Raw genomic sequence first — 47,349 nt, forward strand, 5'->3', positions numbered from 1 at the left:
CCGAAGTCCATCGACAGCCGCATCAGCTGATCGCCGGGGAAGGCGACCTCTCCGCGCAGCCCGACCATGTGCAGCTTCAGCCGCTCGCGCTTGACCGCGATCAGGCCGTCGAGGGTCGGGTCGCCGGGGTAGTGGTCGCGCAGGTGGTTCAGGAAGCCCATCTGGCCGGCCGTGCCGTAGAAGACCATCGGGCAGATGTGGAACTCGGCGTGCCCGGCGCGGCGGAGCCCGTCGAGCGAGGTGAGCAGGTCGTCGCGGCGCCGGTGGCGCAGCAGCTCGGCCAGCGCCAGCCCGACCCCCGCCGACCCGAGCCCGATGTACGGCATCAGCCGCCACCCCTCGTCGACCAGCAGCGAGTCGCCCTCGGTCGTGGTGCAGCAGTCGAGGTCGAGCCTGATGGCGTGCTCGGCGGCGTCGAGGTGGGCGGGGTCGCCGGTCTCCTCGTAGAGGCGGGTGAACAGCAGTGACGAGCCCGAGGTGCCGTGCAGCAGGCCGGCCTTGCGGTGGCGGCCGGTCTCGTCGACCGGTTTGGGGGGATCGTGGCGCAGCCGGTCGGCCAGGTCGGCGGCGATCTTGATGGCGAGGTCGCGGCGGCCCGGGTCGTCGAGTTTCCTGGCGAAGTAGAGCTGGGTGAGCGCGACGCCGCTGACGCCGGTCATGATCTCGTCGGCCATCTGCGGGGTGCCGCTCCGCTCGATGACGCCGAGCACCTCCAGGGCGGCGTCGCGGTTGCCGATCTCCTCGAAGGCGTAGGCGATGCCGTGGAGGCCGTCGTAGAGGCCGAGGCGGTGCAGGCCTTTGTGCTCACGGACCCGGCTGAGCAGCCATTCCTCGTGTTCCTCGCGGCGGCCGTAGCCCGCCTTGGCCATCGCGTAGAGCACGCCGGCCGCGCCGTAGCCGAAGCCGAGACCGCCGAGGTTGAACTGCTCGACGTCGCCGGGGAACAGCCGGTCGTCGCGGTCGGGGGTGGCGCTGGCCCAGACGGTCTTGGCCACGGAGTCCTCGATCTCCCGCCAGTCGCCGCTCTCGATCAGCCGGGCCGAGCGGGCCATCTGCTCGGGCGTGCCGGCGAAGTCGGACGGGCCCAGGTCGAGCAGGTCGAGCACCTGCTCACCCCAGCCGGCCGGCACCGGGAAGCGCTGCTCCACGAACCGCACGAGCGCCTCGGCGCGGGTGCTGTCGAGCGTGAACAGCACGGTCAGCGGCACGAACGGGGCGACCTTCAGGCAGCCCAGCGCATAGCGGTCGGCCGCCAGGGCGTCGCGCTGGTCGGGCGGCACGAAGCCGGGGGCGCCCATGCCGATCCGCTGCTCGGCGGCGGCGTAGGTGGACAGCTCGAAGTCGATCAGCTTGACCCTGCCGTCTTCGGTGATCATCACGTTGTTGGGGTGGAGGTCGCCGAACGCGATGCCGCGTTCGTGCAGCCGGCCGACCACCTCGACGATCTGGTCGGTGGTGTCGACCGCCCAGGCGGTGAACTCGGCGATCTCCTCCTCGCTGGGGTCGGCCTTGATGAGGGGCGCCCGCAGGATCATGCGCTTGTTGAACGTGACGCCGTCGACCAGTTCCTGGACGAGGAAGTGGTGCTCCCAGAGCTGGAAGTAGTCGTAGACGTCGACCACCGCGTCGAGGTCGGCCAGCTTGCCGAGGAACTCGTGCTCGCGCTTCAACCGGCTGACCGCGTCGCGGCCCTTCTGGTCGAGCCCGGCGCCCGGCCGGGCCTCCTTCAGCACGACCTTCCGGCCGGTGGCCTTCTCGACGGCGACGTAGAGCCCGCCGCCGTTCGAGAAGTGCATGGCCGACTCGATCTCGTACGGGAAGTCGGCCGGCGCCTCGTTCGACTGCCGCTCCTCCAGATGGGGCGCCAGCCAGGCCGGCGGCGACACCCAGTCGGGCACGTAGAAGACCGGGTCACGCCGGTCGACGACGAGCTCGCCGTCGGGGTCTTCGATGGCCATCGCCGGCTCGCCGAGCTCGTTGCGGGTCATCCGCTCGACGAAGCCGCCGTAGCGCAGGTAGAGCGGCCCGTCCTTCCAGCGCAGGTCGGACAGGATGTAGGGACCGCCCATGCCTTCGAGCAGCGGGCCGAGGTCGTCGAGGATCTCGCGCAGCCGGTCGTCGTCGGCGGGGTAGATCGTCATGAACTTGCCGCTGCCGCCGCGGTCGGCGTACTTGAGGTTGCGCCCGATGAAGGCCGCCTCGCTGACCAGGAACTTGAAGCTGACCTTCGCGTCGAGGCAGTAGCGGCTCACGATGTCGAGCACCTGCTGGGCGTTCTCCCGCCGGGCCGAGACGTGGATCTTCCACCCCTGGGGCGGCAACTCGACCGAGGCGCACATGACGTTGAACCACGGCCCCTTCCGCCCGGTCACCCAGCCTTCCGGGGCCGCCTCCCCGGCCTGCCGATAACCCGCCTGCGTCGCGGCCCAGGTGTGGGACTCGTCGTAGAAGAGGCGATCGGCGAAACAGTACTCGATGTATTGGAGTTTCATGCGCACCGTCCTGGGACCGTTTACCGGGGCTTCGGAGGAACTGATTAATACGGTACTCGGCGGCGTTTGAATGTCCAATTACGGTACGTGTCATTCATATTCTCGGGGGCCCGGTTCAGACGGGCGTTTGAATGCGCGCGGGAATCGGGTGTGCGCGGTCGGTTATTTCGGCCGCAGGCTACCGCAGGTTACGGAACTCTGTTGCGGTTGGCCAGCACCGCAGGTAGAGTACTCAACTTTCGGCCGGTGAGGTTGCGGAGAGTTACGCGGGCGGAGAAAAAATCATGCGTTTTGCTCCGCACCGAAAGACCGAAAAACCGCCCGGGCCGACGAGAGCCTATTGCTTCGGCGCAACACGAAAGAAGGGCGGCCGGATTATTTCGCCACTCGGCGAAACACCGGCGCCGACGCTTCCGTGATCCGGCTCACGCAATTTCGGAGCCGGGCGAAAAACGAACCACCCGCTATTTCGGCGGCCGGTGAAACATCCATTCTTGAGATAAGCCCGAGCCCGGCCACACCCGGAAACCGGCCTGCTGTCGGCAAGGCCAGAGGTCATGCGTCAGGGAGGCGCCGGCACGCGGGTCAGATGGCAGAGCGACCCGCGCCGAGGCGGCTTCGCCGTGGCAGGGCGATATCGCTTCCCGCCGCAAAGGCGCGGGGGAACGGCGGGCTTGGGCATTCGCATCGCTCCCCGCCGCAAAGGCACAGGTCGAACGACAGGCCGCTCGTATCGCTCCCCGTCGCAAAGGCGCAGGTCGAACGACAGGCCAGGCCGCTCGCATCGCCTTCCCCAGCGCAAGGTGAGGTCATGGGTCAGGTGGCTGGGTCTGGTTCCTTGCCAGGCCTCCTCGGCGTTGCGGGGCGAGGCGGGAGCGGGTGGTTGGCGCCGGATGCGGTGGGGAGCAGGAGCGGTGGGCGGGGTTGGGGGGCGGAGCCGTAACGGAAGAAGGGTGGGAAATGGTGGAAGCCGCCCGGTACGGACCGGGCGTGCTTCTTGGGTGAGGCGTAGTTGCTTCGCGAGCAGGGTGGAAAACGGCGGAAGCCGCCCGGTACGGACCGGGCGTGCTTCTTGGGTGAGGCGTAGTTGCTTCGCGAGCAGGGTGGAAAACGGCGGAAGCCGCCCGGAACGGACCGGGCGGCTTCCTGGGTGGGACGTGGTTACTTCGCGAGCAGGGAGCGGAGGACGTACTGCATGATGCCGCCGTGGCGGTAGTAGTCGGCCTCGCCGGGGGTGTCGATGCGGACGATCGCCTCGAACTGCTTGTCGCCCGCGCGGACGGTCACGGTCGCCGGGGTGTGGCCCTGGTTGAGTTCCTCGACGCCGGTGATCTCGAAGGTCTCCTCGCCGGTCAGGCCCAGAGACGTGGCGGTCTCGCCCTCGGGGAACTGGAGCGGGAGGACGCCCATGCCGATCAGGTTGGAGCGGTGGATGCGCTCGTAGGACTCGGCGATGACGGCGCGGACGCCCAGGAGCGCGGTGCCCTTGGCCGCCCAGTCGCGCGAGGAGCCCGAGCCGTATTCCTTGCCCGCCAGGACGACGAGCGGGGTGCCGGCGGCCTGGTAGTTGACCGAGGCGTCGTAGATGAACGACTGCGGGCCGCCCTCTTGGGTGAAGTCGCGGGTGTAGCCGCCCTCGACGCCGTTGAGCAGCAGGTTCTTCAGCCGGATGTTGGCGAAGGTGCCGCGGATCATGACCTCGTGGTTGCCTCGGCGGGAGCCGTAGCTGTTGAAGTCCTTGACCTCGACGCCGTTCTCCTTGAGGTAGTCGGCGGCGGGCGTGCCGACCTTGATCGAGCCGGCGGGCGAGATGTGGTCGGTGGTGACCGAGTCGCCCAGGACCGCGAGCACGCGGGCGCCGGTGATGTCGGTGACCGGCTCGGGCTTGGCGGGCATGCCCTCGAAGTAGGGGGCCTTGCGCACGTAGGTCGAGGCCGGGTCCCACTCGAAAGTGTTGCCGGTCGGGATCGGCAGCGACTGCCAGTGGTCGTCGCCCTTGAAGACGTCGGCGTAGTCGCGCAGGAACATGTCCTGGCCGATCGAGTCGGCGACGACCCGGGAGACCTCTTCGGGCTCGGGCCAGATGTCCGCGAGGAACACCGGCTTGCCGTCGGAGCCCGTGCCGAGCGGCTCGTTGTTGAGGTCGAGGTCCATGGTGCCCGCGAGCGCGTAGGCGACCACCAGCGGCGGCGAGGCCAGGTAGTTCATCTTCACGTCGGGGTTGATGCGGCCCTCGAAGTTGCGGTTGCCCGACAGCACGGCGGTGACGGCGAGGTCGTTGGCCTGGACGGCGGCCGAGATCTCCTCGGGCAGCGGGCCCGAGTTGCCGATGCAGGTGGTGCAGCCGTAGCCGACCAGGTTGAAGCCGATCTTGTCGAGGTAGGGCTGGAGGCCCGACCGCTCGAAGTAGCCGGTGACGACCTGGGAACCCGGCGCCAGCGAGGTCTTCACCCACGGCTTGCGGGTCAGCCCCTTCTCGACCGCGTTGCGGGCGAGCAGGGCCGCGCCCAGCATCACGTAGGGGTTGGAGGTGTTGGTGCACGAGGTGATCGCGGCGATGGTGACGACGCCGTGGTCGATCTCGAAGGCGGTTCCGTCGGCCAGGGTGACCGGCACCGCCTTGTGGGGACGCGGCGCGCCGGCGCGGGCGTTGGAGGCGGGCGCGTCGGAGGCCGGGAACGACTCCTCGTTGGCCTCGTCGACGCCGTCGCCGTCGAAGTCGGTGACGTAGGCGCGCACGTCGCGGCGCCAGATCTCCTTCGACTCGCTCAGCGCGATGCGGTCTTGCGGGCGCTTGGGCCCGGCGATCGACGGCACCACGGTCGACAGGTCGAGCTCGATGTACTCGGAGAAGGCGGGCTCGGCGTGGGGGTCGAGCCAGAGGCCCTGCTCCTTGGCGTAGGCCTCGACCAGGGCGATCTGCTCGGCGGTGCGGCCGGTCAGCGTCAGGTAGTTGATCGTCTCCTGGTCGATCGGGAAGATCGCGCAGGTGGAGCCGAACTCGGGGCTCATGTTGCCGATCGTGGCCCGGTTGGCCAGCGGCACCGAGGAGACGCCCTCGCCGTAGAACTCGACGAACTTGCCGACCACGCCGTGCTTGCGCAGCATCTCGGTGATGGTGAGCACCAGGTCGGTGGCGGTCGCGCCGGCCGGGAGCTTGCCGGTCAGCTTGAAGCCGACCACGCGCGGGATGAGCATCGAGATCGGCTGGCCGAGCATCGCGGCCTCGGCCTCGATGCCGCCGACGCCCCAGCCCAGCACGCCGATGCCGTTCTCCATCGTGGTGTGGGAGTCGGTGCCGACGCAGGTGTCGGGGTAGGCCTTGCCGTCGCGGATCATGACCACGCGGGCGAGGTGCTCGATGTTGACCTGGTGGACGATGCCGGTGCCCGGGGGCACGACCTTGAACTCGTCGAAGGCGGTCTGGCCCCAGCGCAGGAACTGGTAGCGCTCGTGGTTGCGCTCGTACTCCTTCTCGACGTTGCGCCGGAAGGAGTCGGGGCCGCCGAAGAAGTCGACGATGACCGAGTGGTCGATGACCATCTCGGCCGGGGCCAGCGGGTTGATCCGGGCCGGGTCGCCGCCGAGGTCGCGCACGGCCTCGCGCATGGTGGCCAGGTCGACCACGCAGGGGACGCCGGTGAAGTCCTGCATGATCACGCGGGCCGGGGTGAACTGGATCTCCACGCTGGGCGCGGCCGACGGGTCCCACTGGCCGAGGGCGTTGATGTGGGCCTCGGTGATGTTCGCGCCGTCTTCGGTGCGCAGCAGGTTCTCCAGCAGGATCTTCAGGCTGTACGGGAGGCGCGCCGACCCTTCGACCCTGTCCAGCCGGTAGATCTCGTACGACGCGTCACCCACGCGCAGTGTGTCACGGGCGCCGAAGCTGTTCGCGGACACGAAGTCTCGCCTCCCCAAAGGTTCTCTGTTGACAACTCGCCCGGCCATCCTCCCGTACGCACAGGAGGGGTTGATCGGTCAGGCTCGCCTAACCTTGGGCGAATATCTCTTGATGTCAAGATATCGCATTCTCGCGGGGGATCTCACATCGGCATGAGGCGCAGGAAGAGCAGCGCGAACACGGCGACCGACAGCGTCGGCGCGAGGATCTTGGTCTCGAACTTCCGGCCGGTCTTCAGCCCCCAGTCCCACGGCAGCAGCCACTTGTGCTTGAGCGGCCACAGCACCGGGCACCCCCGCTCGGTCAGGCAGTCGCCCAGGACGTGGACGAAACACCCGATCCCGATCGCGAACCCCAGCCAGGCATAGGTCACCCCCAGCCCCCAGAAGGCGGCGAATATCCCCCCGGTCAGCACGATATTGACCACCGCCGAAGCGATCTTGTTCCCCGGTACGCCGATGCCCACCGCGCGTAACGCGAGCCCGATCGACAGCACGACGAGGATGTCCTGCCCCACGGTGAAGCGCTCGGCCAGCAGGTGGGCCCCCACCCCCATGAGGATCGCGAACAGCAGCGAGTGGGTCGCCTTGCGATGCCCCCCGCTGACGAAGTTCACGCCCTTACTGAGCAGCCACGTGACCGGACCGAACGTCTGCGCGATCGTGGCGCTGGGGTGATCGAGGTCGGGCAGCATGGCCGCCCCAGCGCAGATGATCGCCCCCGCGATCAACTCGGCCGGGGACATCGCGGTGGCGAACGCCAGCGACGGCTGAAAGTCGAACACCGAGGGCAGCGCCTGTAACCCGGGCGCGATGCCCAGCCAGACGATCGCCCCGGTCAGCGCGTGGGAATGGCCCATCATGTCGTGATCACGACACGGCAGCGTACGGCAAAGGTATGACAAAACCCGCGAGCCACACCCACTCGGTCAAGCTCGGGATTTCGATCTTGCGCCTTGAATCTGCCCAAATAAACAAGACGGGATCGCTCCGCTCCAAGAGCACCCCCCAGCCCTCTCAGCGCGGAACAATCCCGTCTCTGCCCAATGTAACGGAGCGGTCTCGGTACCTGTTCCCTGAGATCCCATCTTTTTTCGTGACTTGAGTCACTTGTGGCTTTAGCTTGTCGACGACATGTTCTCGATATATCTTTGAGGCATCGCGTAACACTCTGGAGGAAACATGACCAACGCACACGCAGCGGGCGGCCCCTGGGCCCACCCCCACGAGTTCCACCGGGAGCTCCGCAACCTCAAGGCCGCGCTCAAAGACAACCTGCGCGGCCTCGCCGCCACCTGGGAGACCTCCGGCGGCGGCCCGCACGACCATCGCCATCGAGGTCACCGCGGCGGCCGGGGCGGCCCCTGGGGCGGCGGTCCGGGGTTCGGCCCCGGCGGGCCCTTCGGTCCGGGCTTCCCGTTCGGGCCGCGCGGCTTCGGCCGGGGGCGCAAGGCCAAGCGGGGCGACGTCCGCGCCGCGATCCTGGCCCTGCTGTCGGAGGAGCCGCGCAACGGCTACCAGATCATCCAGGAGATCGCCGAGCGGTCGCAGGGCGGCTGGAAGCCCAGCCCCGGCGCGGTCTACCCGGCGCTCCAGCAGCTCACCGACGAGGGGCTGGTGCGCTCGGAGGAGGCCGACGGCCGCAAGACCTTCACGCTCACCGACGCCGGCCGCGCCTACGTCGCCGAGCACCAGGACGAGGTCCGCGCTCCGTGGGAGGAGATGACTCCCGACATCGGAGACAACGTCCACGAATTGTTTGATTTGTCGCGTCAGGCCGCGTCCGCTTTGTTCCAAATCGCGCAGACTGGAAGTGAGAGCCAGGTGCGTCAGGCCAAGAAGATCCTGGCCGAGACCCGGCGCAAGCTCTACCAGGTCCTGGCCGACGGCGACACCGACGAGGAGTAGTGACCCGTCATGACCGCTGACCGTGTTCCGCCCGCCGCGATGCGCATCGGCGACAAGGAGCGCGACGAGGTGACCGTCTTCCTGCACGACGCGTTCGCGCAGGGGCGGCTCAGCCGCGAGGAGCTCGACGAGCGCCTCGACGTCACGCTCGCCGCCAAGACCGCCGGTGACCTGGGCGTCGTCCTGGCCGACCTGCCCGGCGGGCAGGGGGTCGGCGCGCCTCCGGTCCCGAAGGTCCAGTCGCCTCCGGGGATCGACATGGGCAATTGGGGATACCACCTGGCCCGTCCGCCGCACGCCCGCGTCCGGCGCGGACCGGGGATCGGGCCGTTCGTGCCCTTGATCGTCGTCGCGATGATCGCGATGATCCTTACGGGTGCGGTGTTCACGGTGTTCAAGATCCTGTTCCTCCTGTGGATCATCTCGCTGGTCGTGGGGGCGGCCACGCGGCACGGACGCCGTACACCCACGCGCCACAGGTAGGCCGTCGCACGGGGGAGTTCGAGATTGCGGTTCCCGCGGGTCAAAGCGGAGCACCGCCCGTTCCGCACCACGGAGGGAACCGTCCGGATCGGCGGCGAGATCTACGGACTCGCCGCCGAGATCGACGACCCCGGGGGCTGGGTCTGGGCGGCCCTGTCGCTGCTCGACGGGCGGCGCGGGCCCGAGGCGGTGGCCGCGCGGCTGATCGTGATGTTCCCCGAGCTCAGTCCCGACGAGGCGCGCGGCGTCGTCGACGACCTGGTCGGCTCCGGCTACCTGGAGGAGGCCACCGCTCCCCCGCCGCGCGGGCTCACCCCGCGTGAGGTCGACCGCTACAGCCGCAACCAGGCCTTCTTCCGGGGCGTGGACCTGGTGCCCGGCCACAGCGCCTGGGAGACCCAGCTCGCCCTGAAGCGGGCGCGCGTGGTCGTGGTGGGGCTCGGCGGCACCGGCACGCACGCCTCCTGGGCGCTGGCCGCGATCGGCGTGGGGCGGCTCCACTGCGTCGACCCCGACCTGGTCGAGCTGTCGAACCTCAACCGGCAGCTGCTCTACACCGAGGCCGACGTCGGCCGCCCCAAGGCCGACCTGGCGCGCGAGCGGCTGGGCGAGGCCAACAGCGACATCGTGGTCACCGCGGCCCGCCATCGCGTCACCGGCGAGGCCGACCTGCGATCACTGGTCGACGGCTACGACGCCCTCGCCCTCTGCGCCGACGAGCCCAGGGGCGAGGGCATCCGCGTCTGGGCCAGCCGGGCCTGCGCGGCGGCCCGGGTGCCGTGGGCGGGCGGCGGCTACAACGGGCCGCTCGTCACCGTCGGCGTCTTCGACCCGCCCCACGGCGCCTGCTACGAGTGCGTCGCGGCGGCCGAGCACGCCCACCGGCCCGAGGGCGGGATCCCCGATCTCGGCGGCCCCGGCGTGACCGGCACGTCGGCCGGGATCTCCGGCCATCTCGTCGCGCAGGCGATCGTCTCCCTGGTCACGGGGGTGCCCGAAGTGGCGCCGGGCTACGTCCACGGCATCAATCTGCTCTCGCCCGACCACCACGTCTACGCCCGCCATCCCGCCCGCGCGGGATGCCCGACGTGCTTTGGGTCTTGACGGCTCCGAGGGCCGCTTTACGATCACCTCGTGTCGGGGAACCGGGACGGAAGGTAACGGGATGAAACAGTCGCAAAACGACGCCACGCCCAGTACGCCCGTCAGACGGCAGATCACCATTCGCCGCCTGGAGCGTAACGAGACAGCCATCTGCAGCAACTCGTACGGCAACTGACCACCACTTCGGGCCGGCGAGCGGCGCGGGTCGCCGGACCGCCAGGAGGATGTGTGCGGGAGATCGTGCAAGGCGCCCCCGGGGTCATGCTCGACCGGAAGGCGTACACGACCGAGTTCTACGGCCTCTACCGGGAGATGGAGGGGGTGCTCTGGAAGCTCGAACGAGCCCAGCACTTTCACGAGCCCTACAGTCCGAGCTGGGTCGCCTGGTCCGAGGGCGACTGGGACCGGTCGATGGAGCTCATCGAGGAGTCGGCCGGGGAGTTCGCCGCCGACGTGCCCGATTCGGTGGAGCTGCGGCGGCTGCGGATCGCCGAACGGCCGCTGACGGCGTACCTGCGATGGGAACTTCAGGTGCTGAAGGCGCGGGCCAGAGCGGGTGAACGCACCCGCGTGCTCGACGCCGAGGCGGTGCGGCACCTGGAGCGGGCGGGGCCGCTCCCGGAGATCCTGATCCTGTCCCGCGAGCTCATGTACGAGGTCCGCTACGACGACGTCGGCGCCCACGTCGGCGGGCGGCGGATCGTCGAGAAAGACGTGATCGCGGCCTGCCTGGCGGGGCTGGAGACCCTCTACGGCCAGGCCGGCGCCCTCGACCCGTGGCTGACGGAAGCTACCCCATCTCCTCCAGTTTTCGACCCTTCGTCTCCTTCACGATGAAGACCACGAACAGGTACGACAGCGCGGCGAACACGGCGTAGAACAGGTAGGTCAGCGCCAGGTTCCAGTTCGACAGCGACGGGAACGTCACGGTGACCGCCCAGTTGGCCAGCCACTGCGCCGCCGCCGCGACCGACAGCGCCGCCGCCCTGATCCGGCCGGGGAACATCTCGCCCAGCAGCACCCACACGATGACTCCCCACGACAACGCGAAGAACAGCACGAACGCGTTGGCCGCGATCAGGGCGGCGGCGCCCTGCGTGGCGGGCAGCTGCACGATCCCGTCGATGCTGCGGCTGTAGCTGAACGACCACGACGCCACGGCCAGCGCGATCGCCATGCCGGCCGAGCCGACCAGCAGCAGCGGGCGGCGGCCGACCGTGTCGACCAGGGCCATGGCGATGAACGTGCCGACGATGTTGATGATCGAGCTGGAGAAGCTGATCAGCAGCGAGTCCGACTGGGTGATGCCGACCGACTGCCAGAGCACCGACGAGTAGTAGAAGATCACGTTGATGCCGACGAACTGCTGGAAGACCGACAGGATGATGCCGACCCAGACGATCGGCAGCAGCCCGAAGCGGGGTCCCCTCAGGTCGCCGAGCCGGGGACGCCGCCGGGTGAGCAGCACGCTCCTGATCTCGGCCACCCGTTCGTCGAGGTCGACGTGGTCGCCCTCGATGTCGCGCAGCACCTCACGGGCCTGCCGCTCGCGCCCGGCCGAGACCAGGTAGCGGGGCGATTCGGGGATGACGCTGGCGAACACGAGGAAGATCAGGGCGGGCACCAGGCAGGCGCCGAGCATCCACTGCCAGGCCTGCAGGCCGCCCAGGTCGTTGTTGACCTCTCCCCCGGCCCACAGGTTGATGGCCAGGTTCACCAGCTGCGAGACGGCGATGCCGAGCACGATGGCGAGCTGCTGGAACGACCCGAGCCGCCCCCGGTAGGCGGGCGGCGCGACCTCGGCGATGTAGGCGGGCCCGAGGACCGAGGCCATGCCGATCGCGGCGCCGGCGAGGACCCGCCAGAAGGCCAGGTCCCAGATCGCGAAGGGCAGCGCCTGCCCGACGGAGCTGACGGCGAAGATACCGGCGGCCAGCCGCATGGTCTTGGTGCGTCCCCACCGGTCGGCGAGGCTGCCGGCGAACCAGGCCCCCACGGCCGAGCCGAGCAGCGCGATGGCCACCACCAGGCCGATGGTGAACGGGCCCACGTTGAAATAGCGCTGGATGCCCACGACGGCGCCGTTGATCACCGCGCTGTCGTAGCCGAACAGGAATCCGCCTATGGCACCGGCCGCCGCGATGAACGTGACGTAGCCGAGACGCTCCTGACGTTGCGCGGCTACCGGTGGACCCCCCATGCAGCCTACTTGCCCCACAATTACGGCAAGTAGCGCAATGGCTACACTAAGGGGCCATTACCGGATACGTACTCTGCTTTTCAGGCACACAGTGCAGTGCTGCACCACGACGTTCCCGATGCGCTCGGTGTCCTGCCAGTCATGACGCAGGTGAAACCATGGCCTTCTCGGTTCACGTTCATTCATGAGTGATCGCAAGTTCACGCTCTGTCGTCTGCCCCGATGTTAGGCCCTCCTAGAGGACCCTGGGGGTGACGAACGTGTCGCTCCCGTGAAACCCCGCTCACAACCGGGGGTCGACGGGCTCACACTCCAGGGCGAGCACCGAGAAGACCGCCTCGTGGACGCGGTGGAGCGGCTCACCGGCCGCCAGTCGCGAGAGCGCCTCGACTCCCAGGCTATGCTCGCGCAGCGCCAGCGACCGCTTCCGGCCGAGAAAACGTCTGCGCAGCTCGTCGAGCGACTCCAGGTAGTCGGGGCCGTAGATGATGCGCAGATATTCGGGCCCGCGCACCTTGATCCCCGGCTGCACCCGCCCGCCGGGGTGGTCGACCGGCTTGACCACCATGCCCTCGCCGCCGGCGCCGGTGAGCGCCGTCCACCAGTCGGCCGCCGCCCGGCGCTGGTCTTCCCGCTCCAGGTCCACGTACGTGTGCCGCGTGGCGGCCACCAGCGGATGGACGACGCCGGCCAGCCGGTCGAGGTGCCAGTCGTGCGGCCGGGTCACGGCGGTGGCGCCCTCGGCGCAGGCGAGGATCTGGAAGGGCGCGAAGCGCAGACCGGAAAGGCCGGAAACGGGCTCGCAGTAACGGGCATAGGCCTCGCGGAACCGGGCAGCGTTGATCTCGCGGCGCCGGGCGCGGTCCAGTATCGATCCCACATCCAGACCTCGCCCGGCCGCCGCCTCGAGCGCCGTCACCGCGACGGGCAGCGCGGCCCCGGCGGCGGCGCCGACCGAGGCGTACTGGCTGCGGATCAGCTCACCGGCCTTGGCCGACCAGGGCAGCAGCTCGCCGTCGAGCACCAGCCACGGGGAGTCCTCCAGCAGCGGGGCGAAGGCCTCGCGGAGCCCGGCCGTGAACCGTTCCTGGAGGTCGCCGCCGAAGAAGGGGCGGCCGGTCCTGGTGAAGACCGTGCCGATGCCCTCGATGCCGAATTTCGCCTGGGCGTCCTCCGGGGTGCGGGCCAGCACGACGATCGCGCGGGAGCCCATGTGCTTCTCCTCGCACACCACCCGGGCCACCCCGGCGGCGGCGAACTCGGCGAAGGCCTCGTCGGGGTGTTCGAGGTAGCCGTCCTTCTTCGAGGTCTCCGGCGGGGCCATCGTCGGCGGCAGGTAGACCAGCCAGCGCGGGTCGACCGCGAACCGGCTCATGATCTCCAGGGCGGCGGTGGCGTTCTCCTCGCGGATCTTGATCGTGCCGGTCGAGGTCTCGACGTAGCGGTCGCCGGTGACGTCGCGGATGTCCAGGACGTCGGGCTCACGGCCCCGCGAGGTGAGCGGGCGGGCGGGTTCGTACCAGACCCGCTCGGCCGGGACCGAGACGAGCTCCTTCTCCGGGTAGCGCAGCGCGGTGAGCCGGCCGCCGAAGACGGCACCGGTGTCGAGGCAGATGGTGTTGTTGACCCACTCGGCGTGAGTGGTCGGGGTGTGGCCGTAGACGACCATGGCCCGGCCCCGGTACTGCTCGGCCCACGGGTAGCGGACCGGCAGGCCGTACTCGTCGGTCTCGCCGGTGGTGTCGCCGTAGAGGGCGAACGACCGCACCCGGCCCGAGGCGCGGCCGTGGTAGGCCTCCTTCAGACCGGCGTGCGCGACCACGAGCCGGCCGCCGTCGAGGACGTAGTGGCTGATGAGGCCGTCCATGAACGCCCTGGCCCGGTCGGTGAACTCGGCGTCCTCGCGGGCGAACTGCTCCAGCGACGTCTCCAGGCCGTGGGCGACCCGCACCTTGCGGCCGTTGAGGGCGCGTACCAGCTTCTGCTCGTGGTTGCCCGAGACGCACAGCGCGGTGCCGCGCTCGACCATGCCCATGACCCGGCGCAGCACCCCCGGGCTGTCGGGCCCCCGGTCGACGAGGTCGCCGACGAACACGGCCGTGCGGCCGTCGGGGTGGACGCCGTCGACGTAGCCGAGGGCGGACAGCAGGGTCTCCAGCTCCGAGGCGCAGCCGTGCACGTCGCCGACGATGTCGAACGGCCCGGTCAGCTCGGTCTTGTCGGTCCACGCCTTCTCGTAGGAGATCACGGCGTCGTCGATCTCGTCGCCGCGCAGCACGTGGACGCGGCGGAACCCGTCGCGGGAGATCTTCGACAGCGACTTGCGCAGGTCGCCCCGCTGCCTGCGGATCACGTGGGAGCCGAAGTCGCGGTCGGGCCGGAAGGCGTTGCGGGCGACCGCGACCTCCTCGGGCACGTCGAGCACGATGGCGTCGCACAGCACGTCGTGGCTCTTGGCCAGGGCGACCAGCGCCTCCCGGGCCTTCCACTGGACGTTGGTCGCGTCGACCACGGTCAGCAGGCCGCGCCGCAGCCGCACGCCCACGATGTGGTGCAGCAGGTCGAACGCCTCCGGCGTGGCGGCCTGGTCGTTCTCGTCGTCGGCGACCAGCCCCCGGCAGTAGTCGGAGGAGATGACCTGGGTGGGCGCGAAGTGCTTGCGCGCGAACGTGGACTTGCCGCTGCCGGACACCCCGACCAGCACGACCAGCGACATCGCCGGGACACGGATCTCGGTCATACCGATGCCTCCTTGGCGAACACGGCCATCTGAGTGGGCGAGCCGACCTCGGGGTCGTCGTCGCCGACGGGGCGGAACTCCACCTGGTAGCCGTACCGTCCGGCGACGGCGTTCGCCCAGTCGCGGAACTCGGCGCGGGTCCACTCGAAGCGGTGGTCGGGGTGGCGCAGGCCGGTCAGGTTCTCGTAGCGCGGGTTGTATTCGGCGTTGGGCGTGGTGACCAGGACGTACGTGGGCTTGGCGGTGCCGAAGACGACCCGCTCCATGGCCGGGAGCCGGGGCGGGTCGAGATGCTCGACCACCTCCATCAGGACGGCGGCGTCGTATCCGGCGAACCGGGCGTCGGTGTAGGTGACCGACCCCTGGAAGAGGTCCACCCGCTCGCGGGTCCGGCTGCCCATGCGGTCGAGCTTGAGCTTCCGGGCCGCGACCATGAGCGTGTGGGCGGAGACGTCCACCCCCGTGATCTTCGGTACGCCTCGGTCGAGCAGGGCCGTGATGAGCTGCCCCGACCCGCAGCCGAGATCGATGACGGTCCGCGCCTGGAGTTCGGCGAGGGCGGCCACGACGGCGTCCCGGCGGAGGGTGTTGAGGGGGATGCGCACCTCCTCCTCGGCCGGCGGCTCCAGCGTCTCCTCCTCGTCGTCGCCCACCTCGGCGAGCCGGGCGAAGGCGGCCCTGGTCAGGGCGGTCCGGCGGTTGAGGAACCGCCGGGTGATGAGGGTGAGGTCGGGATGGGCGGCCAGCCAGCCCTCGCCCGCGCGGATCAGCTTGTCGACCTCGTCCTCGGCGATCCAGTAGTGCTTGGCGTCGTCGAGGACCGGCAGCAGGACGTAGAGGTGGTTGAGGGCGTCCGCGAGCCGCAGCTCCCCCTTGAGCGTGAGGGTGACGTAGCGGGAGTCGCCCCATTCGGGGAAGGCCGGGTCGAGCGGGATCGGGTCGGCGGCGACGTCCCAGCCCATCGGCTCGAACAGCCGCCGGGCCAGCGTGGGCCCGCCCCGGCACGGCAGCGCCGGCAGGACGATCTCCAGCGGGATGGCGGTCTCGGCCAGCTCCGGCCGGGCGGCGCACCGCCCCGACCTGGCGGTCCGGAACACCTCGGCCATGGCGGTCGACAGCAGCGAGGACGCGGCGTAGGGGCGGTCGTTGACGTACTGGCCGAGGCTGAAGTCGGGGGTCGTCTTGCCTCGGGTGCGCGCGAGGCGTACCGGATCGACGTCGAGCAGCAGCGCGGCCGTGCACCTCTGGTCGGTGGCCTCGGGATAGAAGACGTGCGCGACCCCGAACGCCCGCGGGAACTCCTGCACTCGATCGGGATGCTTGTGCAGCAGATAGCCGAGATCGGTCGCCGGTTCACGGGTGGTCGAGATAGTCAGCAGCACAGGGAGAAGTGTGCCCTGACGAAATGCCGGGAGCGACCGGGTTTCCCCGGCCGCTTCCGGTTCAGACGCGGGGCATGACCTCGCGGGCGATCAGGTCGAGGTGGTCGAGGTCGGACAGGTCCATGACCTGGAGGTACACGCGCTCGGCGCCCAGCTCGCCGAAGCGGCCGATCTTGTCGACGACCTCCTCGGGCGTGCCGGCGATCCCGCCCGACCGCAGCTCCTCCGGAGACTGCCCGATGGCGGCCGCACGGCGCGCCACCTCGGCCTCGTCGGCGCCGACGCAGACGGTCTGGGCCACGGAGTAGACCAGCGACCGGCCGGTCTCGGCGCTGGCGGCGCGCACCCGGGCGAAGCCGGTGGCGACGTCGTCGAGGGAGCGGAAGGGGATGTTGTACTCGGCCGCGTAGGTGGCCGCCAGCCTCGGGGTGCGGGTGGCGCCGAAGCCGCCGATGATGATCGGCGGCGGGCTCTGCACCGGCTTCGGCAGCGCCGGGGAGTCGGTGAGCTGGTAGTGCGTCCCGGAGTAGGAGAACGTCTTCTCGGCCGCCCACAGGCCGGTGATGATCGCGAGCTGCTCCTCGAAGCGGTCGAAGCGCTCCTTCACCGGCGGGAAGGGGATGCCGTAGGAGTGGTGCTCCGCGTCGTACCAGCCGGTGCCCAGGCCGAGCTCGATCCGGCCGCCGCTCATCTGGTCGGCCTGGGCGACGCTGATGGCCAGCGGCCCGGGGAGGCGGAAGGTCGCGGGGGTGACAAGGGTGCCGAGCCGGATCGTCGCGGTCTCGCGGGCCAGCCCGGCGAGGGTGAGCCAGGCGTCGGTGGATCCCGGCCCGGGGTCGCCGGCGCCGATGGCCTGATAGTGGTCGGATCGGAAGAACGCGTCGAACCCCAGCCGCTCGGTCGCCTGCGCGACCGCGAGCAGATCGTCGTAGGTCGCGCCCTCCTGGGGCTCCGTGAAGATCCTCAACTTCATTCGGCCATTATCGCCGTCCCGCCCTTGCTAGGGTCCCTTGCGGATAGTAGTCGTCGCGCGACGCTCGGTGGTGAATCAGATGGATTCCGCTCCTCGGCCCCGCCCCGTGGGCACCCCTCCGCGCGCCCTCGTCATGGCCGCCGCGACCGCCCTCGTCGGCGCCACGGCCGCCGCTCTGGTGCTGCTCCCCGCCGAGCCGCTGCCCGAATGGGCCGCGCCGGTCACCCCGCCCGTGGCCGCCGCCCCCGCCGTCGCGGTGGCCCCCAAGCCCGAACAGACCGTCCCCTATGTGACGTTCGTCGACGCGATCCGCGCCGAGGGCGGGGTCTCCCGGGCGCCGGCCTACCTGGTCGGCCACGTCAACGCCACCGGCTGCCTCCCGACGTGGAGCGGCCTGCCGGCCTCGGCGAAGCGGCCGCTGGTGTCGACCCTCCACAAGACCGGCCGCCCCGTGGGCCTGTCGTTCGGCGGCCCCCGGGGCGCCGAACTCGCCGCGACCTGCGCGGGCCCGGCCCGGCTGCTGCGCGCCTACCGGTCGGTCATGAAGGCCTACCGCCCCGGGCTGATCGACTTCGAGGTGACCGACTCGGCCGACCCCGCCACGACCGGCCGCCGCGCGGCCGCGATCCAGCGTCTCCAGGAGGAGGCCCGCCGCGTCGGCTCCGAACTGATGGTGACGATGACCCTGCCCGCGACCAGGGCGGGCCTGTCACTGGCCGACCGTGCGATGCTCAAGGCGACCCGCGCGGCGGGCGCCGAGATCGGCCGGGTCAACGTGCTGGTGCCCTTCAGCCCCGGCGCCCGCGACAACCTCCGTGCCCTCGCCGACGCCGCCCACGCCGCCAACCGCCAGCTGACCCGCCTGCTGGACCGCCCGGCCTGGCCCCACCTGGGCCTGACCCCGATCCTGGCCAGCCCCGACGACCTGACGGTCGCCGACGCGAAGACCCTGGTGGCCTTCCAGACCAAGAACAGCCTGGGCGAACTGTCGGTCAGGGGCGCGCCCCCGGCCGAGGCGGTCGCCCAGATCCTGACGGCCCCGCGTCAGTAGCCGAAGGGCACCTCGATCGGGGTGCCCACTCTGCGGCACACCCCCTCGACCGCCGCCAGCGCCGTCGCGAGGGCCGTAGGGTCGGCCGCTTCGGCGGCCAGCACGGCGTCGTCCATCAGCGGGGCCACGTCGCCGTTGGCCGCCTGGACGGCCCGGTCCATGTGGCGCAGCGCCGCACGGAGCTCGCCCTTCGTGACCCGGGCGGTCGCGCGGAGGTCGTCGGCGGCCAGGGCGAACTCCAGGCAGGCCGCCGCGTTGACGGGGTCGCCCGTTCGGGCGCCGGGGGCCTCCCCGGCGACGGTGCCGCAGGCGGCCAGGGCCAGGGCGAGGCCCAGCAAGGCGATGCTCCTCATGAGGCTCCTCTGGGTTTCCTCTCCCAGAGTTGCCCCAGGCGCCCGGCGAACCTCCGTTACCGACCGGATTGGTTGGCGCACCAGGCGCACACGCCGAACGGGCCAGTCCGGCTGCGCGGCCATCCACCCCTGAACGGCGATATAGAATAGGCGTTCGAGAGCCCGGCCGTAGGGGAAGACGCGCCGGGCTCTCTTCGTGCCCGGGTCAGGCCGGGGTCCAGGTGCCGCACCCCTGGCTCTTGAAGCCCTCTCCGGTCCGGACGGTCACCCGGACCTCCTTCGGGGCGTCTCTCACGAGGTCACTGTCGATGATGTCGCCGTTCTCCGTCGACCGCTCCCAGTGGCAGTCCCCGGCCCGGCCGCCCGTCGTCTGGTAGGTGCCGGCCATGATGTCCTCGCCGACCGTGTAGACGCCGTCGTCGAACCCGAGTTCCACCGAGGGCTGCGCCTCCCGTTCGACTCGCTCCTTCGACCGGGCTTCCCTTAGGCCGTCGAGGAACATCGGGCACAGATGCTCGATCGCGGCAGCGAGCCTCTCGTCGCCCGCCTTGCCGTTGTGGATGATCCAGTCGGCCGTCGGCGGCTTCCCGCAGAGCGCACGTCCCTCTTCGAGCACGGCCGCGCTGTATTCGGTGACGCCGTCGCGGTTCGTGACGCCGTACGCGGCCTCCAGGTATGCCCTCTCGCCGCCGGTCAACGTGGTCGGGTCCAGGGGGCCGACCGGGGCCGCGACCTCCGATCCGCCACAGCCGACGGCCAGGGCGAGGGCCAGCAGGGCGATGGCGTAGCGAATGTCAGTCTCCCCGTGTCGACACGATCCGACAGGCGCCGAGCGTCGTCCGCGCTCAGCGGCGACCTAGCTTCTGACCAGCAGCGCGGCTCACTCCTGATGCAGGTCGACCTACGGACTGCCCGTGCGCGCCATGTGCGCAAAAAGCCGAGACCATGCGCCTTCCACTGCAGTATGCGCCCCCCGGCACCAGGTGCGCGTAACGCTGAGTCGTCTGATACGAAGAGTGACCGAGCAGAGCCTGCATGTCGTACAGAGGGATGCCGCTCTGCGCCCGCCGGCTCGCCGCGGTGTGGCGGCAGTCGTGCGGAGAATAGTGCGGGACCGGCTCCTGCGGGCGATGCGGCGGCAGGTCCTTGTTCTCCGACTCGATCCGCGTATTCAGGCGCTTGATCGCCGCGTCCCACGTGTGCCACCAGTTCGACCCCGAAAGCGTCGGCGGCTCTGTCCCCTTCGGGGTCCCGCGTGAGAGTCGACTTCGAGGTCACCCGATGAGCAGCAACTCGCCGCGCGGCAGCCCATCCCGATCCGCGCCGTCATCGTGATCGCCCTGGTCGCCATCTTGCGGATCGGCGCCCTGCTCGGCTGGTTCCCCCCGGACTGGGTCCTCACCGAGGACGCCGTCCAAGACTGGATCGACCGCGCCCTGGCCGTCTTCGCCGCCTACTCGGCCTGGCGGGCCGTCACCCCGGTCGCAGCGCCCCGATACAACGCCGGCCGCGAGCTGGTGCCCGGGGACTACCAGCCGAAGTAGTCCGGCCGCGCCTGCACGCGGCGGTTGCCCTCTCCCCGTGGGCAAAGCGACCGCCCCACCTCTGGTCTCCGGACCGAGGTGGGGCGCTTCGTGCGTTGCGGTGGGAAGGTCGGGTCGGTTACTTCACGGTGCCGACGGGTCAGGCAGGTCCCCCGCCGGCTCCACCGAGGACACCCGCCAATCCCCCGAGAGTGTCGATGGACGGATCTCCGATCAGGCTGCTGATCGACGAATGTGTTCCCGCGCCGCCCAGAAGGCCACCGAGCAGGTCACTGACCGGATCCGGGCCACGCGATCCGCCCGAAGGACCCGAAGGCATGTGCCCAGACGCGGCCGAGACGGACCCGGCCAGGGCCATGGACAGGGCCATGGACAGGGCCAAGGTGGCCAGTGCGGTCGCGATGATGCGCATCGGAGATCCTCTCGTCAGGGAGTGCGATCGACAGAGTGGGGTGCCGCGCTGAGCACCGCCTGCGGACGCCCCGGTCCATCGCTGAATCTTCAGCGTTCCTTGGTGCGGTTCTCGTACTCGCGGCAGAGCCCTGCGTCGTGCCGGAATGGCGGGGAGGCCCGGAAACACTGACTACGTTAAGTTAAGAGTGGTTACTCTATGAATGGATGATTGGACATGATCAAAACCGCTCTCGCCACTGTCATCGTTGCTGCCGGACTGGGCCTGGCCGCACCGGCACCCGCCTCTGCCGCCCAAACGGACCACTGCTATCCCGGCTACATCTGTTTCTACCCCCAAGCCAACTTCCAGGGGGAGATGACCTCCCACTACAACCCCTGGTGGTTCGGCTGCGGGGACATCCCCGGCGGCGGCACCGCGCGGTCGGTCGTCAACAACGACGACCAGACCTGGACCCTGTACGCCGGATCCAGTGTCGGCCCCAGAATGTGCAACGGCCGCCAGGTCAAGATCGGGCCCGGAACCAGCAACGCTGACCTCGGATTCGACGCCATAGCCTGGAACTGACCGCGTGTCCGGCCCCGGGCCGTGACCGCTCGCGCGGGGACTCTCGGACAGCGGAACTCCTCTTCCGGACCGCCTCGCAGATCGGGCGACTGCGGAACCTGGAGCGCGCTCCGGCGTACGGTGAGGGTCTCGCCTGGAAGCGAAAGACGCCCGCCTCTCTCACGGGGGGCGGGCGTTTTCGCATGTTCGGCCTACCTTTTCAACTACTCCGCATCCGGGGGCTGGCGTCGGCGTCGCCTGACCTCGATACCCCACCGAGTCCGTAGTCTGTCGATCACAACCTCGTAACCGAGTGCGCCGACCACTACGAACGTGACTGCGACCGATAGTCCGGTGTCGACGGCAGTCTCAAGTCCGCCTGCCAGGAGCAGGATGAGCACGGGCGCCCAGGTGCGTACCTGGGAGGCCGGCATCCAGCAGGCACCCGCCACGTGAACACCCCGCCCGCCGGCGACTCCGGCGTCACCCCCTTGCGCCACGGCCGCACCAGCCGCCAGATGCTGCGCGGCTTGCAGACCAGCACCGGAAGGTCCGGCTGATCGTGTTCTTCGTCGTCCTGGCCGTCCTCGCGGTTGTCGTTCCGCCGGAGTGATCCTGGCTCCGCGGAAGGCCGGGTCGTAACGCAGGCGCGCCGAGGCACCTGGGTCGTCGACCACCGTGAGTGACCGACCCGGAGTCATGATCTTGGATTGATGCGGCGAGATCGTGCGCACTCCATGCGCAAAGATCTTGGCGGTTGATGGAGCGACCTGGAGTTTTGCGGAACAATCGCGAGTTGCAAAACCCCGGGTCAGCCGCGCGGCCTAGCTTCTGACCAGCAGCGCGACGCATTCGACGTGGTGCGTCATCGGATATTGGTCGAAAGCCCGGATGTCCGACAGTTCGTACCCGAGCTCCCCGAACCACTTCACGTCACGGGCCAGGGTCGCCGGGTCGCACGAGACGTACACGATCCGGGAGGCGCGCAGGCCCGCCACGCGGTCGACGACCTCGCGGCCGAGCCCCGCCCTCGGCGGGTCGGTCACGACCAGGTCGGCGCGTTCGATCTCCAGCCGGTCGAGGGCCTCCTCCACCCGTCCGCGTTCGAAGGAGACCTGGGCGACGCCGCGCAGGTTCCACCGGGCGTCCTGGACGGCCTGGGCCTCGCTCTCGATGCCCAGCACGGCGCCCGAGGGGCCGACCGCCTCGGCGAGGCCGGCGGCGAACAGGCCGGCGCCGCAGTAGAGGTCGAGGGCCCACTCCCCCGGCTTGGGCTGGGCGAAGTCGAGGACGGCGTCGAGCAGGGTCGCGGCGGCGCCGGGGTGGACCTGCCAGAAGCCGCTGGCCGAGACGCGGAAGTCGCGGTCGCCCACCCGTTCGGTCAGGGTTCCCTGGCCCTGCAGCACGCGGGTGCCGCGCCGGCCCTCGTCGAGCATCACGCTGGCCTCGATGTCGGGGATGCGCACGTCGCGGTGGGGCTTGGGGGTCACCACGACCGCGTGGTCTCCGCCGGTCGAGGCGATGAACTCGACCGAGGAGGCGCCGCGCCAGCCCTCGGTGGCGACGCGCAGTTCCTCGATCGCGGGGTCGGCGATCAGGCAGTCGGTCACCGGCTCCACGTCGTGGGAGCGGTGGCGGCGCAGGCCCAGCAGGCCGTCGCGGCCGGTCGCGTACTGGACGCGGGTGCGCCAGCCGAGGCCGTCGGGCGCGCCGGGCACCTCCTCGACCGTGATCTTGCGGTCGATGCCCGCGAGGCGGGACAGCTGTTCGGCCACCACGTCGGCCTTCAGGCGCCGCTGCGCCTCCAGGGAGGCGTGCTGCCAGTCGCAGCCGCCGCACTTGCCCGGCCCGCTGAAGGGGCAGGGCGGGGTCACCCGGTCGGGCGAGGCCTCCAGGATCTCCACCGCGTCGGCGCGCAGGAACCGGGCCGTCTCCTCGGTGATCCGGGCCCGGACGCGCTCTCCGGGAAGCGCGTGCCTGACGAACACCACCCGCCCGTCGTGCCGGGCGACGCACCATCCGCCATTGGCCACCTGGCCCACCGTCAGTTCAAGCATCCCCCCATCATGCCTTGGACTGGCCGTCGGACCGACCGGACGAAGATCCATAGGGCCGGCGCACGGACCCCGGGGCGGCCGGTTCGACCCGGCCGATGACCCGGTCGGCCGAGTGGAGCTGCCAGGGCACGCTGGTGACCATGACCCCGGGCTTGAACAGCAGCTTGGCCTTGAGCCGCAGCGCGCTCTGGTTGTGCAGCAGGTGCTCCCACCAGCGGCCGACGACGTATTCGGGGATGTAGACGGTCACCACGTCGCGCGGGGAGCGGCGGCGCAGCGACTTGACGTACTCGAGGATGGGCCGGGTGATCTCGCGGTAGGGCGAGTCGAGGATCTTCAGCGTCACCGGGATGCCGCGCCGGTCCCACTCCTCCTGGAGACGCTGCGACTCGGCCGGATCGACGCCGACCGAGACGGCCTCCAGCGTCGAGGGCCGGGTGGCGCGGGCGTACGCCAGCGCCCGCAGCGTCGGCTTGTGGATCTTGGAGACCAGCACGATCGCGTGGTTGCGGGCCGGGAGCATCGAGGCGTCGACGTCGTCCTCCGGCGCCGACAGCTCGGTCGCGACCGCGTCGTAGTGGTGCCGGATGCCCTTCATCATCAGGAACAGCACCGGCATGGCGATGCAGACGATGTAGGCGCCGTGGGTGAACTTCGTGATCAATACGACCACGAGCACGATCCCGGTCATCACGCCGCCGAACCCGTTGATCACCCGGGCCCGCATCATCTGGAACCGGACCTTGGCGTCGGTCTCGGTGCGCAGCATCCGGGTCCAGTGGCGGACCATGCCCGTCTGGCTGAGCGTGAACGACACGAACACGCCCACGATGTAGAGGTTCAGCAGCTTGCTGACGTCGGCGTCGAACGCCCAGATCAGCAGGCCCGCCCCGGCGGCCAGGATGATGATGCCGTTGCTGAAGGCCAGCCGGTCGCCCCGGGTGTGGAGCTGGCGGGGCAGGTAGCGGTCCTGCGCCAGGATCGAGCCCAGCACCGGGAAGCCGTTGAACGCCGTGTTGGCGGCCAGGAACAGGATCAGCGCCGTGACGGCCGAGACCAGGATGAACAGGATCGTTCCCGGCCCGAAGACGGCCGAGGCGACCTGCGAGATGATCGGCTCCTGGTAGTAGTTCGAGCCGACCGCCGTGCCGTCGGGCCGCAGCAGGCCCTCAGCGACGTGAGCCGGTTCGGCGACCGTGACGCCCGCCTTCAGGCCCAGGAAGATGATGCCGCTGAACATGCTGACGGCGACCGTGCCCATCAGCAGCAGCGTGGTCGCCGCGTTGCGGCTCTTGGGCTTGCGGAAGGCCGGCACGCCGTTGCTGATCGCCTCGACCCCGGTCAGCGCCGCGCAGCCCGACGCGAAGGCCCGCAGCACCAGGAACGCCAGGGCGAACCCGGCCAGGTCCATCTCCTCGGGCACCACGTCGAACCCGGCCGTCGGGGCGCGCAGCTGGTCGCCCAGGACGACCAGCCGGAACAGCCCCCACAGGATCATCCCGACCACGGAGGCCATGAAGAGATAGGTGGGGACCGCGAAGGCGATGCCCGACTCGCGGATGCCCCGCAGGTTCATCAGCGTCAGGACCACCACGATGACGATCGCCACGAGCGGCTTGTGGGTGGCCACGAACGGGATGGTGGCGCCGACGTAGTCGACGCCGTTGGCGACCGACACGGCCACCGTGAGCACGTAGTCGACCAGCAGCGCGCTGGCCACCGTGAGCCCGGCGTTGGGCCCGAGGTTGACCGTGGCCACCTCGTAGTCGCCGCCGCCCGACGGGTAGGCGTGCACGTTCTGCCGGTACGACGCCACCACCGTCAGCATGATCACGACGACGCCCACGGCGACCCACGGGCTGAAGTTGTAGGCGGCGACACCGGCGATCGACAGGATGACGAGGATCTCCTGCGGCGCGTAGGCCACGGAGGAGAGCGCGTCGCTGGCGAAGACCGGCAGGGCGACGCGCTTGGGCAGGAGCTGCCCGTGCAGCTCGGTGCTGCGCAAGGCGCGCCCGACGACGAGGCGCTTGACGAGATCCGTCACCTTTGGCACGACTGAGAAGCGTAGCCGCCCTGACCAGGGACACGGCACGCGGCGGTGCCCGTAGACGGGATACTGTCCCCATCGACGTCTCGACATCGGCGGGGAGCATGCACATCGTGATCATGGGGTGCGGGCGCGTGGGATCCACGCTCGCCCACATCCTGGAGGACAACGGCCATTCGGTCGCGATCATCGATCGTGATCCCCAGGCGTTCCGCCGCCTGCGCGCGGGGTTCCGGGGGCGCCGGGTCACCGGGATCGGCTTCGACCGAGACGTCCTGGAAGAGGCCGGAATCGAGTCGGCCCAGGCCTACGTGGCCGTGTCCAGCGGCGACAACTCGAACATCATCAGCGCCCGCGTGGCCCGCGAGACCTTCGGCGTCGACAACGTCGTGGCCCGCATCTACGACCCCCGCCGCGCCGAGGTCTACCAGCGGCTGGGCATCCCGACCGTGGCCACCGTGCGCTGGACGGCCGACCAGATCCTGCGCCGGGTGCTGCCCGAGGGCGCCGAGCCGCTGTGGCGCGACCCGACGGGCACGGTCGTGCTGGCCGAGGTCACCTACAACCCGGCCTGGATCGGCACCCGCGCCGCCGACCTCGAGAACGCCATGGGGGGCCGGGTCGCGTTCTTCAACCGCATGGGCGAGGCGGTCGTGCCGGCCGAAGACACCATGCTCCAGGAGGGCGACGTACTCCACGTCGTCGCCGTGGGCAACCACATGGACCACATCAACAAGGTGCTGTCCGGCACGCCGGCCGAGACCGAGGAGAACTGATGCGCGTCACGATCGCGGGGGCGGGCGCCGTCGGCCGTTCGATCGCGGCCGAGCTCCTGGAGAACGGCCACGAGGTGCTGCTGATCGACATCGACCCCAAGGCCATCAAGATCGACAGTGTGCCGAGGGCCGAGTGGCTGCTCGCCGACGCCTGTGAGATCTCCGCGCTCGACGAGGCCGGGCTGAACGCCTGCCACGTCGTGATCGCCGCCTCCGGCGACGACAAGGTCAACCTCGTCGTCTCGCTGCTGGCCAAGACCGAATACGGCGTGCCGCGCGTGGTCGCCCGCATCAACCACCCGAAGAACGAATGGCTGTTCAACGAGTCGTGGGGCGTCGACGTCGCGGTCTCCACGCCGCGCCTGATCAGCGCGCTCGTCGAAGAGGCGGTCAGCGTCGGCGACCTGGTGCGGCTGATGACGTTCCGCCAGGGGCAGGCCAACCTGGTCGAGCTGACCCTGCCGGAAGACGCGCCCGTGGTGGGCCAGCGGGCCGGTTCGGTGCCGTGGCCGACCGATTCGGCGCTGGTGGCGATCCTGCGCGAGGGCCGGGTGCTGGTGCCCTCGGCCGACGACCCGCTCGAGGCCGGCGACGAACTGCTGTTCGTGGCCAGCCAGGAGGTCGAGGAGGAGCTGAGTCAGCTCCTCGCTCCCCACTGAAAGGTCAGGTGGTGGGCTGGGCGGTCCGGCCGCGGGCCAGCATCCAGCCCACCGTGGCCAGCGCGGCCAGGTAGACCGGCCAGCCGAGGGCGACCTTGGCGATGCCGAGCCAGAAGACGTAGTCGCTGCCCGCCAGGTAGAGCGGGATCTGCACGCTCAGTTTGATCAGGCCGGGCAGGGCCATGATCCACGACAGCTTGACGCACAGGTCGACGATGCTCTTGTCGCGGTGCCAGGCGATCGGGTCGTCGGGGTTGGTGGCGCCCAGCAGGAAGCCCAGGAACGGCCAGCGCACCAGGATCGACAGGATCATCAGCGCCTCGACGACGGCGATCCAGAGCATGCCGGGCAGGAACGCGTCCTCCGCGTTGCCGCTGCGCAGCGCGAAGAACGCGCCGATGCCGATGCCGAAGAGGCTGTTGAGCACGAACTGCGGCGTCGACCGCTGCACGATGCGGGCCAGCAGGAGCACCACCGACAGGGCGACCGAGAGGATCACGGAGAACTTCAGGTCTTCGGTGAAGATCCAGGTCAGCGTGAAGGCGATCGTGGGCACGGCCGCCTCGACGGTGCCCCGCTTGCCGCCGAACGCCTTGGCGATCTGGGCCCGGACCACGGCCTCAACGGTCTCGTGGGCGCTCACCGGCGGTGGCGGTGCGGCCTCTTCGGCAGTGCTCACGTGTGGTTCACCGTTCCTCGTCACCCGGTTGGGCGAAGTTCGTACCGCGGGTTGAACATGACCTTGCGACCGTCTTGCAGGCTCACGAGGCCCTCGGCCCGGACCACCCGGCCCGGCTCGATGCCGACGATCTTGCGTCGGCCCAGCCAGACCAGGTCGATGACGTCGGAGCCGTCGTACAGCTCGGCTTCCAGGGCCGGGGCGCCGCCTCGGGGCCGGAGGGTCACCGTACGAAGGGTACCGGCCACGCAGAAACGCTGGCGCTCGCCACACGCCGCGATGGGAGTGGCCCCGTGGTTCTCGAGGTCTTCCCGAAGTTCAGCCGCCTCCAGCTCGGCCTGGCTGGTGGCCAGCCGGCGGAAGAAGCCGCGTAGTCCGCCCTTTTTGACGGGCTCCTGTGTGCTCATGATGCTTCAGCCTAGGCGATGGGCGTCCAGGTGCATAACGGTCCCATATCGACCGGGCAAAAGCGGGAATTCACCGGGTTTCGGTGATCTCCGGGCCCCGCTCGTAGGGGTCGTAGCCCTTGTCCTCCGACTGCTCCTCCAGGGCCTGCCGCGCCTCCGGCGGAAGCTGGAGCGGGATGCCCTCGCGGGGGGCCATCGGGTCGTCGCCCCGGACGACCACGACCTCGCGCACCACGCCCTCGAGGACGGCGGCGGCGTTGGGGTCGACGGCGGCCCGGCCGGTGATGACGGCCCGCAGGAACCAGCGCGGCCCGTCGACGCCGATGTAGCGGATGGGCGCGGAGGGGCCGTTCTGCTGCGGCACGACCGCGTGGAGCTCGGTGCCGAAGGGGCCCTCGGTCTCCTCGACGGTGCCCTTGGCCGACTCGACGTCGCGTGCGAGCTCGACCCGCAGGTCGTCCCACAGGCCCGACTTCTTGGGGGCGGCGAAGGCGTGCAGCTGCAGGGCGCTCTCGTGGGCCAGCACCAGCGCGCCGACGATCTGCTCGCCGGCCACCTGGAGCTGGACCTCGAAGTCGGGCCCGATGGGCAGGTGGAGCCCGCCCAGGTCGACCCTGTCGGCCTGCGGGTAGCTGTCGGCGGCGTCCCAGGGGCCGGACTCGCGGGCCGGGCCCTCGGGTGCGGGGGCCGGCTGCTGGCCGGGAGTGGGGTCGGACGGGGTCTCGGCCGCGCCACGTCGGCGTCGGAACACGATGGTCACCTTTCCTATCTGCCGGTGGAGCCGAAGCCGCCGGCGCCGCGCGCCGATCCGGGGAGCCGCTCCACCTCGTAGAACGCCGCCTTCTCGACCCGCTGGATGACCAGCTGGGCGACGCGGTCACCGCGCCGCAGCCGGACGGCCTCCTTGAGGTCGGTGTTGAGCAGCGTCACCTTGATCTCGCCTCGATATCCGGCATCGACCGTTCCAGGCGCGTTGACCAGCGTCACACCGTGCTTGGCGGCCAGCCCGGAACGCGGGTGGACGAACGCGGCGTAGCCGTCGGGCAGCGCGATCGCCACGCCCGTGCCGACCATGGCCCGCTCGCCCGGGAGCAGCTCGACGTCTTCCGCCGCGTAGAGATCGGCACCCGCGTCGCCCGGATGGGCGTACGCCGGTAGCGGCAGCTCAGGGTCGAGCCGGTGGATCAGCACCTCGACACTCATGGATCGCAACCCTACCGGTTGGGACCCGCCGGAGCCGCGTCTCCCGCGCCTGGTGAGGGCTCTGGTTCGGGCGGGTCGGGTTCGACCGGCCTGGGCGGTTCGACCGGCCGGTCGCGGCGCAGCTCGGGCAGCGCCCGGTAGATCACGGCCGTGACCGGGACGGCCACCACGGCCCCCGCGATGCCGCCCAGGATGCCGCCGACGGCCAGCACGATGATGATGGCCAGCGGGTGGAACTCCAGCGCCCGGCCGACGATCAGCGGCTGGAGCACGTGGTTCTCCAGCTGCTGCTCCACCACCAGGACGCCGACGAAGATCAGGGCGTACACCCAGCCCTGGGAGCCGAAGACGACGAGGGTGGCGACGCCGCCGGCGAAGAAGATGCCGACGATCGGGATGAAGGACGCGAAGAAGATGAGCACCGCCAGCGGCGCCCACAGCGGCACCCGCATCCCGGCCAGCACGATGCCGATGACCAGCGCGTGGACGGCCGCGACCGCGACGGTGCCCAGGACGTAGTGCGACAGGGTCCGCCAGGCGGCCCGGCCCGCGCGGTCGACCCGGTCGGCCGCGCCGCCGAAGGCCCGCAGGAACCAGCCCCAGATCCGGTCGCCGTCCTTGAGCAGGAAGAACGTGACGAACAGCAGCAGCACGATCGCGGCCAGTGCCTCGACCAGGGCGGTGGCCCCGGTCAGCACGGTGTCGGTGATCTGACTGCGCTGCTCGTTGATCTGCCGCGTCAGTTCCTCGACGAAGTCGGCGATCTGCGCCTCGCGCAGGTGCAGCGGCCCGGTGAGCAGCCACGCCTGCACGTCGCGCGCGGTCTGCTGGATCTGCGCGACCAGGCCGGGGAACTCGTCGTTGGCCCGGTTGCCGATCAGGAAGCCCAGCCCGCCGATGAACGCCAGCGCGACGAGCATCGTCGTCCAGGTGGCGTAGATCGGCCGGAACCCGGCCCGGCGCAGGCGGCTGGTGATCGGGTAGAGCAGCGCCGTCAGCAGGAACGCGATCGCGACCGGGAGGGTCACGAAGCTGAGCCGGGCGACGATCATGGCGAAGAAGTAGACCACCACGCCGATGACGATGACCCGCCACGACCAGGCCGCGACGATGTTCAGTGTGGGCGGCACGCTCGGCCCCCGCCGGCCCTTCCCCGGATGGGCATGCTCACGTTCTGCGATCACGCGTCCAGCCTGGCACGGGAACGGGCCGGACGCGCAACCGGATTAGGCTTCTTCAAGGACGGTGTTGACCACGAGCGGCCCTTCGGCCGCCTCCAGCACGAACTCCTCGACGTTGCCCGCCGCGCACAGGTCGTCTTGGGCGAGCCTGACCAGTTCGGCCTTCTCGCCGCGGACGTCGAGCCGGGTCACCTCGGCCCGCATCGACAGCTTGGCCGCCGACTTGGCCTTGCGCACCCGCGCCAGCACGTCGGCCACCGCTTCGAGCACCTCGGGGTCGCCGCCGCGACCGGCGACAGACGGCCAGGCGGCGGTGTGGACGGAGCCCTCCCGCCACCACGACCAGACCTCTTCGGTCACGAACGGCAGGAACGGCGCGAACAGCCGCAGCAGCGTGTCGAGCGCGGCCCGCAGCGCGGCCACCGCCGAGGCGTCGCCGTCGTAGGCGCGCGCCTTGACCAGTTCGAGGTGGTCGTCGCAGAACGCCCAGAAGAACCGCTCGGTCCGCTCCAGGGCCTTGGTGTAGTCGAAGGCCTCGAAGGCGCGGGTGGCGTCGCGGACCACCTCGTCGAGGGCGGCCAGCATCGACAGGTCGAGCGGCGCGGTCACCTCTCCCTCGCCCGCCTCGAAGGAGAGCACGAACTTAGACGCGTTGAGGATCTTGATGGCCAGACGGCGGCCGATCTTGATCATCCCGGTGTCGAAGGTGGTGTCGGTGCCCGGACGGCCGTTGGCGGCCCAGTAGCGGACGGCGTCGGAGCCGTACTCCTCCAGCAGACCCATGGGCGTGACCACGTTGCCCTTGGACTTCGACATCTTCTTGCGGTCGGGGTCGAGGATCCAGCCCGAGATGGCGGCGTGCTTCCACGGCAGCACGCCTTCTTCCTGGTGGGCCCGGACCAGCGTGGAGAACAGCCAGGTGCGGATGATCTCGTGGGCCTGGGGCCGCAGGTCCATCGGGAAGACCCGCCGGAACAGGTCGGCGTCGCGCTCCCAGCCGCCCGCGATCTGCGGCGTCAGCGACGAGGTCGCCCAGGTGTCCATGACGTCGGGGTCGCCGGCGAAGCCGAAGGGCTTGCCGCGCAGGTCTTCGGTGAAGCCGGGCGGCACGTCGCTCGACGGGTCGATCGGCAGCATGCTCTCGGGCGGCACGATCGGCGCCTCGTAGACGATCTCGCCCTCGGAGTCGAGCTGGTACCAGACCGGGATCGGCACGCCGAAGAACCGCTGCCGGGAGATCAGCCAGTCGCCGGCCAGCCCTTCGACCCAGTTGTCGTAGCGGACCCGCATGTGGGCGGGGTGCCAGATCAGCTCGCGGCCCCGGTCGAGCATCTCCCAGCGCAGCTTGGCGTCGCGCCCGCCGTTGCGGATGTACCACTGGCGGGTGGTCACGATCTCAAGGGGCTTGTCGCCCTTCTCGTAGAACTTGACCGGCCGCTTCACCGGCCGCGGCTGCCCTTCGAGCTCGCCGCTCGCGGCGAGCATCTCGACCATGCGCTCGCGGGCGCTGTGCATGGTCTTCCCGGCCAGTTCCTTGTACGGCTCCGCGTTCACGCCCTCCGGGGCGTCCGGCAGCATCCGGCCGTCCCAGCCGACGACGGCGCGGGTGGGCAGTTCGAGCTCCCGCCACCAGACGACGTCGGTGACGTCGCCGAAGGTGCAGATCATCGCGATGCCCGAGCCCTTGTCGGGTTCGGCCAGGTGGTGGGCCAGGACCGGCACCTCGGCCCCGAAGACGGGGGTGCGCACGGTCGACCCGAACAGCGGCCGGTAGCGCTCGTCGTCGGGATGGGCGACCAGCGCCACGCAGGCCGGGATCAGCTCGGGCCGGGTCGTCTCGATCCAGACCCGGCTGGCGAACCCCTGCGCCTGCTGCTCGGGCGACAGGTGGAAGGCGATGCGGTGGAAGGCGCCCGGCCACTCGCGGTCTTCGAGCTCGGCCTGGGCGACGGCTGTGCGGAAGGTGACGTCCCAGAGCGTCGGGGCCTCGGCCAGGTAGGCCTGCCCGCGCTCCAGGTTCCGCAGGAACGCCCGCTGGGACGCCGCCCGCGCGTTCGCGTCGATCGTCTGGTAGGTCATCGACCAGTCGACCGACAGCCCGAGACGCCGCCACAGCTCCTCGAACGCCTTCTCGTCGTCGACCGTCAGCCGCTCGCACAGCTCGATGAAGTTGCGCCGGGAGATCGGCACCTGCTGCTTGCCGGGCTTGTCGGGCGGCTGGAAGCCGGGGTCGTAGGGGACCGAGGGGTCGCACCGGACGCCGAAGACGATCTGGACCCGGCGTTCGGTCGGCAGGCCGTTGTCGTCCCACCCCATGGGGTAGAAGACGGCCTTGCCGCGCATCCGCTGGAACCGCGCGATCGTGTCGGTGTGGGTATAGGAGAAGACGTGGCCGACGTGGAGTGACCCGGAAACGGTGGGAGGCGGCGTGTCGATCGAGAAGATCTGCTCACGCGGACGCGACCGGTCGAACCGATAGAGGTCGTCGGCTGCCCAGCGGGCTACCCATGCCTGCTCCAAGCCGTCGAGAGAGGGCCTGTCGGGGGGCAGTGGTCGCTGAGTCGTCATGCCACCAGATGTTATGGCGTACGGGCCTGGAGGACGCAGCAGAATAAGGTCGTTACCGAGGAGGGATCATGGCGGGTAAGGAAGAGAAACCGGACATGCAGTGGCGCATCGTCGGCGGCCTGGTGGGGCTGGCCGTCGGTTTCATCGCCAAGAAGGCGCTGTCCTTCGCCTGGGAGAAGGCCACCGGCAGGAAGCCCCCGGCCAGCGTCGACTCCCCCGACGTGAGCCTCGGCGAGGCCATCGCCTACGCGGTCGTGATGGGCCTGGGCATGGAGGTCACCCGCATCGTCGCCACCAGGGCCGCGGCGAAGCGCTGGAAGAACTGGAAGGACATGGCCCAGGACGTCGCGGAGGAGATCAAGGACTGAAGCGCACTCTGGCCGGCCGAAGGCCGGCCTGGGTGCGCGCCGCGGAACCTGCCCGATAGACAGGCGAGCCCTGGCCGACGGCCAGGGCTCGCGGTCAGGCTTCGAGGTCCTTGAGGAAGTCGCTGGCCCAGCGGTCGACGTCGTGGGTGGCGACGCGGCGGCGCAGGGAGCGCATCCGGCGGCCCAGCTCGTGGGGCGGTTCGTGCATGGCCGTCATCATGGCCCGCTTCATGCCGTCGATGTCGTAGGGGTTGACCATGTAGGCGTGCTTGAGCTCGTCGGCGGCCCCGGCGAACTCGCTCAGCACGAGGGCCCCGCGCAGGTCGTGGCGGCAGGCGACGTACTCCTTGGCCACCAGGTTCATGCCGTCGCGCAGCGGCGTCACGACCATGACGTCGGCCGCGCAGTACAGGGCCGCGAGCTCCTCCCTGTTGTACGACTGGTGCATGTAGTTGATCGGCGACCAGCCGAACAGGCCGTATTCGCCGTTGAGGCGGCCGACCTGGAGCTCGATGTCGTTGCGCAGCCGGATGTACTCCTCGACCCGCTCCCGGGTGGGCGTGGCGATCTGCACGAACACCGCCTCGCCGGGCTCGATCCGGCCCTCGGCGAGCAGCTCGCCGTAGGCCTTGAGGCGCTGGCCGATGCCCTTGGTGTAGTCGAGCCGGTCGACGCCCAGCAGCACGTGGTCGGGGTTGCCGAGCTCGGCCCTGATCTCCTTGGCCCGGGTCATGATGTGGGGCTCGCGGACCAGCTGGTCGAGGGAGCCGAAGTCGACCGAGATCGGGTAGGCCTCGGCGCGCACGATCCGGTCGTCGACCTGGATCTCGTTGCGGCTGGCCGGCAGGTTGAGCACCCGCCGGGCGAGCCGGACGAAGTTGGAGGCGCCGCCGGGGCGCTGGAACCCGACGAGGTCGGCGCCCAGCAGGCCTTCGAGGATCTCCTTGCGCCAGGGAAGCTGCCAGAACAGTTCGGCGGGCGGGAAGGGGATGTGCAGGAAGAAGCCGATCTTCAGGTCGGGCCGCAGCTTGCGGAGCATCGCCGGCACCAGCTGGAGCTGGTAGTCCTGGATCCACACGACCGCGCCCGGGGCCGCCGCGTCGGCCGCCGCCCGCGCGAACCGGTCGTTCACCGCCTTGTACGCGTCCCACAGCACCCGCGAGTACACGGGGGTCGCCACGACGTCGTGATAGAGGGGCCACAGCGTGGCGTTGGAGAATCCCTCGTAGTAGAACTCGACCTCGAGCTGCGACAGCGGAACGGGGATGAGGTGCATCCCGTCGTGGTCGAACGGCTTGAGCTCTTCGCCGGCCGCGCCGTGCCACCCGAGCCAGGCCCCGTCTCTCCGCTGCATCACCGGAGCGATCGCGGTCACGAGGCCGCCAGGACTGCGACGCCATTGTTTCTCGCCCACACGGTCGACCGGCAACCGGTTCGCGACGATCAGGAACGAGCTGGTGCCACGCATGAGCCCTCCAGTTATCGCCTTACGAACAACCATACGTAAGGTCCCCGGAACCGCCCATACCCCCATCGACGTGCACAATTCATTACGTCAAGTGTGAGAATGATCTCCCGCAGGTCGTGACCTGTTACCCAATGGTTTAGACCAAGGGGTAACGGTTTGGTATCAGCGCTGCGGAGCGGGGGGAAGACCGCGCTGACGGCGCAGATCGGTGCGCACCGCCACGGCCAGACGCTTGGTGGCGAGCCGGTTGAGCGCCCCGCCGGCCACGGCGCCGGTGAGGAAGGGGCCGAGGGTGGTCAGGTGGCGGCCGAGGGTCCGCATGAGCCGGTTGCGCAGCGAGGTCTTGGCCGCCGCCCCGAGGGCGAGCGTGACCGACGCGGGTTTCAGGGGGTCGACCCCCCGCTGCTTGGACCAGGCGATGGCGAACAGCGCCGCCCGGTTGGGCCCCGTGCCGGGCACCTGCACGCCGTAGACCTCGTGGAGTTCCGCCAGCAGTTTGACCTCGATGGCGGCCACGACGACGGTCTCGGCGACGAGCTGCGCCGGAGCGGAGAGGAGGAGAGGGGGCGCGGCGAACTCCGCCGCGGCCAGTGCGCCGCCCACGGCGCCGACGGCCATGGTGGCCTTCGTCGCGGTGCGGACGAGGTCGTCTGCCAGCTGTTCGCCGGTCAGACCGTAGTGGTGTTCCTGCAGGGTCGCCAGGTCGCGGATCGGCAGCCGCGTGGCGACGTTCATGAAAAGGTCGGCCAGCCAGCGGCCGCGGCCGACCCCGCTGGCACTCGCCTTCCTGGCGGACGTGGCCAGTGCCCCGCTGAGGCGGCCGAGCAGCCTGCGCCGCTCGGCGCCGTCAGTTTCCCCCGGTACATCCTGGCTGACAAGCTTGCCGATGATCTCGGCGACTTCGTCGTCGCCGTCACGATCCCTACTCTGATCTCTGGTCTGATCCGCTTCTGAAGACATCAACGGACCCTTCCCGGAATCAGGCTGCGCACTCGCGGCAGACCTGCTGTCCGTTCTTCTCGGAGGCGAGCTGGCTGCGGTGATGCACCAGGAAGCACCGTGAACAGGTGAACTCGTCGGCCTGCCGAGGGATCACTCGGAGCGAGAGCTCCTCGTTCGACAGGTCAGCCCCCGGCAGCTCAAGCGACTCGGCCAGATCGGTCTCGTCGATGTCGATGCTGCCCGACGACTTGTCGCTGCGCCGCGCCTGGAGTTCCTGAAGGCTGTCTTCGCTCAGGTCGTCGTCAGTCTTGCGCGGGCTGTCGTAGTCGGTAGCCATTTGCGTACTCCATCCCCCTCATCTGTATCTCTGACGCTTCGGGAGGGTGGCGCCCATACCGGGCATTCGGTACCCCGGATGAATGGACGCTGAACCTCCCGCCTCGCGAGGGTGTTCCCCACCTCGGCTCCGGTTAGCCAAATATGGCGAAACCACAGCATTGGCGGGATGACCCACCGCGTTCGACGGCACATCCAACCACATTGCGCGAGTGGATGTGCAGCAGGGCACGATCACCGCGCCGAGGGAGTCGTCGCGGGGGCCGAGCCCGGCAGTCGCACCGTCACCACGAGGCCGCCGCCGTCACGCGGGACCGCCGTGACCGTCCCCCCGTGGGCGCGCACGATGGCGCGCACGATGGACAGTCCCAGTCCCGCCCCCTTGGCCGACTCGATCCGGTCGGCGTGCAGCCGCCGGAACGGCTCGAAGAGCGCGTCGACCTCGTAGGCAGGGACCAGAATGCCGGTGTTGGCGACCTGAACAACGGATGCCCCGTCGACGATTCCCGATCGCACCCAGACTTTTCCGCCGGACCCGTTGTTGTACTTGATCGCGTTCTCGACCAGGTTGCTGACGCACCGTTCGAGCAGCACCGGGTCGCCGGTGGCCTGGGCGGGGTGGAGGTCGTACTCGACGTCGACGCCCTCTTCGGCGGCGAAGGGCGCGAGCTGGTCGACGGCGGTCTTCACGACGTCCTGGACGTCGACCGACTTGCGCACCGACAGGTCGCGCTCGCTGCGGGCCAGCAGCAGCAGGCCCTCGATGAGGCGTTCGTGCCGGGCGTTGGTACCGAGGAGGGTCCGGCCGAGCACCTTCAGGTCCTCGGAGGCCTCCGGGTCGGACAGGGCGACCTCCAGGACGGTCCGGTTGATCGCCAGCGGCGTGCGGAGCTCGTGGGAGGCGTTGCCGACGAACCGCCGCTGGGCGTCGAAGGCGCTGTTGAGCCGGGTGAGCATGGCGTCGAAGGTGTCGGCCAGCTCCTTCAGCTCGTCGTCGGGGCCCTGGAGGTCGATGCGCTCGTGGGCCAGCGAAGTGTCCGACAGGCGGCGGGCGGTGGCGGTCATCTGCATGACGGGCCGCAGGGCCCGGTCGGCCACGACGTAGCCGAGGATGAGCGCGAGGATGCCCACCCCGAGCAGGGCCATCAGCGACCGCTGGAGCACGTAGGTCTGCGCGACCTCGATCGACTCCAGCCGCTTGCTGTTCCAGAAATCCTGGATGTACGGTTCGACGTCGCCGAGCGGCGGCCAGGCGTCCTTGATGGCCCAGCCGACCAGCGAGTACATGACGAACATCAGCAGCGCCCCGGCCGCGAAGAACATCGCGCCGTAGGTGATGGTGAGGCGCCAGCGGATGCTGAGGCGGCTGGAGAGCGCCTTGACCTGGTCGGCGATGTTCGGCCTGGCCCGGTTCGGGTCGCCCGGCGGCGGGCCGTCCCAGGCCGGCGGGCCGCTCGGCGGCGGGGGCTGCTGGCTCCGGTAGGGCCCGGTGCCCACGGGCGAGGTCATGCGGTTGACTGGCCTGGGGCGCTCCGCGGTCACCTCTTCTTTGCGTTCGGTCCAGTCGGTCACAGCTTGTACCCCACTCCAGGCACCGTCTCGATCACCTGGGGCTCGCCCAGCTTCTTCCGCAGCGTCATCATCGTCACCCGGACCACGTTGGTGAACGGGTCGATGTTCTCGTCCCACGCCTTGTCGAGCAGGTCCTCCTGGCTGACCACGGCCCCCTCGGCCCGCAGCAGCTCCTCCAGGACGGCGAACTCCTTCTTGGTCAGCGTGATCTCGCCGCCGTCACGGGTGACCAGGCGCTTGCCGGGATCGAGCCGGATGCCCGCGCGCTCCAGGACCGGCGGCAGCGCCGAGGCCGACCGCCGCCCGAGCGCCCGCACCCGCGCCACCAGCTCCATGAACACGAACGGCTTGGCCAGGTAGTCGTCGGCCCCCAGCTCCAGGCCCTCGACCTTGTCGTCGACGTCGCCGCTGGCGGTCAGCATGATGATCCGCGAGGCGGTGCGCTGCGCCACCAGCCGGCGGGCCACCTCGTCGCCGTGGACCTTGGGCAGGTCACGGTCGAGCACGATCACGTCGTAGTCGATGTAGCCCGTCTTCTCCAGGGCCGCGGCGCCGTCATAGGCGACGTCGACGGCCATCGCCTCCCGGCGCAGACCGGTCGCGATCGCGTCGGCGAGCACGCGCTCGTCCTCCACCACAAGCACCCGCATCGGGCTTCCTCCTTCATCAGGTGGCTTCATTCTCGCGGCAGTGACCGTAAGTGCACGGTAAGCCTCATCCCGATACGGAGAAATTTCCATGTTTAGGCGTTTAAGCGGGGTGGGTAGAGGTGGTCATACCCCCGAGCCTTCGCGTCCGCTTCCGCGTCGGCTCGATGAAACCCCATAGGAAAGAAGGTGAGATGGGCGAGTTCACGACGACGATCGAAACCCGGCTCGACCAGGCCTACAAGGGACTCCAGGAGGCCGAGTCGTCTGGCGACGATTTCCTCGCCGACACCCTCACCGCCGAGATCGAGGATCTTCGGAGGCTGGCCGACGACCACGGCATCCCTCTTCAGCGCTGACTGACCCAGCCTGAACTCCGAGCAGCAGCGGACCCCGCCCGGTCTGCAGGCCGGGCGGGGTCCGCGTTGGGAATCTGCCCGATAGACAGGACCCCGCCCGGCCCACCAGGCCGGCGGGGTTCCGTCGTCTACAGGTCTCTTTCGGGGTCCAGCGTGAGCAGCAGGTCGTGGAGCTGCCCGAAGAGCTCGGGCGCGGCGGCCAGGCCCAGTTCGACGTTGTACGCCGTCCCGCGCAGCCCGCCCACCTTCGCGCCCGCCTCCTGGGCGATCAGCCCGCCGGCGGCATGGTCCCAGTAGTTGGTGCCGCGCTCGTAATAGGCGTCCACCCGCCCGGCCGCCACCGAGCACAGGTCGACCGCGCACGAACCGCCCCGGCGGATGTCCCGCACCCGGGGCAGCACCTCGGCCAGCACCTGGGCCTGGACGGCCCGCCGCCCGGCGGCGTAGCCGAAGCCGGTCGCGACCAGCGCCCGGTCGAGCGGCACCCCGGTCGAGCAGGTGATCGGCCGGTCGTCGAGGAAGGCCCCGCCGCCGCGTACGGCGGTGAAGACCTCGCCCATCGGCGGCACGTTGACCACCCCGGCCACGATCTCCCCGTCGACCTCGACGGCGATCGACACCGCCCAGGCGGGCAGCCCGTAGAGGAAGTTGACGGTCCCGTCGATGGGGTCGACGATCCAGCGCGCGTCGCCCGCGCCGGGGGTGTCGCCGCCCTCCTCGCCGAGGATCGCGTCGTCGGGGCGGTTCTCGGTGATCCGGGCCCGGATCAGATCCTCGGCGGCGCGGTCGAGGGCGGTCACGACGTCGGTGGGGCTGGACTTGGTCTCCACCACTTCGGGGCGGGCAGACAGCGCGGCTCGCTCGGCGAGCAGCAGATCGCCCGCCTCGATCGCGATGCTCCGGGCGAGATCGAGGAATTTGTCCGGGTTCAGCGGCATGCGCCCAGGCTATCGAGGCCGGTCGAACGGCACGTTTCGCACCGGCCTCGCGCTCGCCAATGGGCGGAGGTCAGGCCACCGAGCCGGGCCGCCGCCACTCCTCTCCCCGCACGTGCTGCGCCAGGAAGGCGAAGATCGTCTCGTACCAGGCGAGGGTGTTGCCCGGCTTGAGGATCCAGTGGTTCTCGTCGGGGAAGTACAGGAACTTGGCCTCGGCCCCCGTGCGCTGGAGGTCCCACCACAGCCGCAGGGCCTCCCCGATGGGGACGCGGTAGTCCTTGTCTCCGTGGATGACCAGCATCGGCGTGGTGATCTGGTCGAGCCATCGGTGCGGCGACAGGCGCTCGTAGCGGGGCGAGCCGGGCAGGCCGAACTCGCGCTGCCAGTAGGAGGAGACGTCGGTCGTACCGGCGAACTGGTCGAGGTTCCACAGGGAGGCGTGGGTGACGATCGCCTTGAAGCGGGAGGTGTGGCCGGCCACCCAGTTGGCCATGTAGCCGCCGAACGAGCCGCCCATGGCGGCGGTGCGGGTCTCGTCGATCTCGGGGAGCTTGCACGCGGCGTCGGTGATCGCCATCAGGTCACCGAAGGTGACCGGGCCCCATTCGCCCCAGCCCCGGTCGATCATCTCCTGGCCGTAGCCGGTCGACATGGCGGGGTCGGGCAGCAGGACGGCGTAGCCGCGGGCCGCCATGATCCACGGGTTCCAGCGCCACGACCAGTCGTTCCAGCTGCCGAGCGGGCCGCCGTGGATCCACAGCAGCAGCGGGGCGGGCTCGTCGGCGGCGGGCAGCACCAGCCAGGCGTGGATCTCGGTGCCGTCGTCGGCGGTGGCGGTGATCTCGGTGAGCGTGCCGGGCAGGTCGGGGACCGGCGTGGGCGAGGGCAGCACGACGTAGCCGCCGTCGACGAGCTTCACCGGGACCGGCGGGTGGTCGACGGCGCCGCGCAGGGCGTAGACCGTGCCGTCGGGGGCCACGTTGATCTCGTTGTAGGCGCCGTGGTCGGGGGTGATCCTGCGGCGCTCGCCGTCGAGGGACACCGCGAAGACGGGGCGGCGGCCGCGGTCGTCGCAGGCGGCGTACAGGAACGAGGAGTCGGGGGCCCAGGCGATCGAGTAGCCGGAGTCGCCCAGGGCGCGCTGGTCGCCGGTCTCCAGGTCGATCAGCCACAGCTCGCCCCTGGCCGAGACCGTCTCGGAGGTGAGGCGCTCGCGATGGCACGCGACGTGGCGGCCGTCGGGCGAGATCACGACGGGGCCCTCGAAGTCGTGGTCGTCGTCGCTCGCCAGGACCCGGCGCTCGCCGCCCGTCAGCGCGACCACGCGGCTGCGGTGGTCGCCGTTGGGCAGGTCGTCGCGCCACAGCGCCACGACGGTCGCGCCGTCGGGGGTGACGTCGAAGGAGGTGCGCTGGAGGGCGTCGCCCGCGTCGGGGGTCAGGTCGCCGTGCTCCAGCGAGAACAGCCGGGGGCTGCCGGGGCCGATGTCGTGGTCCCAGAAGCGGACCGGGTAGCCCTCGTGCAGGATCGCGGTGATCCCGGCCTCCTCGCGCTCCTTGCGGCGGTCGCGCTCGGAGTCGAGGTCGCCGGGGAAGACGTCGGAGACGTACACGACCGAGGAGCCGCCGGCCCGCACGCCGGAGATCCCTCCCGGCCGGGTGGCCAGGCGGCGGGCCTCGCCGGTCTTGGGCAGGAGCCACAGGGCGGGCTTGTCGTCCGCGTCCTTCTCGGCGGGGTCGGGGCGGGCGGACACGAAGAGCAGGTCGCCGCCGGGGGTGAAGACCGCGCCCCCCTCTCCCTTGGCCGACCGGGTCAGCCGCGTGGGCTCGCCGGACGGGTCGAGGGGGATGTCGTAGATCGCGGTGCCGTAGCTCTTGCGGTCGGGGTTCAGGGACTGCGTGACGGCCACGAGCCGGGAGCCGTCGGGGGCGAGTCGCAGCGACGCCGTCCGCGGGACGGCGACGTAGTCGCGCACATCCTGGAAGATCGAGCTCATCCGTCGAACCTACCCCCCTAAGCTGGGCACATGGGGAACTACGACGCGGTCGTCGTGCTGTCGTTCGGCGGGCCCGAGAGGCCCGAAGACGTGCTGCCGTTCTTGGAGAACGTGGTGCGCGGACGGGGGGTGCCGCGCGAGCGGCTCCTGGAGGTGGAGGCCCACTACCAGTCGATGGGCGGGGCCAGCCCGATCAACGCGCAGAACCGGGCGCTGGTCGAGGAACTGCGGAAGGTCCTCGACCTGCCGGTCTACTGGGGCAACCGCAACTGGCACCCCTTCCTGGAGGAGACCGTCGCCCAGATGAAGGCCGACGGCGTCCGGAAGGCGGCGGCGTTCGCGACGGCGGCCACCGCGTCCTATTCGAGCTGCCGCCAGTACCGCGAGGACATCGCGCGGGCGGCCGCCGCGGTGCCCGGCGGGCCCGAGCTGATCAAGATGCGCCACTTCTACGACCATCCGGGGTTCGTGGCGGCCATGGCCGACCGCACCCGCGCGGCCCTCGACGAGGTCGGCGGCGAGGCGCGGCTGGTGTTCACGGCCCACTCGATCCCGGTGTCGATGGCCGTCTCGGCCGGGCCGCAGGGCAACGGCTACGAGCGCCAGCTGCGCGAGGCCTCCGCGCTCGTGGCGGCCGAGGTCGGGGCCGGCGACTTCGACCTGGTCTGGCAGAGCCGCAGCGGGCCGCCGCACATCCCCTGGCTGGAGCCCGACGTCTGCGACCACCTGGAGACCCTCCACGCCAAGGGGGTCGAGTCGGTCGTGCTGGTGCCGATCGGGTTCGTCTCCGACCACATGGAGGTGCTCTACGACCTCGACGTGGAGGCCCGGAACCTGGCCGACGAGCTGGGCCTGCGGATGGCCCGCGCGGGCACGGCCGGCACCCACCCGAGGTTCGTCGAGATGATCCGCGACCTGGTGAACGAGCCCGAGCCGACGGCCTGCCCGGTCACCTGCTGCCCGGCGCCCGCACGGCCCCGTCCTCAGGGGTAGGCGCGGGCGTAGGCGCCGGCCAGCCCGAGCACCTTGTTCACGTAGTCCCACGAGTGGTTGTAGGCCCACACGGCCTTCCTGAGGCTCTCGCCGCCGCCGGCCGCGCCGGTGGCGCACAGGTAGTTGGCCGCGCCGGGCACGGCGTCGTAGGCGTTCCAGATGTCGGCCACCCCGTCGCCGTCGCCGTCGACGCCGTAGGCCCGCCAGGTGGCGGGCATGAACTGCATCGGGCCGAGGGCCCCGGCCGACGAGGGCCCGTTGTTGCGCCCGTGGCTGCTCTCGACCTGGCCGATCGCGGCCAGCACCGTCCACGACAGCCCCGGGCAGACGGCGGCCGACTTCTGGTAGAGCTCCAGGTAGCTGGCCGGTCGGCCGACGAGGGTGGTCCGGGCGGCCGGCTGCTGCTCCCGCTCCTGCTTGACCTCCCCGATGGGCACCACGCTGGAGCCGTCGCCCATGAGCTTGCGGACCCGCGTCCCGCTGACGTTGTCGCCGTGGACGAGGACGACGACGCCGTCGGAGAAGCCGAGCCGCGCCCCGAGGTCCTTGGAGATCAGGCCGTCGATGTTCGGGAAGCCGAGGTCGGCCGAGGCGGCGATGCGCAGGCGGGGGCCGTTGTCGACCTGGTACTCCTTGCCGAGCACCATGCCGAGCCGCTTCATGACGGCCGGGTCGGCGACCACCTCGCCGCGCGCGATGGCGCTCCACACCTCCGGGTGCTGGGCGACCGGTTCGGGCGTCCACGACCGGAACTGGGCCGGCTCGACCGCGAGCAGCTGCAACGGGTGGCCCGAGAGCTTCACCCCGCCGCCGCCCACCAGGGCGACCTTCTGGACGTGCTTCACCTTGGCGATGCGCAGCACCGTCTCCTGGGGCACCGGCCGCGGCGCGATGCCGAGCAGCTGGGGCGGGGTGACGGGGACGCCGGGCCCGCCGATCTGCCGGGGCGGCGCCGAGGGCGCGATCGGGTCGGGCAGGATGGCCGGCGACGGCACGGCCTCACCGGCGACGGGACGGCCGGGGTCGTTGAGGAGGAACACACCGCCGGCGGCAACCGTCACCACGATGGTCGCGGCGAGCCCGGTCACGAGGGCGCGAAGCGGCGTGAACCGGGGATGACGGGGAGCCTGGTTCACGTTGGTACCTTATCGACCGGAAACTCACTTGCCATCCATATCGGCTGTGAGCCATGGTCAGAAGAGTTTCAAGGGGAGTAAGCAGTAGTCGTCCGCGTGCCATCCCAATCCCCCATGGCCGCAGCCGTCATCGGTTCGCCCGGACGCTTGGGAACGGGTAGAGGACTGCTCTCATGCGTACGTATCGGGGTCTGTTCCGCACGCCAGGTGCGAAGGGCTTCGTCATCTCCGGTTTCGTCGGGCGTATCCCCATGTCCATGCTGGGCATCGGGATCACGCTGCTCGTCTCGGCGGTCACCGGATCCATCGCGACGGCGGGCGCCGTCGCGGCCGTCTTCGCTCTCGCCACCGCCGTGGGCGCGCCCGTCATGGGGCGGCTGAGCGACCGCTTCGGCCAGGCGCGGATCGTGGTGCCGGCCGTGCTGGGCCACGCCGGCGCGCTGGTGGCGCTGATGCTGCTGGCCCAGGCCGAGGCGCCGGTCTGGACGCTGTTCGCCGCCGCCGCCCTGGCGGGCGCGACGGCGGTGCAGCTCGGGTCGATGGTGCGGGCGCGCTGGTCGCACCTGCTCGCCGACCCGGCCAAGCTGCACACCGCCTTCTCGTTCGAGTCGGTCGCCGACGAGGTCATCTTCGTCACCGGCCCGGCCTTCACCGCGCTGGTGGCCACGTCGCTGAACGTGTACGCCGGCCTCATCGTCGCCGTCGTCCTGGCGGTGTCGGGCACCCTGGCGTTCTCGCTGCTCAAGTCGAGCCAGCCGCCGGCCGTGCGGCACCGGGAGCACCGGGGGTCGCCGATCGCGATCCCCGGTGTGGCGCTGCTGTCGGTCGTGCTGCTCGGCATGGGCGCCGTGTTCGGCACGGTCGACATCGTCACCGTGGCCTTCGCCCAGGAGCACGGGCACAAGGGCGTGGCCGGGCTGCTGCTCGCCTCGTTCAGCGCCGGGTCGATGGTCTCGGGTCTCTGGTACGGCTCCCGCGCCTGGAAGCTCACCCTCCGCAGCCGGTTCGTGCGCGGCCTGGGCGTCTTCGCCGTCGGCCTGACCCCGATCGTGCTGATCGGCGAGCTCGCCCCGATGGCGGTCGCGCTGTTCTTCGCCGGCCTGGCCATCTCGCCCACCCTGATCACCGGCTTCTCGCTGATCGAGCGGCTGGTCCCGGCCCCGCAGCTCAACGAGGGCATGTCGTGGCTGTCGACCTCGATCGGGTTCGGCGTGGCCATCGGCGCCTGGGCCGGCGGCCACCTGGCGGAGACCTTCGGCGCCTCCAACGCCTACGGCTTCGCCTTCGGCTGCGCCCTGCTGGCGGCCCTCGTGGGACTGCTGGGATCCGGGTGGCTACGCACCCCGGTCGTTTCTGAGTATCGTTCACATTCATGACGTTCACGAACTGGGCGGGCAATCAGTCGATCACTCCGGCTGAGACGCGCACGCCCCGTTCACCCGCCGAGGTCGCCCAGGCGGTGACCGACGCCAAGCGCGAGGGCCGGACGGTCCGCATGATCGGCACGGGCCACTCCTTCACGGGCGTGGCCCTCACCGACGGGATCATGCTCCGGCCCGAGGGCCTCAGCGGGGTCCTGTCGTTCGGCGACGACACCGTCACCGTCGCCGCCGGCACGCCGATCCACCGGCTGAACGTCGAACTCGACCGGCGCGGGCTGGCGCTGGCCAACATGGGCGACATCACCCTCCAGACGGTGGCGGGCGCCGTCCAGACCGGCACCCATGGCAGCGGCCGGGCGGTCGGCGGGCTGGCCGACCAGGTCACCGCGCTCGACCTCGTCCTGGCCGACGGCTCCACGGCGACGGTCTCGGAGGGCGACCTGTTCGACGCGGCCCGGGTCGGGCTGGGGGCGCTGGGGATCGTGACGGCGGTGACCTTCCGGGTCGAGCCCGCGTTCCTGCTGCGCAACCAGCGCTCGCCGATGCGGTTCGACGAGATCCTCGACGCCCTCGACGCGCTCACGCTGGAGAACGAGCACCTCGACTTCTTCTGGCTCCCGCACACCGACCTGTGCCTGGTGAAGCGGAACAACAGGGCCACCGGCGGGCAGCACGCGCCGGGCCGGATCCGCACCTGGATCGACGACGTCTTCGTGGAGAACACCCTCTTCGGGGTGACCAACCGGGTGGGGGCGCGGTTCCCCGCGATCATCCCGCCGGTCAACCGGCTCTCGGGGGTGGTGCTCGGCACGTCGGAGAGTTCCGACACGGCGTACAAGGTGTTCACCAGCGTGCGCGAGGTGCGGTTCCTGGAGACCGAGTGGGCGATCCCGCGCCGCCATCTGGCGGACGCCCTCCGTGAGGTCCGCGCCCTGATGGAGCGGTCGCCGTGGCGGATCTCGTTCCCGGTGGAGGTGCGGGTCACCCCGCCCTCGACGGCCTGGCTCTCGACCGCCTACGACCGCGACTCGGCGTACATCGCCTGCCACGTCTACCGGCGGACGCCCAACCCCGGCTACTTCGCCGCCGTCGAGGAGATCATGACCGGCCTGGGTGGGCGGCCCCACTGGGGCAAGCTGCACAACACGGACGCCGCCTATCTTTCCCAGGTATATCCTCGTTTCGCTGACTTCGTCGCGCTACGTGACCGGCTCGACCCGGACCGGCTCTTCGCCAACGCCTACCTGGACCGTGTCCTGGGCGCCTAGTTCTCCGTTCAGTTGACCCAAGTTCACCTCCATCCGGTACGTCTCACGCGAGAATCCCACGAGGACCCTGAATCGCTTGCTCAACCAGCCTGTCTATAGCAGGGTGAACGCGACAAAGCGAGACACGCACGGCCGAAGGCCGGTCGTGACTCGCGCCACGAACCTGCCTAGAACAAATATGTGACCGGCTTCATGTCGCCTCCGCAGCCCCTGGAGAAGGTGATGTTCGGACATGCCGGGTACGGTGCTTGGAAGGCAACCGGCTCACGCGAGAGACTCAAGGGTCCGGGGGAAGATTTCGCACGACGAAGGGACTCGCATGCAGGAGCTCCGTCTCGTCGCGGTGAGTGAGGACGGCACCTATCTCGTCCTGGCCACGGCCGGGAGAGGTACCCGCTTCACGCTGCCCGTCGACGACCGGCTCCGTGCTGCCGTCCGCGGCAACTTCTCCCGTCTCGGTCAATATGAGATCGAAGTGGAGAGCCCGTTGCGTCCCAAGGAGATTCAGGCCCGAATCCGAGCCGGGGAGACCGCCGAGGAGATCGCCGCCACGGCCGGCATCCCGGTCGAGCGGGTCCGCTGGTTCGAGGGGCCGGTGCTCCAGGAACGCGAGTACATGGCCCAGCAGGCCCAGCGCTGCGCCGTCCGCCTGCCCGGCGAGGCGGCCGCCCGACCCACGCTCGGCGAACTCGTCGCCGAGCGCCTCACCCGGCGCGGCGTGCCCGCCGACGAGATCGACTGGGACTCCTGCAAGCGCGACGACAACCTGTGGCGCATCAAGCTCGGGTACGTCTGGAACGGCCACACCCGCCACGCCGAGTGGCTCTTCGACCCGCGCCGCCGCCACGTCTCCCCCTACGACGACGAGGCGATGCGCCTGTCGTCCGACGACTACGTCGAGCCGCAGGCCGAAGAGGCGACGGTCCGGCCGTTCGTGCCCCGGATAGCGGGCAAGCTCGCCCCGGTGCCGCCGCGCGACTACGACTACGACATGGCCGAGCCGCCGCCGTTAAGGGTCGCCCCGACCGGCAACCTGCCCGACCACTTCTCCCCGCGTTTCACCCCCGAAGCCGCCCCCGCCGCCTTCCAAGAGCCCGAGCCGCCCCGCGTCACCGCGCCCGCGCCGCCCTACCAGGAGCCGCGCTACGCCGAGCCGCAGGTCAGCGCGCCCGCGAACTACGCGACCCCCGAGCCCCAGGAGCCGCGCCACGCGCCGGCGCAGCCCCACCACGCGGCGGCCGAGCCGCAGGTCAGCGCACCCCCGGCTCGCCAGGTG

At 70.3% G+C, this 47,349-nt stretch carries 41 protein-coding genes (1 of these 41 cut by a window edge); 15 read left to right on the forward strand and 26 right to left on the reverse strand.

The window, feature by feature from the left end; translation table 11 throughout:
* The 3 genes from lanKC to FDA94_RS19655 form a co-directional block, all read right to left on the reverse strand.
* A protein-coding gene (gene lanKC / locus FDA94_RS19645) for a class III lanthionine synthetase LanKC (RefSeq protein ID WP_137248528.1) crosses the window boundary here: on the reverse strand, positions 1-2,492 show its 5' portion. 94 nt of this gene lie to the left of the window's left edge; only the first 2,492 of its 2,586 coding nucleotides appear in the window; the start codon lies at positions 2,490-2,492; its stop codon lies beyond the left edge, outside the window.
* Positions 2,493-3,653: 1,161 nt separating this feature from the next.
* Positions 3,654-6,392, reverse strand: a complete 2,739-nt coding sequence (gene acnA / locus FDA94_RS19650) for an aconitate hydratase AcnA (RefSeq protein WP_137248529.1) — start codon at positions 6,390-6,392, stop codon at positions 3,654-3,656.
* A 143-nt stretch (positions 6,393-6,535) separates the two neighbouring features.
* A complete protein-coding gene (locus FDA94_RS19655; protein WP_137248530.1) occupies positions 6,536-7,255 on the reverse strand; it encodes a metal-dependent hydrolase in 720 nt (239 codons plus the stop codon).
* A gap of 319 nt (positions 7,256-7,574) precedes the next feature.
* On the opposite strand from FDA94_RS19655, the gene FDA94_RS19660 reads away from it, so the two are divergent.
* From FDA94_RS19660 to FDA94_RS19675, 4 genes are all read left to right on the forward strand, one after another.
* Positions 7,575-8,300: a PadR family transcriptional regulator gene (locus FDA94_RS19660; RefSeq protein WP_137248531.1), complete on the forward strand. Its 726-nt coding sequence runs from the start codon at positions 7,575-7,577 to the stop codon at positions 8,298-8,300.
* Between the two features lie 9 nt (positions 8,301-8,309).
* Positions 8,310-8,783: a DUF1707 SHOCT-like domain-containing protein gene (locus tag FDA94_RS19665; RefSeq protein WP_137248532.1), complete on the forward strand. Its 474-nt coding sequence runs from the start codon at positions 8,310-8,312 to the stop codon at positions 8,781-8,783.
* A 24-nt stretch (positions 8,784-8,807) separates the two neighbouring features.
* Positions 8,808-9,887 carry a HesA/MoeB/ThiF family protein gene (locus FDA94_RS19670; protein ID WP_137248533.1) on the forward strand — a complete coding sequence of 360 codons (1,080 nt, stop codon included), beginning with the start codon at positions 8,808-8,810 and terminating at the stop codon, positions 9,885-9,887.
* 228 nt (positions 9,888-10,115) lie between these two features.
* Positions 10,116-10,724 (forward strand): DUF6879 family protein, encoded by a 609-nt coding sequence (locus FDA94_RS19675; protein WP_137248534.1) that lies wholly within the window; start codon positions 10,116-10,118, stop codon positions 10,722-10,724.
* Here the strand turns inward: FDA94_RS19675 and FDA94_RS19680 are convergent.
* From FDA94_RS19680 to FDA94_RS19695, 4 genes are all read right to left on the reverse strand, one after another.
* Positions 10,678-12,087, reverse strand: coding sequence for a sugar porter family MFS transporter (locus FDA94_RS19680; protein ID WP_137248535.1), 1,410 nt, complete (start codon positions 12,085-12,087; stop codon positions 10,678-10,680). The two genes, FDA94_RS19675 and FDA94_RS19680, sit on opposite strands and share 47 nt — an antisense overlap.
* A 283-nt stretch (positions 12,088-12,370) precedes the next feature.
* Positions 12,371-14,827, reverse strand: coding sequence for a polynucleotide kinase-phosphatase (locus tag FDA94_RS19685; protein WP_137248536.1), 2,457 nt, complete (start codon positions 14,825-14,827; stop codon positions 12,371-12,373).
* A complete protein-coding gene (locus FDA94_RS19690; protein WP_137248537.1) occupies positions 14,824-16,209 on the reverse strand; it encodes a 3' terminal RNA ribose 2'-O-methyltransferase Hen1 in 1,386 nt (461 codons plus the stop codon). Before FDA94_RS19690 ends, FDA94_RS19685 begins: the two co-directional genes overlap by 4 nt.
* A gap of 61 nt (positions 16,210-16,270) precedes the next feature.
* On the reverse strand, positions 16,271-17,182 hold the full coding sequence (locus FDA94_RS19695) for an LLM class F420-dependent oxidoreductase (protein WP_137248538.1): 912 nt from the start codon (positions 17,180-17,182) through the stop codon (positions 16,271-16,273).
* 79 nt (positions 17,183-17,261) lie between these two features.
* Here FDA94_RS19695 and FDA94_RS19700 point away from each other — a divergent pair, with 79 nt between their 5' ends.
* Positions 17,262-18,233 (forward strand): glycoside hydrolase family 18 protein, encoded by a 972-nt coding sequence (locus FDA94_RS19700; protein ID WP_137248539.1) that lies wholly within the window; start codon positions 17,262-17,264, stop codon positions 18,231-18,233.
* Here the strand turns inward: FDA94_RS19700 and FDA94_RS19705 are convergent.
* The 3 genes from FDA94_RS19705 to FDA94_RS41580 form a co-directional block, all read right to left on the reverse strand.
* On the reverse strand, positions 18,227-18,586 hold the full coding sequence (locus FDA94_RS19705; protein WP_137248540.1) for a hypothetical protein: 360 nt from the start codon (positions 18,584-18,586) through the stop codon (positions 18,227-18,229). The genes FDA94_RS19700 and FDA94_RS19705 overlap by 7 nt on opposite strands.
* Before the next feature lie 205 nt (positions 18,587-18,791).
* Positions 18,792-19,283: an Rv1352/Rv1906c domain-containing protein gene (locus FDA94_RS19710; protein WP_137248541.1), complete on the reverse strand. Its 492-nt coding sequence runs from the start codon at positions 19,281-19,283 to the stop codon at positions 18,792-18,794.
* 148 nt (positions 19,284-19,431) lie between these two features.
* Positions 19,432-19,770 (reverse strand): tyrosine-type recombinase/integrase, encoded by a 339-nt coding sequence (locus tag FDA94_RS41580; protein ID WP_212735402.1) that lies wholly within the window; start codon positions 19,768-19,770, stop codon positions 19,432-19,434.
* 147 nt (positions 19,771-19,917) lie between these two features.
* Here FDA94_RS41580 and FDA94_RS19720 point away from each other — a divergent pair, with 147 nt between their 5' ends.
* Complete coding sequence (locus tag FDA94_RS19720) at positions 19,918-20,130, forward strand: hypothetical protein (protein ID WP_137248542.1); 213 nt, start codon at positions 19,918-19,920, stop codon at positions 20,128-20,130.
* Positions 20,131-20,758: 628 nt separating this feature from the next.
* Complete coding sequence (locus tag FDA94_RS19725; RefSeq protein ID WP_137248543.1) at positions 20,759-21,109, forward strand: peptidase inhibitor family I36 protein; 351 nt, start codon at positions 20,759-20,761, stop codon at positions 21,107-21,109.
* An 803-nt stretch (positions 21,110-21,912) separates the two neighbouring features.
* On the opposite strand, the gene FDA94_RS19730 is transcribed toward FDA94_RS19725, so the two are convergent.
* Together FDA94_RS19730 and FDA94_RS19735 are read right to left on the reverse strand one after the other, a co-directional pair.
* Entirely contained in the window at positions 21,913-23,145 is a 1,233-nt protein-coding gene (locus tag FDA94_RS19730; RefSeq protein WP_137248544.1) for a class I SAM-dependent RNA methyltransferase, read from the reverse strand.
* Between the two features lie 7 nt (positions 23,146-23,152).
* Positions 23,153-25,201: an APC family permease gene (locus FDA94_RS19735; RefSeq protein ID WP_137248545.1), complete on the reverse strand. Its 2,049-nt coding sequence runs from the start codon at positions 25,199-25,201 to the stop codon at positions 23,153-23,155.
* A 98-nt stretch (positions 25,202-25,299) separates the two neighbouring features.
* On the opposite strand from FDA94_RS19735, the gene FDA94_RS19740 reads away from it, so the two are divergent.
* Positions 25,300-25,971 carry a potassium channel family protein gene (locus FDA94_RS19740; RefSeq protein WP_137248546.1) on the forward strand — a complete coding sequence of 224 codons (672 nt, stop codon included), beginning with the start codon at positions 25,300-25,302 and terminating at the stop codon, positions 25,969-25,971.
* Positions 25,971-26,630 (forward strand): potassium channel family protein, encoded by a 660-nt coding sequence (locus FDA94_RS19745; protein WP_030454388.1) that lies wholly within the window; start codon positions 25,971-25,973, stop codon positions 26,628-26,630. The genes FDA94_RS19740 and FDA94_RS19745 overlap by 1 nt, the downstream gene beginning before the upstream one ends.
* 4 nt (positions 26,631-26,634) lie before the next feature.
* On the opposite strand, the gene FDA94_RS19750 is transcribed toward FDA94_RS19745, so the two are convergent.
* The 6 genes from FDA94_RS19750 to valS form a co-directional block, all read right to left on the reverse strand.
* Positions 26,635-27,309, reverse strand: coding sequence for a DUF3159 domain-containing protein (locus FDA94_RS19750; protein ID WP_137248547.1), 675 nt, complete (start codon positions 27,307-27,309; stop codon positions 26,635-26,637).
* Between the two features lie 20 nt (positions 27,310-27,329).
* Positions 27,330-27,716, reverse strand: coding sequence for an OB-fold nucleic acid binding domain-containing protein (locus tag FDA94_RS19755; RefSeq protein WP_137248548.1), 387 nt, complete (start codon positions 27,714-27,716; stop codon positions 27,330-27,332).
* Positions 27,717-27,786: 70 nt separating this feature from the next.
* Positions 27,787-28,467 (reverse strand): DUF3710 domain-containing protein, encoded by a 681-nt coding sequence (locus FDA94_RS19760; RefSeq protein ID WP_246060044.1) that lies wholly within the window; start codon positions 28,465-28,467, stop codon positions 27,787-27,789.
* 14 nt (positions 28,468-28,481) lie between these two features.
* Positions 28,482-28,919 carry a dUTP diphosphatase gene (dut, locus tag FDA94_RS19765; protein WP_030454392.1) on the reverse strand — a complete coding sequence of 146 codons (438 nt, stop codon included), beginning with the start codon at positions 28,917-28,919 and terminating at the stop codon, positions 28,482-28,484.
* Between the two features lie 11 nt (positions 28,920-28,930).
* Positions 28,931-30,103 carry an AI-2E family transporter gene (locus tag FDA94_RS19770; RefSeq protein WP_246060045.1) on the reverse strand — a complete coding sequence of 391 codons (1,173 nt, stop codon included), beginning with the start codon at positions 30,101-30,103 and terminating at the stop codon, positions 28,931-28,933.
* Between the two features lie 42 nt (positions 30,104-30,145).
* A complete protein-coding gene (valS, locus tag FDA94_RS19775; RefSeq protein WP_137248549.1) occupies positions 30,146-32,668 on the reverse strand; it encodes a valine--tRNA ligase in 2,523 nt (840 codons plus the stop codon).
* 68 nt (positions 32,669-32,736) lie between these two features.
* On the opposite strand from valS, the gene FDA94_RS19780 reads away from it, so the two are divergent.
* Complete coding sequence (locus tag FDA94_RS19780; protein ID WP_137248550.1) at positions 32,737-33,036, forward strand: DUF4235 domain-containing protein; 300 nt, start codon at positions 32,737-32,739, stop codon at positions 33,034-33,036.
* Positions 33,037-33,130: 94 nt separating this feature from the next.
* Here the strand turns inward: FDA94_RS19780 and FDA94_RS19785 are convergent, their stop codons facing one another.
* The 5 genes from FDA94_RS19785 to FDA94_RS19805 all read right to left on the reverse strand — a co-directional run bounded on the left by FDA94_RS19785 (position 33,131) and on the right by FDA94_RS19805 (position 38,004).
* Positions 33,131-34,504, reverse strand: a complete 1,374-nt coding sequence (locus FDA94_RS19785) for an alpha,alpha-trehalose-phosphate synthase (UDP-forming) (RefSeq protein ID WP_137248551.1) — start codon at positions 34,502-34,504, stop codon at positions 33,131-33,133.
* 162 nt (positions 34,505-34,666) lie between these two features.
* Entirely contained in the window at positions 34,667-35,464 is a 798-nt protein-coding gene (locus tag FDA94_RS19790; protein WP_246060046.1) for a hypothetical protein, read from the reverse strand.
* A gap of 19 nt (positions 35,465-35,483) precedes the next feature.
* A complete protein-coding gene (locus FDA94_RS19795) occupies positions 35,484-35,783 on the reverse strand; it encodes a DUF4193 domain-containing protein (protein ID WP_030454398.1) in 300 nt (99 codons plus the stop codon).
* Positions 35,784-36,016: 233 nt separating this feature from the next.
* Positions 36,017-37,291, reverse strand: coding sequence for a sensor histidine kinase (locus tag FDA94_RS19800; protein WP_137248552.1), 1,275 nt, complete (start codon positions 37,289-37,291; stop codon positions 36,017-36,019).
* Between the two features lie 59 nt (positions 37,292-37,350).
* Positions 37,351-38,004, reverse strand: a complete 654-nt coding sequence (locus tag FDA94_RS19805) for a response regulator transcription factor (protein WP_062334155.1) — start codon at positions 38,002-38,004, stop codon at positions 37,351-37,353.
* Between the two features lie 191 nt (positions 38,005-38,195).
* Here FDA94_RS19805 and FDA94_RS39315 point away from each other — a divergent pair, with 191 nt between their 5' ends.
* Positions 38,196-38,360 carry a hypothetical protein gene (locus FDA94_RS39315; RefSeq protein ID WP_169806295.1) on the forward strand — a complete coding sequence of 55 codons (165 nt, stop codon included), beginning with the start codon at positions 38,196-38,198 and terminating at the stop codon, positions 38,358-38,360.
* Positions 38,361-38,488: 128 nt separating this feature from the next.
* Here FDA94_RS39315 and FDA94_RS19810 read toward each other — a convergent pair whose 3' ends face one another.
* Positions 38,489-39,298 carry an inositol monophosphatase family protein gene (locus tag FDA94_RS19810; RefSeq protein WP_137248553.1) on the reverse strand — a complete coding sequence of 270 codons (810 nt, stop codon included), beginning with the start codon at positions 39,296-39,298 and terminating at the stop codon, positions 38,489-38,491.
* Positions 39,299-39,368: 70 nt separating this feature from the next.
* The gene (locus tag FDA94_RS19815) at positions 39,369-41,294 is read right to left on the reverse strand and encodes a S9 family peptidase (protein WP_137248554.1); all 1,926 of its coding nucleotides are present in this window, start codon (positions 41,292-41,294) and stop codon (positions 39,369-39,371) included.
* Positions 41,295-41,324: 30 nt separating this feature from the next.
* Here FDA94_RS19815 and FDA94_RS19820 point away from each other — a divergent pair, with 30 nt between their 5' ends.
* Complete coding sequence (locus tag FDA94_RS19820; protein WP_137248555.1) at positions 41,325-42,287, forward strand: ferrochelatase; 963 nt, start codon at positions 41,325-41,327, stop codon at positions 42,285-42,287.
* Here FDA94_RS19820 and FDA94_RS19825 read toward each other — a convergent pair.
* Positions 42,278-43,423, reverse strand: coding sequence for a lytic transglycosylase domain-containing protein (locus FDA94_RS19825; protein ID WP_137248556.1), 1,146 nt, complete (start codon positions 43,421-43,423; stop codon positions 42,278-42,280). The genes FDA94_RS19820 and FDA94_RS19825 overlap by 10 nt on opposite strands.
* Positions 43,424-43,596: 173 nt before the next feature.
* Here FDA94_RS19825 and FDA94_RS19830 point away from each other — a divergent pair, with 173 nt between their 5' ends.
* The 3 genes from FDA94_RS19830 to sepH all read left to right on the forward strand — a co-directional run.
* On the forward strand, positions 43,597-44,799 hold the full coding sequence (locus tag FDA94_RS19830; protein ID WP_137248557.1) for an MFS transporter: 1,203 nt from the start codon (positions 43,597-43,599) through the stop codon (positions 44,797-44,799).
* The gene (locus FDA94_RS19835; protein WP_137248558.1) at positions 44,796-46,073 is read left to right on the forward strand and encodes a D-arabinono-1,4-lactone oxidase; all 1,278 of its coding nucleotides are present in this window, start codon (positions 44,796-44,798) and stop codon (positions 46,071-46,073) included. Before FDA94_RS19830 ends, FDA94_RS19835 begins: the two co-directional genes overlap by 4 nt.
* A 319-nt stretch (positions 46,074-46,392) precedes the next feature.
* A partial coding sequence (gene sepH, locus FDA94_RS19840; protein WP_137248559.1) for a septation protein SepH occupies positions 46,393-47,349 on the forward strand: 957 nt, incomplete at its 3' end.

It is taken from the genome of Herbidospora galbida, from assembly GCF_005233835.1.
In the GTDB taxonomy this organism is placed as follows: Bacteria; Actinomycetota; Actinomycetes; order Streptosporangiales; family Streptosporangiaceae; genus Herbidospora; species Herbidospora galbida.

Bases quoted from the DNA above. Each gene is read 5' to 3' on its own strand.
- FDA94_RS19665 (WP_137248532.1), top strand. From the start codon at position 8,310: ATGACCGCTGACCGTGTTCCGCCCGCCGCGATGCGCATCGGCGACAAG.
- FDA94_RS19745 (WP_030454388.1), top strand. From the start codon at position 25,971: ATGCGCGTCACGATCGCGGGGGCGGGCGCCGTCGGCCGTTCGATCGCG.
- FDA94_RS19705 (WP_137248540.1), bottom strand. From the start codon at position 18,586: ATGAGGAGCATCGCCTTGCTGGGCCTCGCCCTGGCCCTGGCCGCCTGC.
- FDA94_RS19815 (WP_137248554.1), bottom strand. From the start codon at position 41,294: ATGAGCTCGATCTTCCAGGATGTGCGCGACTACGTCGCCGTCCCGCGG.
- FDA94_RS19820 (WP_137248555.1), top strand. From the start codon at position 41,325: ATGGGGAACTACGACGCGGTCGTCGTGCTGTCGTTCGGCGGGCCCGAG.
- FDA94_RS19655 (WP_137248530.1), bottom strand. From the start codon at position 7,255: ATGATGGGCCATTCCCACGCGCTGACCGGGGCGATCGTCTGGCTGGGC.
- FDA94_RS19740 (WP_137248546.1), top strand. From the start codon at position 25,300: ATGCACATCGTGATCATGGGGTGCGGGCGCGTGGGATCCACGCTCGCC.
- FDA94_RS19700 (WP_137248539.1), top strand. From the start codon at position 17,262: ATGGATTCCGCTCCTCGGCCCCGCCCCGTGGGCACCCCTCCGCGCGCC.
- FDA94_RS19795 (WP_030454398.1), bottom strand. From the start codon at position 35,783: ATGGCTACCGACTACGACAGCCCGCGCAAGACTGACGACGACCTGAGC.
- dut (WP_030454392.1), bottom strand. From the start codon at position 28,919: ATGAGTGTCGAGGTGCTGATCCACCGGCTCGACCCTGAGCTGCCGCTA.
- FDA94_RS19780 (WP_137248550.1), top strand. From the start codon at position 32,737: ATGGCGGGTAAGGAAGAGAAACCGGACATGCAGTGGCGCATCGTCGGC.
- FDA94_RS19695 (WP_137248538.1), bottom strand. From the start codon at position 17,182: ATGAAGTTGAGGATCTTCACGGAGCCCCAGGAGGGCGCGACCTACGAC.
- valS (WP_137248549.1), bottom strand. From the start codon at position 32,668: ATGACGACTCAGCGACCACTGCCCCCCGACAGGCCCTCTCTCGACGGC.
- FDA94_RS19835 (WP_137248558.1), top strand. From the start codon at position 44,796: ATGACGTTCACGAACTGGGCGGGCAATCAGTCGATCACTCCGGCTGAG.
- FDA94_RS19685 (WP_137248536.1), bottom strand. From the start codon at position 14,827: ATGACCGAGATCCGTGTCCCGGCGATGTCGCTGGTCGTGCTGGTCGGG.
- FDA94_RS19785 (WP_137248551.1), bottom strand. From the start codon at position 34,504: ATGCGTGGCACCAGCTCGTTCCTGATCGTCGCGAACCGGTTGCCGGTC.
- FDA94_RS39315 (WP_169806295.1), top strand. From the start codon at position 38,196: ATGGGCGAGTTCACGACGACGATCGAAACCCGGCTCGACCAGGCCTAC.
- FDA94_RS19805 (WP_062334155.1), bottom strand. From the start codon at position 38,004: ATGCGGGTGCTTGTGGTGGAGGACGAGCGCGTGCTCGCCGACGCGATC.
- FDA94_RS19810 (WP_137248553.1), bottom strand. From the start codon at position 39,298: ATGCCGCTGAACCCGGACAAATTCCTCGATCTCGCCCGGAGCATCGCG.
- FDA94_RS19755 (WP_137248548.1), bottom strand. From the start codon at position 27,716: ATGAGCACACAGGAGCCCGTCAAAAAGGGCGGACTACGCGGCTTCTTC.
- FDA94_RS19730 (WP_137248544.1), bottom strand. From the start codon at position 23,145: ATGCTTGAACTGACGGTGGGCCAGGTGGCCAATGGCGGATGGTGCGTC.
- FDA94_RS19725 (WP_137248543.1), top strand. From the start codon at position 20,759: ATGATCAAAACCGCTCTCGCCACTGTCATCGTTGCTGCCGGACTGGGC.
- FDA94_RS19790 (WP_246060046.1), bottom strand. From the start codon at position 35,464: ATGTCTTCAGAAGCGGATCAGACCAGAGATCAGAGTAGGGATCGTGAC.
- FDA94_RS19800 (WP_137248552.1), bottom strand. From the start codon at position 37,291: ATGACCTCGCCCGTGGGCACCGGGCCCTACCGGAGCCAGCAGCCCCCG.
- FDA94_RS19680 (WP_137248535.1), bottom strand. From the start codon at position 12,087: ATGGGGGGTCCACCGGTAGCCGCGCAACGTCAGGAGCGTCTCGGCTAC.
- FDA94_RS19660 (WP_137248531.1), top strand. From the start codon at position 7,575: ATGACCAACGCACACGCAGCGGGCGGCCCCTGGGCCCACCCCCACGAG.
- FDA94_RS19830 (WP_137248557.1), top strand. From the start codon at position 43,597: ATGCGTACGTATCGGGGTCTGTTCCGCACGCCAGGTGCGAAGGGCTTC.